Source organism: Psychrobacter sp. AntiMn-1 (assembly GCF_001854065.1).
GTDB classification, from domain to species: Bacteria; Pseudomonadota; Gammaproteobacteria; order Pseudomonadales; family Moraxellaceae; genus Psychrobacter; species Psychrobacter pacificensis.
In genome coordinates this window covers 1,038,086-1,095,756 of sequence record NZ_CP012969.1, presented here as the reverse complement: position 1 = coordinate 1,095,756, position 57,671 = coordinate 1,038,086, and the positions used below count along the sequence as shown (strand labels likewise).

The window sequence follows — 57,671 nt, the reverse complement described above, 5'->3', positions numbered from 1 at the left end:
ATTACATGCTGAGAGACGCTCATGACGAGCTGTACTTTTGAGTTGAGACTACCAAATACTTGCTTGTCCATTACCTCAAAATCATTGGCTACAATACTTTGAATATCTGCATAGCTAGGCGTCGATTGAAAGGCAGGCACGGTATTATTTAAAGAGGTACTAGTCATAATAAATAGTCATATTAATAAGAATAAAGAGAGTTGGTATAACCTTGACTTTATCTATCTATAGGTAAGGTATGGTTTCGCTTATCATAACATAGCTGCCTTTGAAAATTGTTGGTTAAAGTACACCATAAGGGTAGCTCAGAGGTCGCTTGTGCGCCTATTATCATGCATAGAAGGCAGGGCAAACTGATGAAAGCGTTCAATAATTTGATGGTAAGAATGTTAACTTATCACGAGGTTTTGTCGTCACATAAATGATAGATAAAAGGCTGTAAGTAACTGATTGTATAAGTTATAATAGCCCCCGTTAGGCTCAAACCATCATTTATAACCATTGTTATGCTGCTTTTATCAGTATTGTCGTCTACGACGGTCTAATAATCTGTAGCGTATATAACAATGCAGATGATGGTGATTTCGTGTAACCACCTTGCAAAAACAAGACGCGCGGCTTGCTTTTATAAGCAAAAAGCCGTAAAATCTTGCCTTTAATTTTTCCCTGTCGTGTTCGTTATTGAAGCGTAGGTATAATATCTACCACGGCACACGGGTTAAACGGAGTCATACAATGTACGCAGTAATTAAAACTGGTGGTAAGCAGCACCGTGTAGTCGTCGATGAATTGCTTAAAGTTGAATTGCTAAAAGCAGAAAAAGGCGAAACAATCAAATTTGAAGACGTGTTGATGGTTGTTGACGGCGATGACGTCAAAATCGGTCAGCCTGTTGTTGAAGGCGCTAGCGTAGAAGTTGAAGTGGTTGAGCATGGTCGCGGCGAAAAAATCCGTATCATCAAGCACAACCGTCGTAAGCACTATCACAAAGAGCAAGGTCACCGCCAATGGTACACCTTGTTAAAAATCAAAGCCATTAATGCCTAATTACCCGTTTAGCAATGTTTGCTAAATAGCGCACTAAATGCTTAAGAGTTGTCGCATAAGCGATAAGTCACATTAACAAGGAGATTTTCTCATGGCACATAAAAAAGCTGCCGGTTCAAGCCGTAACGGTCGTGATTCAAACCCAAAAATGCTAGGCGTAAAAATCTTTGGTGGCCAAGCTATCACAGCTGGTAACATCATCGTTCGTCAACGTGGTACAGAATTCCACGCAGGCGAAGGCGTTGGCATGGGTCGTGACCATACTTTATTTGCATTAAATGATGGTGTGGTAAAGTTTGAGACTAAAGGTAAATTTAACCGTCGTTATGTAACGGTTGAAAACGCATAATTATCTATTTAGGTCATTTTATTCTTTGAATAAAACGATTGGATAATTAAAAAAGCCCTTACTGCCTTATGGTAGTAGGGGCTTTTTACGTTTATAAGACCTCATCAATTAATATTGGCTTTTGTTAGAGATTGGTTTTTGTTAGCAGTTTGGTCAGCAATTTTATATAGCATAAATACTCGTCACACTTAGCTCACTGGCTCTTTATGAGCACAGTGTTAATAATTTATCATGATAAATGCAAACTTTTACCGTGTAACTGCATTGGTTACAAGCGTGTATGGCAGCCGTAGTAAAGATTGCAAATCATGACTAGGCGCGTAATAAAAAAACTGGCACACTGTTGCCATTGCTGATCGATACCTGTTTTGCAGTGTTGAGATTGGTATCAACAGAAAAAATTTTAATAAGCTATTCTATTTTTAAGCGACTATTTTTAAAGCGATTGTGCTTTTTTAGAGAGGATTTATGATGAACTTATCTACGAAAAAATCAACCAAACAGAAGATGATGAGTGGTGCTTTAGCAGGTGTATTAATGACATCGTTAGGTATCGCAGCGCCAATGATGGCATTGACTCAAACAGCCACAGCAGCTCCTGCTGATAACCTAACAGCTGCTAAACGTTTGAACAAATTGCTGACCAATACCAAGAGTATGACGGCTAATTTTAGCCAGACAACCAAAGGCGCGAGCAGTGGTACGTTTAAAGGCTCTATGAGTGTCCAACGTCCCAATAACTTCCGCTGGGAAACCAAATCGCCCTCAGAGCAATTGATCGTTGCCAATGGCAACTCTATGTGGATCTATGACAAAGATCTAGAGCAAGCGACTAAACAAAATGTGGATAGCCAAGTAGGCAATACGCCAGCACTGTTATTGTCAGGTGATCCAAGCAAGATTGATCAAAACTTTAAAATCACTCAGCCGTATAGCAATAAGAACTACTATGTGTTGTACCCAAAATCTGATAATGCCAGCTTTAAGAGCCTATCCATGAGCTTTAGTGGCGGCAAACCTGTGATGATGGTACTAAACGATACGCTAGGTCAAACGACCTCTATTAAGTTTAGTAGTATCAAAATGAATCCAAGCATCGGCAGCAGTCAGTTTAAGTTCACTCCACCAAAAGGTGTTGATGTTATCAATCAATAAGGACGAGCTAATTGATGAAGCAGATTATGATGCTTTGCTATTTATCTAAGGTTGAAAGCCTCTAAGAGTGACAACCCCTAAGAGTAATAGCCAAATAAAAAGGACAGATCCTATATGATCTGTCCTTTTTTATGAGCGTAATGATAGTTTGGTCAGCAGAAAAATTAAGACATAGCTCGTATGGAGTCCATATCTGGCATTGGTGGTAGCTCGTCTAAATGACTCAGCCCAAATGCATCCAAAAATTGTGCGGTGGTGTGAAGGAGCGCTGGGCGGCCTAAGGTCTCCTTAAAGCCTTTTTCAATGATCCACCCCTTATCAAATAGCTGGCGTAGTATATTGCTTGATAACGTCACACCGCGCACTTGCTCGATGTCACTCCGTGTCACAGGTTGCTTATACGCAATAACGCTTAACGTCTCAAGTAACGCTTGGCTCAAACGCTCTTGACGCTGCGGGAAAGTCTGCTGAATCAAGCCGCTATAGGCATCGGAAATTTGCAATCGATAGCCGCTAGCTGTCTCATGTAGGTTCAGCACACCGGTCTCTAACCGTCGCTCTAGCACCTCTAAGGCTTGCTTTAATTCCTTAGTAGATAATGATAAATGTTTTCTTAACGCGTGAGCTGTCAGCGGCGCCTCTGATGCATGCAGCAGCACCTCGATGTGCTTGCTCACATCTTCAAGAGACGCCTGATTTGCCCCAATAGAGGAAGCTGTAGCGGTGCCTGTAGTTTCGGCTTTACTAGGCTGCTTTGAGTCGTCAATATCTACCATCTAAAATGTGCTCTTGTTTTAATATCATGGGATCAATAGCAGGTTTGGCGGCTAACCTGATGCTGGTTAGGCCAACCACTGTAGTGTTAGTTCTTGGGATTGATTGTCTATATCGGATGGATCGGTATCATATTTCATTAACGTGCTTGCATCATTATTGGGTTCTGTATAGACCACACCAACTAATTGCCGCTTAATCAGTTCAAGTACGGCGACAAAGCTCACGACCACGCCTATCTTACCCTGTGCTTTGTCTAGTAGCTCATAAAAGGAGCGGGCACCATCAGTACTCAGTTGCCGACTAATGCTAGCGATACGATCAGAAAGCGGCACGATATCAGTTTTGATGGTATGCATTTGATAGTCTGGCTGTAGCTGCATTTTAAACAAGCTATCGATCAGCAGAGTAGGCGAGTAGCTAGGCAGCTCAGCATTCATAACGTCTTGACTGGGCATACTTACCATCGCTAAAAAAACATCACGCTCTAAACGTATCAGATTGTCTAAGCGCTGACTGGCGGCTTTGATTTGCGCGTACTCTTCTAGGCGCTCAATCAGCTCTGCTTTTGGATCGCGCTCATCGGTAGGCGTGTCAGGGGTAGGCAATAGTAATTCGGTTTTAATAGCAATCAGCGTCGACGCCATCAGCAGATAATCACCTGCCAATTCAAAATGCTCAGTATCCAATTCGCTAATATAAGCCAGATACTGCTCAGTGATGGGTAAGATAGGCATTTGGGTCAAATCAACATTGTTCTTTTTGACCAAATATAATAAAAAATCTAGTGGACCTGCAAACTGCTCTAGCCAAATCGCAAACGCTTGTGGCGGAACATAAAGATCGTCTGGTAGATGCTGTACTGGCGTCTGATAGATGCGTAGAGCAGTCGTGTTGGATGTATCCATAAGTCTTAATGTTCCTGGCGCACTGCCATAAATAGTCCAGCACCAACATCTAACGTATGACAAATATAACGAGAATCATTGGTGAATTCTGCCAAGAACTCGCTCACCTCATTACGATGAGAGATGACATTATCGACAATAAGTACACTACCGACGTCCAATGCGTTATGCAGACCTCGGATATAATCGATATAGAATTGCCGCTCTGCATCCAAAAATACCAAGTCAAAGACATCTTCATTGCTATTTAAAAAAATCAAGGCATCTTGCACGATGAGTCGAACAGAGTCAGACAGTCCCGTATTTTGCAGATGCTGGCGAGCAGCTTCACTGCGGTTTTTGTCGATGTCTAGCGATATAAAGTCACATTCAGCCTGATGCCGCAAACCATACGCCAGCCACAATGTCGAAAAGCCCGTCGAGGTACCAATCTCTAATACCTTTTTGGGCTGTCTGATCGTGGCAATATTGGCCAAAAACTGCACCGCATCTGGTTCGACATGGCGATGACGAGCCAGCCGATTGGATTGTTCAGAGTCATACGTACTGTCAGCCTCGTATAAAGACTGACAGTAAGATAAAAAATGGCTTGGATTAAATGTCGGCATTATAAACGATCAGAAGTCATTTATTTAAGCTTCGCTAGTGGGCGAATACCAATGGCACGGCGGGCTTTATCCAGCTGCTTACGGCTATGACGACGGGCTTTATCTGCGCCCATTTGCAAGATTTCTTCCAGCTCTTTTGGATTTGCCATCAATTCTTGATAGCGCGCGCGGAAAGGGGCGATCTCGTTATTGATTTGTTGGAACAACTGCTCTTTGGCGTCTCCCCAGCCAATACCTGATTCATACTGCGCACGCAAATTAGCAATTTCTTCAGGCGTAGCAAACGCTTTATAAATCTCAAAAATTGCTGACGCGTCAGGATCTTTTGGCTCTTCTGGCAATTGTGAGTTGGTCACAATACGCATGATGGCCTTACGCATCATTTTTTCAGGATCGGCTTGGCTATTAAACTCGCCAAACAACGGAATCACGTTGTTATAGCTTTTGCTCATTTTGCGACCATCGAGACCTGTAAGTAGCGGTGTGTTGTCGTCGACCAGGGCCCTAGGCTCAGTGAACAATGGCTTGTAACGATGATTAAATGTACCTGCTATATCACGCGCCATTTCAATGTGCTGAATTTGGTCACGGCCAACAGGTACATGCGTGGCATTAAACATCAAAATATCAGCAGCCATCAACACAGGGTAGCCAAACAACCCCATGTTAATCCCTTGGTCAGGATCAACGTCTTCTTTTTCCATATTGGCATCGACCGCTGCTTTGTAGGCATGAGCGCGGTTCATGAGGCCTTTGGCACACGAGGAGCTCAAAATCCATGACAACTCCAAAATCTCAGGCACATCTGACTGACGATAAAAAGTCACGCGCTCAGGATCAAGACCACAGGCGAGCCATGTCGCGGCAATGGCTTTGGTTGACTCGTGAATGATCGCAGGATCATGGCAACCAATAATGCTGTGATAATCCGCTAAGAAGAAAAAAGCGTCGCTATCGCTGTTTTGAATAGACTGGATGGCCGGACGAATCGCGCCAACATAGTTACCAAGATGCGGAATGCCCGTCGGTTTGATTCCTGTCAAAATGCGTTTATGTGGGGCTGCTTGTCCAGAACTGTGATTGTCGCTCATGAAAAATCCGTTGTTTTGTTTGTCAAATTATTATAATGCGTGATTAAAAGTGCAAAATAGCAGTCACAAAGTATAGCAAATTTTATCAGCCCTTTTGAAAATAAAGGCCTACTTATAGATATCCGTACGACCATTTGGCCCATGTTTAAAGCGCCGATGAAACCACATCCACTGAGTCGGATCAATACGTATGAGTCCCTCTAAAACTTCATTAACCCGAGTAGCATCCGCAACCTCATCTTGACTTGGGTAGTTCTCAAGCTCTGGGGTGATGGTCAAGTGATAATGAGGTCGCTTACCACGTGGTAGATTATCTGGTGTCTGCCGATAGGTGTGTAGCGCCATCACGGCGGGTGGATGCGTTTTGCTGCCTAATTTTGCCATACGGCGTGACGCGGTGATGGTCGCTGCTGGCACGCCAAAGAATGGCGCCATAACCCCTTGTTTTAGACCATAGTCCTGATCGGGGGAATACCAAATCACATGACCTGCTTTGATAGAGGTGACTAGGCTTCGCATGTCACGGCTGGAGATTTGCTTACCGAATATATTGGTACGACCATTATAGATAAACCAGTCCAGTAAAGGGTTGTTTTGCGTACGGTACATACAATCGACAGGGAAGAATTGAGAACACAGTAAGCCGCCCAAATCCAGCATCGTATAATGCGCACCCAATAGAATAACCGGACGCTGCTCGTTTTGCGCATTAACAAGATGCTGTAATCCCGAAATAGATACCGTTCTAGTAAATATATTTGGACGGAACCAAGCACATAGGGTTTCAAACACCCCAATACCTTGATTGACAAAAACTTGCTTGGCCATCAATTCACGCTCAGCTTCTGGCTTTTCTGGAAACGCCAGCTTTAGATTAATCAGAGTGTCACGCCTACGTGAGCCTGCAGCTTTATAAATCAATATGCCGAGCTTACGACCTAGCCAAAACTGCCAACGCAGTGGCAAATATATCATGGGTAACATCACCAAAAACAACAACCAGATACCCCAATACTTTGGCAATAAAAACTGCCATTGAAAGGGCTTGTTTTCTGCTTGCGCGGTACGCTTTTGATTTTGCGTAATCGTTGGGGTGCCAGCAGGTATAGCAGGCGACTTATTGGATTGCTGCCTACTGGATGATGGTATGCCGTTAGTGTTGGAGGGTTTGCTAGGATCGTATTGTTCTGGCGCTTTCATAATATCCTTCTGCCGCACCGTGTATCACATTGCAGCTAATGATGAAAAGTTATTGATATGATGGGGTAGGCTCAAATGCTTTGCAAGTGAGAATGTTTATAAGGTTCTTAATTTGCAGTGCTAATATAAAGTACGTATATCGATAGCTATTGCAATGAGAGATATAGTGAAACCATTATAAAAATGGTATAGCAAGATTAAACGCTATTTTTCGCAGCCTCTGGAGACGCAGTCACAGCAAGCAAGAAAAGTAGCGTTCGAGCGCGTTTCCTATGCTGTATCAATTTTATTGAGGTTCTACTATAGCCACACTACCTATAGGCCAATCAGCAGGCATAAAAAAACCTTATAAGCTGTGACCAGCTTATAAGGTTTTGCAAAACGCTTCTCTTATTTGAGTTTGCTACCATCGCTCCGAGAAAAAGACAACAGCAGCAAAAAGATAAGAAAGTGCTTTGATTAACGTTTTGAGAACTGTGGACGTTTACGTGCTTTACGTAGACCCAGTTTCTTACGTTCAACTTGACGTGAATCACGAGTAACAAAACCAGCTGCTTTTAGGGCAGGCTTCAAAGTTTCGTCAGCTTCGATCAATGCACGTGTGATGCCGTGGCGGATTGCGCCAGCTTGGCCACTGATACCACCGCCTGCAACAGTGACATATAAGTCATACTGGTTAGCAGAGTCTAGTAGTTCTAATGGCTGACGAACAACCATGCGTGAAGTTTCACGGCTGAAGTATTCGTCTAGTGGCTTACCGTTAACAACAATACTACCAGTACCTTTTGATAAAAAGACACGAGCAGTAGACGTCTTGCGGCGACCAGTTCCGTAATTGCGTTCCATAAGTATATCCTTAGATGTCTAGTTCTTTAGGTTGCTGTGCAGTATGTGGATGTTCAGTACCCGCATATAGTTTCAGCTTCTTGATCATCGCATAGCCAAGAGGGCCCTTTGGAAGCATACCCTTAACTGCTTTGTATAGAACATCTTCGGGCTTATGTGCAATCAGCTTTGTGAAGTTGGTTTCTTTAATACCACCTGGGTAGCCACTGTGACGATAGTACTTTTTGTCTTGCGCTTTCTTACCCGTTACTGCGATTTTTTCTGCGTTGATGACAACAATGAAGTCACCAGTATCTACGTGCGGAGTATAAGAAGGCTTGTGCTTGCCACGTAAGCGAGTTGCGATTTGAGTGGCTAAGCGACCAAGGGTTTTGCCGTCAGCATCTACGACATACCAGTCATGGGTCACTTCAGCTGGTTTTGCACTAAGTGTTTTCATGATAAAACCTTAAAATTAGAATTCGTTGAGAGTTTAGCTGGGAACGGGGCTCTCAAAAAACAGACTGCACATTATAAGCAGTAGCGCCTACGCTTGCAAGCTGCATTGGGGTTTATTTTCGCCTTTATACATTAAACTGCAGCGTTTGGCCAGTTTTTAAGCGGTTTTAAACATTTTTACAGGTATTGAAGGGTTTACTAAATATTGCTTAACAAATAACTGCTAATGATGCGCTTAGCAATTAGGGTGTAATTATGACGGTGACAGCCGATAAAGTCCAGCGACAACTTGTCCAACTTTGGTTTGCTTTACGCATTCAAAGCATATCATTTGCTGAGTTGTCTCTAGTTGGGCGTCGCGATTTTCATTAAGCTGCTCTTCTAGCTGCTCAAGCTGAGGTGTTAAATCTTTATCCGCTTCTAAATAAATTAGCGTTGATTGGTCAATCAATGCATTGGTAATCAGCGTACTCAAAATAGGCTGCCATAGATCCTGAGCATAAGGGGGATCGATGAAGACGATGTCAAACGGGTGCTCAATCGGCTGGTGTTGACTCAGTACTTCCTCAGCCGTGCCAGTGATAACCGTGTAAGCTGCGGTATCAAGGCGTAATTGCTCAGCACTTTGACGTAGCATGTTGCTTTGTGCCGTATTAACTTCAATAAAAGTGGTGTGAGCTGCGCCGCGGGACAACGCCTCAAACCCTAATACGCCACTGCCTGCACAGCTATCGAGTACGCGTGCACCGTGAATATCGGCCAATAACCAGTTAAATAATGTCTCTCGCAGGCGGTCGGGTGTTGGGCGCAGGCCATCTGCCTCGATGAAGCTGACAATACGGCGCTTGAACTGCCCACCGATGATACGAACATCACCGGCTGCGGCACTTTTTGCTTTAGGGTTCTTTTTCGCTGTGCGTCCGCGTGAGGGTTTTTTCATGCTCGTGTCTCTTTTATTATCTTTTTTTTGAGGCATCTCTACTTATTAGACATGACGGGTAATGGTTAGAGATGTCTATCAAAATGTCGCTATTCAGAGGTGGCTGCTGCTGCTTGTGCCTCTGCCGCTTCTTGTTCTGCTAACGCTTTTGCTTCTTTTTCACGCAAGGCATCCTTCAAGGCTTTCTCAAAGGCCTTTTGGCGCTTGATGACTTTGAGCTCATCAGCGGACGGCGGCAGTACCGGATCAGTTTTGCGTTGTAGCATCCAGTAGTCAAATAGGGCACGGCCGATAGGCGCGGCAGTCGTACTACCACCGCCACCGTTTTCGACCAAGACCGCCAGCGCGATTTGAGGGTCTTCGACAGGGGCAAAACCATTGAACCACGCATGATCCCAGTGACGTTTGTCAATCGCTGATTTATCATAGCGTTTGCCTTGAGCGATAGACTTTACCTGTGCTGTTCCTGTCTTGCCAGCGATACGATAGCGCGGGGTATAGATACCGCGTCCAGTACCGTTTTCTACCACGCTTTCCATTGCATCATGCATACGTAACCAGTCAGAAGGCTGACCGTTATAGTCGATTTTACCATCAGGTTTGTCGATGATTTTGACTTCTGCTGCACCGTCACTGCTCTTGAGCAAATGCGGGGTAATATGTTTACCTTTACTGGCGGTCATGGCAGTGGCATTAGCAATCTGTAGTGGCGTGGCTAAGAAATAGCCTTGTCCAATACTGACAGAGATGGTTTCACCCGGTAGCCAGTCTTTATCATACGTGTCTTTTTTCCATTTCGGTGATGGCATGATGCCTGATTTTTCGTTAGGAAGATCAATACCAGTCTTGTCCCCAAAACCAAAGCGCACCATCCAGTCGTGTAGACGCTGAATACCCATCTCATAGGCCAGTTTATAATAGTAAGTATCAACCGACATTTGGATAGATTTCTTTAAATCAACCGTACCATGACCCCCGCGCTTCCAGTCACGGAAACGATGGCTGTCTCCTGGTAAACTAAAATAGCCAGGATCATAAATAGTGCTGTTCCAATCTCGTAAGCCATAGTGAATGCCACCTAGACCCTCAAATGGTTTGATGGTCGAGCCAGGTGGGTATGTCCCTTGGAGCGCACGATTGTACAAGGGCTGATCGAGATCTTCTCGCAGGGCATCATAGTCTTTGAACGAAATCCCTGAGATAAAAGGATTGGGATCATAGCTTGGGTTACTGACAAAGGCCAGCACATCGCCATTTTTGGGATCTATCGCTACGATGGCACCGCGGCGGCCATCTAGTTGTTGTTGGGCGACCTTTTGCAGCCCATAATCTAAGCTCAACGTAATATCGTTGCCTGAGGTAGGCGGTTTGGTATCCAATTGACGTAGGATATTGCCGTGAGCGTCTGTTTCTACCGACTGATAACCAGGTTGCCCAAGCAAAATATCTTCGTAATAGTCTTCGATACCAATCTTACCGATCAGATCAGTACCTGCATAGCGGTCCTTATCAATACGCTTAGACTCTTTATCGTTAATACGACCAACGTAACCGATCACATGAGCAAATAGCTCATCATAAGGATAATCACGCGTCAGCTTACTTTGGATAGAAACACCGCGAAAGAATGGCTTACGCTCACTGAACTGAGCCAGCTGTGCCTCTGTTAAGTCGATTTTGATGGTCACAGGGTCGTTTTTGTTTTTGTTCAAGCGCGCCAAAATATCTGTGATGTCTTCTGCTGTCAAATCAAAAATAGGCGCCAGCAAGCTGAGCGTGCGCTCAGGGTTGTCAACCTCATCAGGGCTTAGCATGGCGGTAAAAACTGGCTGGTTATCCGCCAAAATTATCCCGTTACGATCATAAATATAACCGCGGCTAGGCGGTGCAGATATCAGTTTAATGCGGTTATTGTCTGACTGGGTGGTGTACTTATCATGGGCATAGACTTGCAAATAACCATAACGCGTTATCAGGCCGCCCAAACCCAGCAATATTAAAATTCCAAAGATAATAATACGGTTGGTAAAGGTACTGTTGACCTGTTCGGTATTGGGAGTTAGTGGTTTATTCATAGAAAATCAGAGCCCAATCGGTCAGTGAGTCAATAATAAAGAGGTAAAAGGGCAGGTTGGTTAACCAAAACGCGGTGAGTCTAAAGGATAATACAAAGGATTTCAATCACATAGCGCTATATGATCTAAAATCAACGCGCATTGATTTGTACGTAGATGGTGTCTATCGTTTGACTACAAATTATAACAGAACAAATGAGTAGGCGCAGTACTCAGATGCTTATTTTGTTGTGGTCATATATTGCATAAGCGATGCGCTATCTCAGTATATTTATGGCTCAATATAGGATTTAAAAGATGTTATCTTTAGTCACAACTTGCCAAGGGTGTCCATGTGCTAAAAAATGGCAAGTATGCTAAAATCAGGCGATTTATTTTATAGTAGTGGTTAGAGACAGAGCGTCTTTTTGAGACGTTTCAATTTTGCTAGCGGCTTGTTATCAGTCGCGACCATATTAGCAACGACAATCAACCTGTCAGGAACTAGAAAAGTCATGGACATAAATTCATTGTGGCAGACGATCGCTGAGCACCCAGAGTTTTTTGCCATGCTAACTATTCCACCAGTGACGGCATTTGTTACGTGGGTGCATGTATGGATGGCGCTCAAGATGCTGTTTTATCCCATTAAGTTTTGGGGTATTCGTATTCCAAATTTTCCATTTTTTGGGTTACCAGGTATCGGCTGGCAAGGTATCGTCCCACGCAAGGCAGGCAAAATATCAGGGGTTATCGTTGATCAGACATTGTCAAAGCTCGGTTCATTAGATGAATTTTTTCAAGCGATGGAACCTGAGCAAATGGCGCTATTTGTCACTGATACGGTGGACAAAAACCTTGAGCCATTGATTGATGAGATTATGCTGGATCATTCGCCCGCACTGTGGGGCAACTTGCCTTATGCGGTAAAACGCCGCGTCTATGCTCAAGCCCACAAAGAACTGCCTAGTATCATGCAGTCGCTGGTGACAGATTTGACGTATCATGTCGAAGATCTGGTCGATATGCGCAAGATGATCGTCAATACGATGGAGAACGATCGTCGTCTGATGGTCAATATGTTCTTGAAGGTTGGGCAAAAAGAGATCAATTTTATCTGGCACATCAGTGCTTTGATTGGCTTGGTGTTTGGTATTATCCAAATGTTTATATTTTTAGTGGTGCCGCAGCATTGGACGGTGCCATTTTTTGCTGCGATTTGGGGATTTTTGACCAATTGGATTGCGATTTGGATGGTATTTAATCCAATAGAGCCGCATTTTATCCCGTATTTAAAGCTTTTTTCGGTGCAGAGCCGCTTCCCCTTTATCAAGCCAGTCATGCCTCATATCGCAAGGTATCGTCTGCAGGGCGGCTTTATGAAGCGCCAAGAGGAAGTGTCTGAAGTATTTGCTGAGATTGTGGTAAAAGATTTGGTTACCCTTGAGAACATCATGAACGAGATGATGTATGGTGATCGCTCAGCGCAAACTCGTGAGCTGATGAAGTCGCATCTATATACGGTGCTTGAGTCACCAGTTATTAGTACGACATTACGTGTGGGATTGGGCCGCCGTGATTATGGACAGCTCAAAAACACTATTATTGATAAGTCGATTGTGGCGACTATGGTGCCACTGCGAGATCCTGAGCTCAATGAAAGTCGCGCCAGTAAGATTTTTGGTCTGTTTCGCGATAGAATAAGGGCGCTGACGCCCAGCGAGTTTCAGAATTTGCTGCGTCCTGCTTTTCGTGAGGATGAGATGACGCTGATTATCTTGGGTGGTCTGACTGGGTTTTTGGCAGGGTGGTTACATCTGGTATTGGTATTTTTCCCCTCGATGCCATAAGCAATAACACGATAAACAGTATTTTCAAATAGTCAAAAACAGCAATATCTCATACAGTTTGAGTCAATAAAACAATGCAAGGCCAATGATAGGTCAGCATTTTGTATCAATCATTCAGATTGATACGTCACAATGATAGTAGCGGGTTTTAGGTGCTTCTACAGCTATCGAAACCTCAGTTTTTAACCGTAAACTATGACCGCATAAAGGGACTATTTAGCGTTTGCCAGTGGCTAGCGATGCCATCGGTGAACCCTTAATGGTATCCAAGGTAAACAAGGTTAGACCGTATGTTAATCACAGAATTGGGTTATTTTGCCTTGCTGGCCGCTTTTATACTGGCGATTTTGCAGGTGGTACTACCAACCATTGGTGTCATGCGCGACCACGTCGCTTGGCAGCGTCTAGCACCAAGTCTTGCATGGGCGCAATTTGCGGCCATGGTCACATCATTTGCTGCGCTGATGGCAGGCTTTTATTATAATGACTTTAGCCTCGTCTATGTCACTCAGCACTCCAATACGTTACTGCCTTGGTATTATAAGCTATCTGCAACGTGGGGCGGTCATGAAGGGTCATTGCTGCTTTGGATGACCATTATGGCCACTTGGTGTGCGCTGGTGTCTTATTTTAGCCGTGGATTACCGCTGTCCATGCGTGCGCGTGTTCTTGTGATATTGGCAGGCGTGCAGATGATGATGCTAGCGATGTTGATCTTTACCTCATCGCCATTTGATCGTACCTTGCCCAATTTGCCAGTTGATGGCGCGGATCTAAACCCTGTCTTGCAAGATTTTGGTTTGATTATTCATCCGCCGATGCTCTACATGGGCTACGTAGGCATGGTCGTGCCATTTGCTTTTTGCATGGCAGCGTTGTGGGAAGGGCGCTTGGATGCGGTGTGGACACGCTGGTCGCGTCCGTGGGCGCTAGCTGCTTGGGGTTTCTTGACGGTTGGTATCGCACTTGGCTCATGGTGGGCATATTATGAGCTTGGCTGGGGCGGCTGGTGGTTTTGGGATCCAGTAGAGAACGCCTCACTGATGCCATGGCTGGCAGGTACGGCATTGCTACACTCACTTGCGGTCACTGAAAAGCGCGGTGTGTTCAAAGCGTGGACCATCATGCTGGCAATCTTTGCCTTTGCACTTAGTTTGCTAGGCACATTCCTTGTACGTTCAGGGGTGATCACTTCCGTCCATTCATTTGCTGCTGACCCGACGCGTGGTCTAGTAATTCTAGCCATTCTAGGCGTCATTATCGGCGGTGGTCTGCTGATGTTTGCGGTACGTGGTTGGCGCTTGACGGTTGAGAGTCAATATCGACTGATCTCACGCGAGTCATTCTTGGTGATTAATAACGTTATTATTTTGATTTCGACTTTGGTGGTGTTGCTTGGCACGCTATATCCTATTATTGCCGATTCTTTCAATTTAGGTCAGGTATCAGTTGGCCCTCCCTATTTCAACGCGCTATTTGTACCCTTAACGTGGCTTTTGCTCGTGGCAATGGGTATGGGCTCTAATATTCGCTGGAAACAAGACAGCCGCCCATTATTAGGTGCTGGCATGGTTATCGCTGTGAGCAGTCTGGTGTTGGCGGCGATTATTGCCTATTTTACGAGTCCATCAGAGATGCTAAATATTGGCGTCACGTTGGCAGTGAGTTTCTGGGTGCTATTATGGATGGTGATCGATTTTAAAGATAAAACCAAAAATGCACCGAGTCGATTAAACGGATTACGTCAGCTGCGTTTGAGCTATTGGGGTCAACAAATCGCCCATATTGGGGTCATCGTTGCAGTTATTGGGGTGGCATTTACCAGTACGCTCAGTATTGAGCGTGATGTGGCGCTGGGACCAAATGATAGTGTCAATGTCCAAGGGTATGACTTTACCGTAAAAGGTTTCAGTGAAGTAAAAGGCAGTAACTTTGACGCCACACAAGCTGAGGTTACGGTCAGTAAAGACGGTCAAACGGTGACGACGCTACATCCTGAAAAACGTAACTATATTATCAGTATGATGCCGATGACTGAGGCGGCAATCGATGCCAGTCTTATGCGTGATGTGTATGTCGCTCTTGGTGAGCCGATCGCCGAAAACAGCAACGAATGGGCATTTCGTATCTATGTCAAACCGCTCATTCGCTGGATATGGCTAGGTGCGCTGATTATGGCATTTGGTGCATTGCTCAGTATGCTAGACAATCGTTACCGTATTAAGAAAACCAGAACACCTGCGCAAATCGCTGCCAAAAAATCAGGCTTTGCTACGGTGGCAGATTTGGAATCGCAAGCTATCAAGACAGGGGATCAGTAATATGACGACCTCAAACAATGCACCTGATAAACAGGCTCAGCAAAGCAATAAGAATACCAAACGCAAAAAGTCGCTTAAATTAGGTTTTTTGATTCCGCTGGTGATTTTTATTGGTCTGGTTGCCATGCTGTATATGCGCTTGGGCAAACCGACGGATATCGTGACGAACACAGCACTTGAGCGCCCAGTACCGGCTTTTGAGTTGCCGCTATTGTCAGATACCAGTCGTATCATGACCAATGATAACCTGCCTGATGAGCCGTTCTTGATGAATATCTGGGGATCATGGTGTCCTACTTGCATCATCGAGCATCCTTTCTTAATGAAATTGGAGGAGCGCGGTGTCAATTTGGTCGGTGTCAACTATAAAGATGATATTGGGGATGCCTTAGGATATTTGAATAAAGGCGGCGACCCGTTTTCGATGTCTATTCAGGATCTATCGGGGCAGTTTGCTTTAGATTTGGGACTGACTGGCGCGCCTGAGACTTTTGTCGTCGATGGTGAAGGGATTATTCGTCAGCATATTATCGGTGAGGTCAATGAGAGCAACTGGCAAAGCCGTATTGCGCCTTGCTTGATGGTGCTTAATGATGCCAATAATAATGGCGTCAGTTTAGAGCCAAGTCAGGTTGAGGAGGCGTGTCAATGATAGCATATCAAATAAAATCCGTTACGATAAAGTTAGCAAGCTTGCTTATCGCTTGTCTATTCAGTATGGCCAGTTTTGCTGCTATTGATGTCTATGATTTTGACTCTGTACAGCAAGAGGCACAGTATCGTGGTCTTATCGAAGAGCTGCGCTGTCCAAAATGCCAGAACCAAAACCTAGCAGGCTCTGATGCCCCAATTGCCCAAGACTTAAAGCAAAAAACCTACGATTTGGTCAAAGATGGTCGTAGCGATGGTGAGATTCGTGCCTATATGCAGGAACGTTATGGCGACTTTATCAGCTATAAGCCACCAGTGCGTCCTTCAACATGGATCTTATGGTTTTTCCCACCATTATTGCTCATCATCTTGTTAGTAGGTTGGTTTTGGCAAAGTAAACGACGTCAGCTTGTTGCCAGTGGTGCAAGCGGCATGACAGCAGATAATACCGCTGAGGCGCTATCTGTTGCCGAAAAAGCGGAGCTTGAGCGCTTATTGTCACGTGCTGATAATAAAGACGTTCACGATATTACAAGCCTTGGGGGCAAAAAATGACCATATTTTCTACGGTTGGCTTATTTATTGCGCTGAGCTTACTGACCGCCTTATTGCTTGCTGTTATAGCTATCAAACCATGGTTGAGAGCACCGCGTACGCATAGTAAGCCTTTGGACAATCAGCTATTAGGTATCAACGTTGCTGTATTTCGTGAGCGCTTAGCAGAGCTGAAAACAGATAAAGACAGTGGCATCATTGATGAGCATCACTATCAAAACCAAAAACTTGAGCTTGAACGCCAGCTTTTGGATGCTCAGCGTGAAGTCGCACCTATGGTCACGCCTGGTATCAAAAGCCGATTGATCATTGTCTTTTGGGTACCTGTGCTGTCTGCCATGGCGTACTTGATGGTTGGAGATCGCACGCCTGTTTTTGAGCTTTGGGCAAGCGAAGACAAAGTAGGTCAAGTGGCGGATGACTTATTAACTGGCAAGATTGACCAGCCACCTGCTTGGGCGATTGAAGATGGCAATCAGCTGATTAGTGCCATGCAGACCAACGTCTATCGCCATGCGTACGATTACAATCGTTGGATGCGCCTATCAGAGTTGTTCTTATCATTAGAGGCGACCGATTCAGCACTAGAGGCCTTATCACGTGCTTATCGTTTGTCACCTGATAATGAAGAGATTGCGATTACTTACGCGCAGATTAATTTCTTTGCTAATAAGGGTCAGCTAGACGAAAATAGTCGCCGAGTGCTAGAAACTGTATTGGCCAAAAACCCACAGCATGAAGGCGCGCAAATGCTCATGGCCATGGGTGAGGCGCGAGCAAATAACTTTGATCAAGCACAAGGTTGGATCAAACGCTTGCGTGACAGTATCTCAGCTAAACCAGGCGACCATACGCAGGCGCTATCCAGTCTAGATGAGCTCAGTGCCAATGTGACCATGCAGCAGCAACAAGCGTCTGAGGGCATTGAGGTGACCGTCAAGATTAATTCAAGCCTACTGCCATTGATCAAAGCCGATGACGTGCTGTTTGTGGCGATTCGTGATGTGAATGGTGGCCCGCCATTTGCTGCCAAGCGTTTGCCAATTAGTGCGATTAAGCAGGGCGAGGCTACTATTAGCCTAAGCGATATTGATGCGATGATGCCAGAGCGTACCCTAAGATCAGCCCGTTCTGATAAGGTTGAGTTGGCTGTTATTGCGCGTATTAGTCACAGCGGCACAGCTATCGCAGAGTCAGGAGACTTATCAGGTAATCCTGTTGTGATTCGTGCCGACCAAAATCAGGCCAATGTAGAAATCAATCAACAAATCCCCTAGTATTATGGCTGGTTATTGTAAGTATTTTTCATATAAATGCTGTTGACTACAAAAGGCTTAACAGTGTTATATGGAAAGATAAGTCATGGCAACTTATGACCCTAATTAGAAAAAAACTTGAGGTTTGTCAGGTCACAAGGTAAGGTGTCTTGGCAATCAGTTAATCCCTAAGTTGTAGTAATCCCAAAATCACATTGAATTCAGGAGAGTCGTGTAATGATGCGTATTATTTTGCTAGGTCCACCAGGCGCCGGTAAAGGTACTCAAGCCCAGTTTATTTCTCAGGAATATGATATTCCGCAGATATCGACGGGTGACATGCTACGTGCTGCTATCAAAGAAGGCAGCGAGCTTGGCAAAAAAGCCAAAGATATCATGAATGCTGGTGGTCTGGTTTCTGATGACCTCATTATCAATCTCGTAAAAGAGCGTATTGCAAAGCCTGATTGTGCCAACGGGTGTATCTTTGATGGTTTTCCACGTACGATTCCTCAAGCGCAAGCCCTTGCCGATGCTGATGTTGCCATCGATCACGTGGTAGAGATTAGTGTGCCCGATGATGAGATCGTTAATCGTCTGTCTGGTCGTCGTCAACATCCAGGTTCAGGCCGTGTATATCATGTGCAGCACAACCCACCAAAGGTTGAGGGCATAGATGACGTAACGGGCGAAGCACTTATCCAGCGTGAAGACGATCAAGAAGCGACCATTCGCGACCGTCTGTCGACTTACCATGAGCAAACCTCTGCATTGGTTGGTTTTTATCAAGAAAAAGCCGCCGAGGGCGCAGATTCACCAAACTACGATAAGTTTGATGGCACGCAAGATATCGAAGAGGTTAAGCAGCAGATTTTGTCTGCGTTAAAAGGCTAATGTTCGATTTTAGCTAATTAATTTAGCCAGTCGATGTGGTCGTTGAAGACCCTGTTTAATAGCAGGGTTTTTTTATGGCTAATATTTATATATTGGATAATTTTATCTTCTATAAAAAGCATTCAGCATATTGCTGACTCATGATTGAAAATCACCCACAAAAAAACCGCTTACTCATTATAAGTAAACGGTTTTCTCATCAAAATATATGACGCAATAGGCTCATATACCTTCAAGTATCCCTTACGCATTACCTTGGGCATCAACTTGTGCTTGTTGCTGGCTTTGCGCGTACGCTTGATCAAAGTTGACAGGGGCTAGTAGCAATTGCGGGAAGCTACCGCGCGTTACAATGTCGCTGATGACTTCACGGGCATATGGAAACAGCACGTTAGGGCAGTATGCACCCAAGATTTGACCGATTTGATCTTCTGGGATGTCTTTTAACAAGAAGATACCTGCTTGATGTACTTCAGCGATAAATGCCGCTTCTTCAGCATTTTTTGCCGTGACGCTAACGGTTAGGACGATTTGGTAATGATCGTCATCTAATTTTTCAGCATTGCTAGACAAATTGATATCAAGCTCTGGGTTCCACTCTTTGGTGAATACGCTTGCGCCTGGTACTTCAAGTGACATATCTTTTACATAGATACGCTCTAGTGCCAATTGTGGTTGTGCTTGTTCTTCAGCCATGATAAATCCTCTAAAATTAAATCAAATAATGGGTCAAACTACGATTTTAAAAAAGCATTGTAATATAAACCAAGATCAAATCTCGATGTTTTTTATGGTTACGTCTCACTATGGCTTTTGAGTCTGCCACTGTCCATCTTCAAACCAATAAAGACAGACAGTAAAGCAAGGTAGCAGATTAACCCGCTAATAGCTCGTCAAGTTTGCCTTGCTGGTTCATTTGGTTGAGCTCATCAAAGCCACCTACAAAGGTTTCACCAACGAAAATTTGTGGCACAGTGCGATAGTTATTGGTTTTTTTCATCAGCGCTTGACGATCTTCACTACTCATGTCATGCATGCTGATTTCTTCGTAATCAACGCCTTTGGTTTTTAGTAGTTGTTTGGCGTTTGAGCAGTATGGGCAGATAGGGGTCGTATAAACTTTAACAGATACAGTCATGGTAAATCCTTATTTATAAATTTATGAGATAACAAACTTATTATAGATAGCCTGATAAATTATCATAGTCTAAGTATTGATAGAATCTGTTATCAATGAGTAAAGTGCACATGTATTCAACTGTGCTCATTACTACAGTGGGGATGAGCATGACAAATTCAAGCCGTCTTAGTTTAAAACCCTCAGTAGCAGTATAAACAGGATATAAAAAAAGACACCTATTGCTAAGGTGTCTTTTTATTTTGCTATCGTTAATCGGATGCTTTTTTTAGTCAGAAGCTATATTTTAGCCAATCTATTATTTGCTTAAACTAGGCTTGGTCTTAGCTTTGTTTTTTGATTTAGCGTCTTTTACACCAACCAATGGCATACCAGCGCCTTGCCAGCCGCCAATACCGCCCTCTAAGCGATAAACACTGTCTTTACCAATCATCTGAATCGCAGCGCCTGCTTGCACACCCATATCGCAGATAATAATCACTGGCTGCTCAATCGCACGAATCTCTGCTAAGCGCTCTTTGAGATCAGTGAACGGGATGTTGCGGCTGCCTTGAATATAGCCTGATTCAAACTTCTTCTTGGCGCGAATATCGATCAGCTGCGCGTTTTGAGAGTTGACCATCATGCCAAGGGTGTTGGGCGATATTTTTCTACCGCTACGTTTGTTTTCAATGGTAAAAAACAGGATAGCAAGTACGGCTAATATACCAAATAAAAACGGGTGGTTGCCCACAAATTCCAGCGCACGATCCAAACCATACCTCCAAAAAAATAGGTGTTCTATTGAGCTGAGAAAAGCCAGCCCAATGATAGTGAACAAGGCGCTATTATACCGATAAGGTCATCTATAGTAAACGGGCGATGACACGGTCAATAATCAATCTATCATTTTGCCTTTGAAATGACGTTAATTGGGCTTAATAAGGCTTAGTATCAGCTTCCTCTCGTAGCGTCACGAGATTTTCAACGCGGCGCTGTAATACGGTACCGTCAGCCACGGCTTGCCACAGCGCGCAGCCTTTGCTGTTATGGGTGTGACGACAGTCACGGAATTGGCAACTGCCAGCTAGTGGTGCCAGCTCAATAAAGCCTGAGATGATATCGTCAGGTGTGAGGTGCCAAATGCCATACTCGCGAATACCTGGTGTATCGACGATACCACCTTGCGTCAAATCCTCGGGGTTAAATGGTAACAATCGGCTTGTCGTTGTCGTATGCTGACCAAGCTTAGAGTTTTGTGAGATGATATTGACGCTTTGACCAGACTCGGGAAGTAGGGCGTTAATAAGGCTGCTTTTGCCAACACCAGACTGCCCTGCAAAGATGACCAGCTTTTTATCTATGTAGCGTTTTAGCTCATCGAGGCCTTCTTGCTCGTCACTTTCGGCGATATTTTCAGGGCAATCGACCGACGTCAGGACGCTCTCATAACCGAGCGCAGCATATTGTGCCAATAATTCACTCGTATCGACGCCGTTTTCTTGTGCCAACAGATCGGCTTTGTTGAGGACGAGCAGTGGTTTGACGCCCGCGTGATGGCAGACGACCAGATAGCGATCGATCAAAGTAGGAGCGGCGGCAGGCAATGGCGCAAAGACGATGGCCAGAATATCAACATTGGCGGCAACAGGTTTGAGCTTATGATAACGGTCAGGGCGAGAGACCAATGACGTACGCGGTTTGACGGCTTCGATACGGCCAAAGCCTGTGTTGGAGTCGGCACTCCAACGCACTTGGTCACCAGCGGCTAGCATCGGCAAGTTAGTGCGTACATGGCAGCGCCAAATATCGCCGAGCTCAAGCGCTTGCCAAAATGGCTCTGGATCATCAGGCGCAATCTCTGGCTGCTCAGGTATCACTGCAGGTAGACTTGTTACCTGTACTTCTAGTTGCTTACCGTAATGCGCCATGACCACGCCATCCATCAAGCTGTCATCGATGCTGTCTTGACTTAACAATTGCTGTTTGTCGATGCGACGAATCTGTTGTTTGGTCAGTTTGCGTTGCCGGATTAATGCCATGGGTTTTAACCTATTATAAAAATATTGCTAAGTGTAGCGTGAAAATTTGCTAACATACAGCCTAAAGCGTCCGTGGCAGATAGTGGTTTTGTAATATCAGGGCTGATTTGGCACTGTTAAATCCCATGTCCTCATCTTGTCACCGTAGATAAAACGGCACTTTTTATATAAAAACTTGCTCCAAACATTATTGACCATAGGATATTTTATGACTACCGCCGACCATCCCAATAAAATCAAGATCAAAAATCAAGGCAAAAAAGGGCTGGTGTGGATTGATTTAGAAATGACCGGACTTGATACCTTAAACGATGAGATTATCGAGATTGCCACTGTCGTGACTGACGAAGATTTGAATGTGCTTGCTGAAGGGCCTGTGTTTGCGATCAAGGTATCGGATCAAGTCTTAAATAAGATGGATGACTGGAATACCAAGCAACATGGTCAGTCAGGATTGGTCGACCGTGTGCGTCGTAGCACGGTGACATTGGCGGAAGCGGAAGCTGAAACCATCAAGTTTCTGAGTAAATGGGTCGATAGTGGCAAATCGCCAATGTGTGGCAACTCTATTTGTCAAGATCGCCGCTTTATGGCGCGCCAAATGCCAGAGCTTGAGCGCTTCTTTCATTATCGCAACCTTGATGTATCGTCAATTAAAGAGCTGTGTTTCCGCTGGCGTCCTGATATTCTAAAGAACTTTGAAAAAGGGGGCAGTCATTTGGCCTTAGACGATATTCGCGACTCTATTCGTGAGCTAAAGCATTATCGTCAGCATTTCTTTAAATTGATGGATTTAAATAGCGAGCGATAAGCAGTTCAAGATTGTAGTAAAGGTAAAAAGGGTCTGTTGAACGATCAACAGACCCTTTTTATATCGAAGAAATATTGTTTAGATGCGTTGTCTAAAACGCCATTCAGCGAATAAAAAATTCAAACTCAAATAATCCAAACTCAGCATCATCACTGCTTAAATTATTACTATTCAAACGGTCATCTAAATGCTGGTCATCTGTCACTACCCCAATCACAGCGCTTACTTTCGGCTGGCGAGTGTCTTTATCTAGCAAGCGCCAATCACCAAGCACGTAGCGTTTTTTATCAGCGGTGATGTGATGAATATCTGGACGATGCGTATGTCCGTGCAATAAAGCATCGCTGTCAGTAATGGCTTGACGTACGGCCTCATCATTCACATCCATGATATAAGCCGCTTTAGTAGCATTGTTCTGCTGGCTTTTTTTGCGCATGTTGTCTGCGATGGCTAAGCGTTTCTCTAACGACTTATTAAGCAGATACCACTGAGTTAGGCGGTTGCGCATAATTTTACGAAAGAGTTGATATTTCTTATCATCGGTACAGAGTGCGTCACCGTGCTCTAAACGGTAACTCTGTTGACCAACAGTCAAAGTATACGGCTCGCTTATCAGCTCACCACCGAACAGATTGCAAAACGGCTGTCCTAACAAAAAATCACGGTTGCCGTGCATGACTAATATTTCACAGCCATTGATACGTAGCTGTTTTAGCTTTGCAATCAATGGGGTTAGCCAATGCGCCATTTGCTCGTCTTCTGACCTTTTTTCTTTTAATAGGGATAAATACATATCATCACCCAGCCATACCTCAAACCAGTCGCCCAATATAAAGAGGCGTTTGAGCGCGGGCAGAGCAAGACAGTCATCGAGCAGCGCCAAAAAAGCCTGCACTAAGGCAGGCTCCTGAGGCGATAAATGCAAATCGCTAATCAATACTTGCCGCACTTGATGAGGGCGGGTCGTTATCAGATGATTAAACGTTTGCATTTATCATAATCCTTGTCGTCTATTGTCAGACTATCAGTAACACTTACTTATCACGACCTACTGAGAAACGATGGTCGCAGAGTTGATCACAACTGGCTCTTTTGGCACATCAGCATGCATACCGAAACGACCAGTTGGGACGCCTTTCATTTTTTCGATCACATCCATACCGCTGGTGACTTTACCAAATACAGTGTAACCCCAACCTTGCATGTTTTTGCCAGTGTGGTTTAGGAAATCATTGTCTTTTACGTTGATGAAGAATTGGCTAGTTGCTGAATGTGGATCTTGGGTACGCGCCATGGCGATAGTACCTTTGTCGTTTTTTAAACCATTGTCCGCTTCATTTTCGATAGGCGCGTTGGTTGGTTTTTCGTTCATCTCAGCGTCCATTCCGCCGCCTTGAATCATGAAACCATCAATAATGCGATGGAAAATCGTACCGTCATACTGACCAGATTTTACGTAGTTCAAAAAGTTTTCTACGGTCTTTGGCGCTTTTTCTTCGTTGAGTTCGATAACGATCGCACCCATATTGGTGTCAAGTTCTACTACTGGTGGCATGTCTACCATGGGATATTCCTTTTTGATTGCAGCGCCTTAAATGACGCTGTCAAGTGGTGGTTAAAAGTTGGTTGTTAAAAAGTTACGGGTAGTCTAACGGCTTTTTTATCCCGTGTCATGTATCAGGCTGTTAATGCGTTTGCAAAAGCTGATAGAATAACGCAACTTTAGCCATTTTTGATCAGCTTTGACAAATTGTGATAATGCGGACGCGTTATCTGAGTTTTTATATCCCAATTTATTTTAATAATTTATTTTGAACGTTTTGTGATGCGTGATGGCACGTATCACAAATTGACAATTTGCGTTAGGAGCAATATCCGATGAGTGAGCACTCAAGCAACAATGCACAAAAAGACGAAGTAAAAAACGACTTTATTCGTAATATCATTCGTGACGATGTCAATGCGCAAAGATACCAGCAAATTGTCACACGTTTTCCGCCTGAGCCAAATGGCTACTTGCACTTAGGTCACGTAAAATCTATCTGCCTAAACTTTGGTGTGGCCAAAGAGTTCGGCGGGGTGTGTAACCTGCGTTTTGATGACACCAACCCAACTGCAGAAAAACAAGATTATATTGACAATATCGAAAATGATGTGAAGTGGCTCGGTTTTGAGTGGGCAGGCGAGGCGTATCACGCGTCAAGTTATTTTGATCAGCTACATGCATGGGCAATACAGTTGATTGAGCAAGGCGATGCCTATGTCGATTTGCAAACGCCTGAGCAGATTCGCGACAACCGTGGTTCATTCAATGAAGCGGGAACGCCATCTCCGCAGCGTGATGCTAGTGTCGAGGAAAACCTAGCGCTGTTCAATGATATGAAAGACGGTAAGTACGCTGAAGGTAAGGCGGTATTGCGCGCCAAGATCGATATGGCAAGCCCAAATATGAACCTGCGTGACCCTGTCATTTACCGTGTGATGCACCAATCTCATCATCAGACTGGTGATAAATGGTGCATTTATCCAATGTATGACTTTGCGCATCCACTCTCTGATGCGCTCGAAGGTATTACCCATTCACTATGTACGCTTGAGTTTGAAGACCATCGTCCATTCTATGATTGGGTCATCGCCAAGATCGGCTTTGACGTGCCGCCGCATCAGTACGAGTTTAGCCGCTTAAATGTGGATCATACATTGACCAGTAAGCGTAAGCTTAAGCAGCTCGTTGATGAAGGTATCGTGAGTGGTTGGGACGATCCCCGTATGCCGACTATCGCTGGTATGCGCCGCCGTGGTTATACGCCAGCGGGCTTGCGTGACTTTTGTGAGCGTGTGGGCGTGACCAAAGCCGATAGCGTGGTTGATTTCCGTTTACTAGAGTTTAGCGTTCGTCAATCGTTAGAGACGACTACTGGTCGCGGCATGGCGGTACTAAAGCCATTAAAAGTGACGATTACTAACTTTAGCGAGGCGGTTAGTAGCTGGGAGTCGCAAAAAGCCGATAGTGTTAATGCGCGTTTTGACGATGCCACGCAGACCCTTTGGTTGACGCAGCCGAACCATCCTAACGTCGATATGGGTGAGCGTGAGATTCCGTTTACCGAGACTTTGTATATCGATCAAGGTGATTACGAGATTGAACCGCCAGCAGGCTACAAGCGTCTGTCTCCAGAAAAGCCAGAGATTCGTTTGCGTAACACTTACGTGCTAGCCGTCACTGAGCATATCACTGATGAAAATGGCAATGTTGTTGAGTTAAAAGCGACAATTGATCCCGCAACGCTAGGCAACAATCCTGAAGGCCGTAAGGTGAAAGGGGTGATTCATTGGGTATCAGCCAGTCAAGGTGTACCAGCGACCGTGCGCATGTATGAGCAGCTATTCAGTGCTGAAGACCCAAGTGGCGTCGCTGATGTCCATCAAGCACTAAACCCGGACTCGCTCACTGAGCTGGATGCTGTCGTTGAGCCATCTTTAGCCCATGCTGATGCTGGTACGCGTTTCCAGTTTGAGCGTGAAGGGTACTTTATCACCGATAGTGAAGATCATAGCACGGATAAGCCAGTCTTTAACCAAATCGTTAGCTTGCGCGATAGTTATAAGCCAGCTTAATGCATAGCCTTTGAGCTTGCCCTTAGGGCTTAACGTCAAATTATTATGTCAAATCATTGTTCTTTTATACTCACCCATCTCTAGTGCGCTAGGGGTGGGTTTTTTATGAACTTTGCTTGTGGGATACAGGCATGGTAGTTTAATGCGCTATGCTACCTATATACTGGTTTATTTAGTGATAAATGGAATAAACGCATTACAATCCTTCACAAGACATTCATAACCAGTTTGGTACTATAAAGTGAGTTTTATTGATGCACTAGACGGGATAAGCAAATGATCAAACCGTCTCGCACATTGCAATAATCGGTTTATAATAATAGTGCGCATAAGACAGTAAGCTCAGCGCTCATCATTCATATAAATAAGGAATTTAGTATGGCACATTTACGTTTAGGCGACACCGCACCAAACTTTGATGCAAGCACCACAGAGGGTGATATTAATTTTTATGATTGGGCGGGTGATAGCTGGGTGGTATTGTTTTCGCATCCTGCCGACTATACGCCAGTTTGTACTACTGAGCTTGGCCGCACCGCTGCATTGGGCGGTGAGTTCCAAAAACGCAATGTCAAGCCGATTGCTTTGTCAGTGGACGGCTTAGAAGATCACAAAGGCTGGGTCAGCGACATCGAAGAGACACAAGGCGCTGCGGTGAAATTCCCTATCATTGCAGACTCTGATCGCACGGTTGCGGATTTGTATGATATGATTCACCCAAATGCTGATAACACCGCGACAGTTCGCAGCGTGTTTATCATTGATCCAAATAAAAAGGTGCGTCTAACACTGACGTATCCGGCCAGCTGTGGTCGTAACTTCGATGAAATTATCCGTGTTATTGATGCGCTACAACTATCGGATGAATATAACATCGCGACGCCTGTAGATTGGAAGGACGGTGATGACGTAATCATTCCACCAAGTGTCAAAAACGAAGATATTGCTGCCAAATACCCAAAAGGTCATAAAGAAATCAAGCCGTACCTACGTACGACCCCAGCCCCTAATAAATAACTGGACTGGTTGCATAAATATGATTAAATAAAGCCCCGTGACTTAAAGTTATGGGGCTTTTGCTATTTTTACCTCATGAGTAATAAGCCTTTGCCATGACGGTCAGAGTAGGCTATAACTATGGTATGGAGTATCAATAGATAGGGTGCTCATTAGTGCCACCATCATAATAAGGCGTATCAGCGCTAAATTTCTATTCAATCATTCTTACAAGGAGTTCATCATGAAAAAATTATACGTCACCCGTATAGCACCCAACCCGCGCAAAGCCCTTATTTTATTGGCATCAAAAGGGATTGATGTTGATGATATGGATGACATTGATGTGATTGATATTGATTTTGCCAAAAATGAGCAGATGTCAGACGAATTTACCAAAATAAATCCGATGCAGACAGTGCCTGTCTTAACACTAGACGATGGCACCGTGCTCAATGACTCACAAGCAGTCTGCGAGTATCTGGATCGCGTCTATGGTGAGCGTTCTGTTATGGGCAATGACGTGATACAGCGTGCCCAAGTGTGCTCGATGCGCCGTATTGCTGAGTTTGAGGTGATGTATAATTTAATGCTAGCGTTTCAGCACAGTCATCCGTCTAAAGCCCAGCGTGTTGAACAAGTGCCAGAATTTGTTGCGCCATCAATTGCCCGTGCTGTCAAAGCCATGGAGTATTTTGAGACAATCCTAGAAGGTCGTGAGTATCTGGTGGGTGAGCAGCTAAGCTTTGCAGATATCGTGCTATATTTGGGCTTAGATTTTGGTAAAGTGCTCAAAGTTGATCCGAATGAGCAAGGCAAAAACCTAGCCCGTTTTTATCAAATGATGAACGAGCGCTTTAGTATCAAAAACATGGCTAAAGCTAAGCCTGCGGAAATCAATGATTAGATAAAGAGATACATCGCAAGTTCTATTGTTTTTAGATGCTTGCTCATTAAAGATAATATCGGGGATAGCTAATATGTATTAGCTATCCTTTTTTTGTCCATGAAATTAACGACATTAGATAGCAGAGTAATAAAAGAATTTCAAACATAATAAAAATCAACATTTTATTACATAAGCTAATAATGCTCGGTCTATAGTGGTTAATTTAACGTGATTATAATAACGATATTCCAGAACAGTTAATTAAATGTTTTTTCAAAACATGCAAGACCAGAAAGTATATAGAAATAAGTAATCGAGAAAATTGATATACGCTTACTAAGAGGTTCGTAATATGGTAGGTAGAGCCAAAAAATCAGCACTGACAACGTTTTTATTGCCAAGTATTGTGGCGGTGAGCCTCATACTAGGCGCTTGTCAAAAAGAAAACACGGCTCACGACAATGAAGGATCAGGTATCTCCAATACCGGTGAAAAAATAGACTCACTAGCGATTGAGGATAGGGCCTCGGATACCAACTCAGCAACTACTGAATCTGGCTCGACGACATTTACTCCCGAAGAAAAGCTGATGAATACTTTGTCTCGTCATCGTTGGAGCTTGGTTAGGGCAACGGATGCCAATGAGCAGCCTATAAGTGAGCTTACAGATATCGATGGTCAGGGGACTCTGGTATTTAATCCAGAAACACTTATCTATAGTGTCGGTTGTAATACAATAAGCGCTGCTTATCAGCTGCAAGGACATACATTGAGTATCGAGGAAGGAATGAGCACCAAAATGTCTTGTAGCGATCTTGATATGGCAGAAAATAAATTGTATGCATTGATGCTAGGAAATAGTGAGTTAAAAATAGAGCAAGGTGACAGCCCAGTATTGACTCAGTTTACCAACGATAATGTCACTTTGGTATGGAGTGGCAAACTCACACCTCAAGCGAAATACAATAGTAAGGGCGAGACGGTATTTTGGGCAGTGAATGCCAAAGAAGTCAATTGTGATATGAATGGTGAAAAGCAGTGTCTCCAAGTTAGGCCCGTCACTTACAACGACCAAGGTGTCAAAGTTCGTGAAGGGAAGTGGAGAGTATTTGCGGGAGAAATAGATGGATACCAGCATGACGGTATGCACGAAGAAGTACTAAGATTGCAGCGCTACCGATTAGAGACTAACGAATTAATAGAGTCAGATGAGACAACAGAAAATGATAATGATGATGAAAAGTATGCATATGTACTCGATGCTGTCATTGAAAGTGCAGTTGTAGAGTAGTCCGCTATAATTTCGTCTTGCAAATGATAAAGTGACAGTGCTGGTACTCATAAAAAAACACGCATCGAATAGCGTGTTTTTTTATTGTCTCACTATTTTAATGCCTATTGGTTTTAAAGCTTGTCTGCTTTAACGCCTATCTTTAACGCAAGTTACCCAAATCTTCTTCGGTCAAACGCCAACGACCTTTTTTCTTAGAGCCACCGCGTCCTCGCATAGAGCTATTAAGTAGTATTTTATTCATAGAATGGCTTGAGTGCGCATGACAAATAGCACAGGCAAGACCATCGGCTGCATCCTGCTGTGGTACGACTTCTAACTGTAGTATGCGGCAAACCATCTCCTGCACTTGCTCTTTAGCAGCAGCACCATAGCCGCACACCGCTTGTTTGATCTGCCGAGCAGTATACTCTGACACTTCTAAATCCAAGGCGACCATCGCTGCAATAGCCGCGCCTCGTGCTTGCCCAAGCTTGAGTGCAGAATCAGGGTTTTCTGCCATAAAGACTTGTTCAATCGCCGTATAGATAGGCTCGTCAGCGTATTTTAAATGATGCTGCGTAATGCGGGTCAATCCATTAAAAATACGCTTAAGGCGTTCAGGCATCTCTTTGGTATCTGTGCGAATCGTGCCTGCATCGATATAAGTGAGCTTATCACCCGTCTGCTGGACTATTCCATAACCCGTCATGCGTGACCCTGGGTCGATCCCGATAATAATTGCCATAGTATTCCGTCTTGCTTACATTTTGTTTTATGGCTTAAAAATCAGCCGTAAGTTTGATAGTATAGCAACCAATCCCCATATACATCATATGTTAGCCATTTTAATTTGCATGGCGCTCAATTTATTGGTTTTTATTTTATAGGACGACACTTTATGGGTCAGATAGTTGGTATAGCCATCGTTTGGTTTATTATCGAGATGCTACTGTGGTATTTGCTTGCTCAATTCATGAGCGGCTGGTGGGTATTCATGTGGTTTATTGTCGCAGCAGTGATCGGTATTTCTCTTGTGCGTAAAGGTATGGCTTCTTTGAATCCAATGGCTCAGCAGATGAAAGCAGGTGGTATGATGAATCCTGCAATGCGTCCACCAGAGTCTACCATGATTAAGAGCATAGCCATGGCAGTCGCGGGTATCTTGCTACTTATTCCAGGTGTGTTGAGTGATGTGCTCGCACTACTCGTGATCTTGCCACCAGTACAAAAGAAACTCAAGGACTTTGCCAATAACTATGTCATGAACAATCAGCAAAAAATGATGGAAATGATGGCAAAACAGATGGGTGGTCAAATGGGCGGCCAAAATCCATTTGGTGGAATGGGTGGTCAGAATCCATTCGGTGGCGTAGGCGGTATGAATAACCAAAATCCATTTGGTCAGCAACAGCAAAACCCGTTTGGTGACGTATTTAAACAGCATACGACTGTTGATGGTACGGCCAAAAACATCCCTAAAGATGTGAAAAAAATTACCAAATCTGCTAATGACGAGTAACGATGATTTAGTCATTCATTAGGCATAGAAAAAGCCCCTTTCGCTAATAACGAAAGGGGCTTTTTGGTGGCAGTAAATACATTAATTATAAAGAACATATTTACAAACCGAATAAAACAACCGAAGTGCCGCTGTAAGATGGTGACCCATGAACCGTGAAGTTCAGGGCGGATGCGTCATCCTCTCTGCAGGTTTCCTGATACACCGCAAGCGGTGCAGGCATACACAATGAGACGATAGGTACCACATCCTGGTAAAGCATTATCGGCTCAGGGAATAAACATCTACTAGCCAACACTTCAGAATAGACTCATCTTAACCAATGAGATGAATGATTGCAAGTAGGATTTACAGATTGATACGCAGTATTGTTACCTAGTATCTGTGGTAGGTTTTGAGCTTTTGATAACGATACAAACCCCATCATTTTTTAGTGAAAAATTGTCAGTTTTTCAGCTATTTTAAGATATGTGTTAATATATAGGGCTTTCCATACCCTAACATAGCATTGAAGGCGTTCATTCACTCGAGGAGCGGTAATATATGACCAGTACCCAGCAAGCATCAGAATCTATTGGCGACAATCAGGCGCAGCAGCTCAGCAGTAAGCAAGAAGACGGCGCACAGAATAAAAAAACGCCGCATGTCTTAATGATATTAGACGGCTTTGGTTATCGTGAAGAAGATAAAGATAACGCCATTGCTGCGGCAAATATGCCAAATCTAGATAGGATTTACCAAAAATACCCTCATGGACTGATTTCTGCTTCAGGAGAAGATGTGGGTCTGCCAGATGGTCAGTTTGGTAACTCAGAAGTTGGCCACATGAATTTGGGTGCTGGCCGTGTTCTTTATCAAGACTCGACTCGCATCTCAAATGAGCTTGCCAATCGCGAATTCTACAAAAACGAAGCATTGGTTGACGCAGTAAAAGCGGCCAATGAGCTTGGCGGCAACGTACATATTATGGGTCTGCTCTCTGATGGCGGTGTTCACTCACATCAAGACCATATCGAGGGTATGTGTCATTCAGCATTGGTTCATGGTGCCAAAAACGTCTTTATCCATTGCTTCTTAGACGGCCGTGATACCCCGCCTAAATCTGCAGATAAATACATCAATCGTTTGCGCGATTATATCGATAAATTGAATGCTCATTATGAAGGCGGGCGCGTACAGATTGCCAGCATTATTGGTCGCTACTATGCAATGGATCGCGATAACCGCTGGGATCGCGTACAAAAAGCTTATGAGCTGATCACTGAAGGTAAGGCAGATCGCTTGTCGACACGTGCGGACGGTGCTGTCCAAGCGGCTTATAAGGCACGTGAGACTGACGAATTTATCAGCCCGACGACTGTCATCGGACGTGATGAGGTGCCTTATACCGTCGAAGACAATGATGCGCTGATATTTATGAACTTCCGTGCCGACCGTGCCCGTGAGCTTGCCCAAGCCTTTGTTTTACCTGATCATGAGTTTTCAGGTTTTGCCCGTCAAAAGCAGCCAAAACTTGCCGCCTTTGTGATGTTGACCAAGTATTCTGATGTATTGGCGGATAATCCAAAAACCAGCATCGCTTACTATCCAACGTCTTTGGCCAATACCTTGGGAGAGTATCTGCAGGATCAAGGTAAAACACAGCTACGTATCGCGGAAACTGAGAAGTATGCGCATGTGACGTTTTTCTTCAGTGGTGGCCGTGAAGAAGAGTATGAAGGCGAAACGCGTATCCTAGTACCTTCTCCAGATGTTGCCACTTATGATTTGAAGCCTGAGATGAGCGCGCCTGAAGTGACGGATAAATTAGTAGAAGCGATTGAATCTGGCCAATATGATGTGCTCGTTGTCAATTATGCCAATGGAGATATGGTAGGTCATACAGGGGTTTTCGATGCTGCGGTAAAGGCGGTCGAAGCGTTGGATGTCTGTGTAGGCCGTGTCGAGTCGGCAGTAAAAGCGGCTGGCGGCGATATGCTGATCACAGCTGATCACGGTAACTGTGAGCAAATGCAAGACTACGAAAGTGGTCAAGTACATACTCAGCATACGACAGAGCATGTACCGCTGATTTACGTAGGCACACAAAAACTACAGGTACGTCGTGGCGGTAAGCTCAGTGATGTGGCACCGACTATTTTGGCACTAATGAATGTTGATGCACCCACCGAAATGACTGGTGAGAGTTTATTGGTTTCAGCATCTTAAGCCAGTTGACTCAGATTATCCGTACATCGGATAATCTGTAAAGACATGGCTTGTTAGATGAATGATATAAACTAGAAAAGGGAGGGGTAGCTATTACCTTTCCCTTTTTTTATGATGGATTTTGCTTGATGAGTTGCAAAACTGCCCTAGTTTGAGAGAGGCCTTTGGTGTTAACTTATACGGTAATACATAACAATAACTTTATACATTCTATTATTTAAATGAGTTTTTTATGCATCCTATCTCTTTTGTGTGCGCATCTTTGTCTAAACAATTAGGCCAACGAGTGATGAAGTCGTCGCTAGCGACCATTATGTCCAAACCCGTATACTTCAAGTTTATAGGCTTTAAGCTCAGTCTAGCAATAGGTTTGCTTGGATTGTGTGTTGTCAGTATGGACGCGCAAGCAGCAGTGCCCTCAGTCGATGATGCTAGTCCGACATCAAGCCTACAGCTTATCAGTTTGAATGCCGATGATATAGTGGCTGAAGATGATACTGAGATGCTGAATGCTGCCGACGAATCATATGACTCAATAGACAGTATGCCAGACGAGAGTGCGGTAATGGACGATGATGATAATATCGATACCAGTATTCCATCAGAGGTTGCGCAAGTATCATTGAATGCAATTTCTCCTCAGACATTAAAGACCTTTGTTGCTGTTGTTGATTTAGTGCGCCGTCAGTATGTTGACGCGGTCAATGATGAGGAGTTATTTAATAATGCAATGAGCGGTATGTTAACTAAGCTCGATAGCCATGCTGAGTTTTTGGATGCGGAGGCCTATGAAAACCTACGTGCTTTTACCGAAGGGGACGTAGGTGATATCGGTATCCAAGTTACTTATGAGCCAGAGGTAGGCTATTGGATCATCACAGAAGTTATTGATGATTCGCCTGCAGATAAAAAAGGCATCGCAGTGGGCGATTATTTACACCAAGTTGGTGAATTCAAACTTGACGAAAATCGGCAAAGTAATGACGTTGAGCAGCTATTAACAGGGATTGCTGGTACCCAAGTAGATATCATCACTTCTAAAGCGGGTCGCCGTAAGCATACAACGACATTGCAGCGGAATAACAGTCACCCTCAAATTGTCGAGACAAAACTCGTCGATGGCATTGCGATTGTTAAACTACCTGCATTCCAGAACAATAGCCGTGAAAAGCTGTTGGAAGGTTTGATTAATTTAGATGCACCTATCTCAGGTATTTTACTTGATTTGCGTGACAATCCGGGCGGTGTTCTTACATCGGCGGTGAGCGTTGCCAGTTTATTTATGAATGATACCGATGTGGTACAAGTACAAGCACGTCAAGACGAATCGCGCGTACTAACCACCCAAGGGGATGCGATACTTAAGCCTCTACCTATGGTTGTTCTACAAAATCGCTACTCGGCATCAGCGGCAGAGGTTTTGGCCAGTAGTTTACAGGCACAAAAACGCGCTACTATCATCGGTGAAGTAAGCTATGGTAAAGGCTCAGTACAGTCAGTCATACCACTCAATGACGAGCAAGCAGTCAAGTTGACAGTAGCTAACTATATGACAGCATCAGGCAGGCAGATCGATGTCATCGGCGTTGAGCCTGACATTACTTTGTCAGGAAGTGAGAGCTCATGGGAGCAGCAGGCGCTGGATTTATTAAAACCCCGCGCGCTCGATTCTGGCATCCGCTTCATTCGAAAAACTACTGCAAATTAGTATATTGTTGATAGATTTAACAATATACCGTCAGACAGCCATTGAATCTCTGAAATAAAAATCCAATGGCCCGATAGAAGACTTACTCAGATTGATCTTCTGCAATTTCTAGCTTTTTCATACGATAACGTAATGAGCGAAAAGTCGTCCCAAGTAGTTCTGCTGCTTGGGTTTTGTTCCAGCCAGTTTGTTTGAGGGCTGTGATGATTAATTGCTTTTCTTGTTCCTGTAGATAATGCTCCAACCCTTGGGCTGGCAATTGATCATCAAGCGGTTCTTGCAGGCTTGTAGTCTCATTCTCTTTTGGTTGAATAGGACGATGGAGGGGTACTTTCTCATTCGTATCACTTGAGCTGGTTGATGGTTCTGTATTATTGGGCACTGAGCGCTGTATCATTGAAGGGTAGTGTTGGGTATTAGTACGATAAGGGTGCAAGTTGGTTGTTTCTTGCTTGTGCTTTACAGCCGTTATCTCACTGTCAGATTGAAGAGTCTGTTCACGGTTTTCTATTGCTTTAGACATTGTTTGGGTAGTTGGTTGAGATTGGTTTTGCTCATTTGCGTAATGGTTAGATTGTTGCGCATTGCTGTGAGCTTGCGTATCTTTAAGGTCGTGACTAACATCAGGTAGGCCTAAATGACTGATATCAATGTCCGAAGTTTCCGCCAACGTCACCGCACGCTCAAGTAAATTACGTAGTTCACGAACGTTACCGGCAAAGTCATGACGCTGCAAACGTTCGCTGGCTTCACGCGTGAGAGATGGGGGTATTTCTAGCTGCCACTCAGCAGAAATCATGGCTAAAAAATGCTCTGCTAATACAGGGATGTCATCACGTCGATCATTCAATGTCGGTAGCTTAAGCTCAATCACATTGATACGATAATACAAATCTTGTCGAAATGCGCCATCCTGTACCAAGCGGCTCAAATCTTTATGAGTAGCGGATAAAATGCGGATGTCTACTGGTACTTCTTTGGTGTCACCAATAGCCCTCACGGTCTTTTCTTGAATAGCACGCAACAGCTTCACCTGCATCGCTAATGGTAAGTCTGCCACCTCATCTAAAAATAAAGTACCGCCATTGGCTTGCTGAAACAATCCCTGCTTGTCAGCCACAGCCCCTGTAAAACTGCCTTTTTTATGACCAAAAAACTCTGACTCCATCAGCTCAGAAGGTATTGCACCGCAGTTTACTGGTACAAAGCTGCCATCTCGTCGCGGACTTAAATCATGAATCAGTCTAGCGACGACCTCTTTACCTGTACCAGACGCACCAGATAAAAAAACAGGCGCTTGTGAGCGTGCCAATTTTAATATGGTGTTTTTAAGAGGGTGCATGACCGCAGAATCACCGATTAGCCTAGCGTCCAGCATCTTTTGCTCAGGTGAGGATTCAGGCGTGGCTTGTGCCCCATTATCCTGATGAATAACCTTTAGAGCGTTTTCTACCAATTGACGTAATCTTGGTAGCTCAAGTGGTTTATTGACAAAGTCAAAAGCACCAAGCTTCAGTGCTTCAATGGCCAGATCCATACTTCCATGAGCAGTGATGACGGCTATCGGTGTATTCGAGCTGTTGCTGATTTCTTTGACCAGCTCCAACCCTGAGCCGTCAGGTAGTTTCAAGTCAGTGAGGCAAAAATCATAAGTATTGTCTTGCCAGTATGATCTTGCTTGCGCCAAAGTATAGGCCACATCACTTTTGATGCCCATTTTAGTCAAAGTGATTTGCATCAATCGGCATAGATCCACTTCGTCATCAACGACTAGCGCGCTTGTTGTCATACATTATCTCGTCAAATTCAATGGCTGCAAAGTATTAATAGCTAGGTCTAAATAGGGGTAAACTTCTTTTACAAAAAAAATTGTAAATCAATCATGTACGGTGGCTATTAGCTACCAATAGGTAATGTTCAAACATTTGTGATTAAGTAGTATTTTGATTTATGACTGGGATTAATAAAGATTTTCTTCCACGGCTTGCAAGATATTTTCAGAGTCAATAGCAGGCGAAATAAAACGAAAACACGTTTTTTCATGTTCAGGAATATAGAGCAAACGTGCCTGATTGGCTTCACAAAAGGCTTGCGATAAATATAGTCCCAAGCCCGTGCCAGCTTTGTCTGTTGTAAAAAATGGATTAAACAAATGTTTTAAATCCTCAGTTTTAATACCATCACCATCATCCAATATGTCAATTATAACATCGCTGTCTGCACAGTAAATCTCGATTTCTACGTAAGCGTGAGGATGGCTATAGCTGCTATAACGCAAGCCATTGTTGATCAAATTAATCAAAATTTGTTCTAACTGGTGAGGATCAAATGATATGGTTGGTTGGGTTTTTAGATGCAGAAAAATGTCGTGCCCTTGAAAATAATTATCCAAAAATACTGGCATCCACTCAGCCAAAACAATGGCTTGCTGAGAGGCCGCTTGCTGACGAGACAGTTTTAAAATATCTTCAATAATACGGTTGACGCGTTTGGTTTGTGAAAATATCATTTCATAGAGCTCATGATTGCCCGTCATGTTGACATTTGATGCATTTGCCTCAATTTCGGTCAAGTCTTCCATCAGTAGTTGGCTGGCTTGTGAGATGGCGGCTAGAGGGTTTCTAATTTCATGAGCAATACTGGCAGTGAGTTGTCCTAACGACGCCAGTTTTAATTGTTGGGCGCTGGCCTGCTCACGGCGTAAGTCTTCCAATAGGATTAATTTGCTATCATCTTTTAGCGGGATGATTTGTACGCGTAGCTTACCAAATATCGAAGCGTTTGCCACCTCAGGCACATCGTACGTAAACGTACGCGATTGTCCTGTTGCCACTGACAAGCAAGCTTGGAGTAGCTGAGAATGCTGTTTGCTAAGTTGTTGTTTAAAGTTAGATAGAATGGCATGAGGCGTATCGCCTCTCATTTCTTTTATATTGGTTGAAGTGCTAGATGCAGGCAATGATGAATCTTGTGTGATACTGAGCAGTTGGTGGGCCGCAAGATTTGCAAGGACGATATTCTGTTTATCGATGACAATCACACCATTGACCATTTGTGTAATAACTTCTTGATTGATGACATTGAGTCGTTCAACCTCTTTGGCATGACTTTGTGCAACTTTCTCAAGCTGTACCAAACGTTGTGAGATAGACCAACTCAAACCCCCTACTGCCAAGAAGCTTGCTGACATCAGCAAAGCATCACCCAAATTGGCCAAATTCATACTATTGGCAATGGCATAAAAAAACTGCTGATAGATAACAAAAATAATAGCCAACAAGGTGATAACTAGCGCTTGTGAACCATGCAATAGCATAAAGCTAGCGGCGACAACGACCATATAGAGCATGGTCAGTTGTAAGTCCGGCTCACCTGCTGTATACAGCAATAAGCTTAATATAATAACGTCTAATACGAGCCCAAACGCTAACTGTCGGCGCATCTGCTTTGTGACAACGTAAAACAGCCCGAGCAAAATCAAGCTCAGCATCACATAAAAGCTCAGGGCTGTTTGCTGTAAAAAACTGGGGAGAGAGGCGCTATCACCGGCGCGTGCAGATATATATACCATCAACATAGAAAATATACTGACGACAAAACGATAACTGCTGTAAATAATGCCTAGTCTGCGCAGCTGCGGCAAAGGAAGTGTATCATCGTGGTGTAAATAGCGACTGATGGCAGAAATGATGGTGGTGGCAGCAGGTTTCATAAATTGACCATGATGACAAAGGAGATACTAAGCAACTTATGGTTGAATCAAACCATGGCGAATGGCCAAATGCGTTAATTTTACATCACTATCAACGCCAACTTTTTCATAAATACGATAGCGATACGTATTGATGGTTTTGACGCTGACAAATAATTGGTCAGCAATCTGCTGCGGGCTTTGGCAATTGACCACCATCATAGCCACTTGCTTTTCTCTATCACTTAACAAATCAAAAGGCGAGCTGGCATTATCAGACAATAAGACGTCCGCCAATTGCTCAGCAACGTCTTGGCTAAAATAGCGACCACCTTGATAGATTTTTTTGACCGCGCGTATCATCTCATCAAGCGGCGTACCTTTTGTGATATAACCATTGACACCAGCTTTGATGAGCATTGAGGGGTAGGGCTGTGCAGACATACTACTAACAGCTAAAATCTTGATACCCATATCGAGCTGAATCAAGCGTTTGGTCGCTTCAAGACCACCAATATTGGGCATGTTGACATCTAGCAATACCACGTCAGGACGTAACTGCTTGGCCTGCTTGATTGCCATATCACCGCTATCTGCTTCCCCCACTACTTCGATATCGGGGCTGTCTGACAACATACGGCTAATACCCATCCGTACTAAATCATGATCATCGACCACCAACACTTTAATCATAACCATACTCTTTATCGTTTGTCAGAATGAATGTTTTTACAACGATTAAATAACAGAAAAAACAACGTTAGCATCAGCCGTTTTTTGATTCTAAATACAGTTTTTTATTTTAAATACATAGGATACGGCTAATATGCTGTATCAATATCTTCATTTAATATAATAAAGTACAAAGAATCATAACATTCTAAGTTAAGTTATATTGCTGTATTGTTAATCAGTGTTTCTAAAATATAAATCAGTTGTATCAAAGTTTGAATGAAGCTAAAAAAAATCATTAAATCAGTTTGATAGATTAAACTTAAATGTAAACCATGATACACTAAAAATACAAAAGCTCTATGTGAGTACTTACAAACACATCTATAAACGCTACGTACGTTCTTGGCGTCAGGCAGTATGTAACTGGCGTGATAGCGACAGCAGGAGGCATAATGAAGCAACTACTATTAACCAAACAGCAATTGATCGCTGCTATGATTTCATTGAGTTTGGGCAGTGTTGCACAAGCCGCACTTACAATTAATGGTAGCACTGAGACAGCTTCTAGTGCACGCTTGAGTTGGGGCGGTGCTGATAGCTTGTCTGAAGCGCGTAACATCATGTACAAGTCTAGTGGCTCTGCTATCAAAAAAGTCGACAACGGCTATGGTACGACCAATATTACAAATAGCAGCAGTTTTGCTAGCAGTAACAATACCGCTCGATACAATACGACTTATCGCGGCGCATTTGGTAGCAGTGATATGATCCCAATCAGTACAGACTCGCGCAGTGTCGCGGTGATTGATGCTGAAACGGGCGAATCTATCTACGAAAAAGACGCTGACATCGCGCGTCCTATGGCCAGTATTACTAAAATAATGACAGCCATGGTTGTGCTAGATGCAGGTCTCGATATGCGTGAAGAAATCACGCTTGATCCAGAAGACTTTGTAGGGCCTAAGCGCGCCAGCTCACGCTTAAAGTCAGGCGATCGTTTAAACCGTGCCGAGTTGCTATTGATGGCTTTGATGAAGTCTGAAAACCCAGCCGCAAAGAGCTTGGCACGTAACTATCCAGGCGGCTACAATGCCTTTATCCGTGCGATGAACAGAAAAGCACAAGATCTAGGTATGACTACTGCATTTTTCGGTGATCCAACGGGTCTTGATAAGCGTAACGTTGCTTCATCGAATGATTTGGTAAAAATGGTTCGTGCTGCTGGCAACTACGATGTGATTCGTCGCTTCTCTACCACCAAGAGCTATGACTTCTTTGTTTCAAACTACTCAAGTGGTAATCGCACTTATAAAGCCAACAACACTAGTAGCTTGGTTCGTGCAGGTGATTACCCAATCGGTATCTCAAAAACAGGTTTTATTAACGAAGCTGGGCGCTGTGTTGTGATGGAAACGCGAGTCAATAATCGCCCTGCAATTATCGTCATCCTAGGGGCAAACAGCTCAGCAACACGTTGGGGCGATGCTAAAAACATTCTAAACAGCTTGGCGACACGTCGTACCGTATAGACGCGCTGTTTTAAATATGTAAAAAAGGCTGTTATACCATATAACAGCCTTTTTATTGTGTTGAGTTTAAGATTAAGGATCTGCCTTATGAACCAGTCATCAACCTCATCTGCGATACCCAAGCTATATTTGCTGACCAATGATGATGAATTTGAATTGTTGTATCAAAAGTTAGATGCCGCCTTATCAACAGGGCTAATCGCATTGTTGCAGATTCGGCGCAAGCAAACACTTAGTCTGCCAGATGGTCACATAACGCTTTATGAAGAAGCCAAACAGATTGTTAAGCTGGCCAAAGCACATGACGTTCCAGTCGTTATGAATGATGATATTGCAATAGCAGCCAAGCTTGGTATTGGTGTACACCTTGGGCAAACAGATGGCAAAATTGGTGATGCTTTGCAGTCTCTTGAATCGACTCAAATAATTGGTCGAACTTGCCATGGGAATATTGAATTAGTCAAAGAGGCAAAGGATGATGGCGCAAGCTACGCTGCGATGGGTGCCATATTTAATTCTACCACAAAACCGAATGCTGATATTATCTCGCGTCAGAAGTTGATTGAAGGCTGTCAACAAGACATACCTATATGTGTGATAGGCGGATTAACTGCAGAAAATATTTCAGAGCTGGCAGGCATACCAATTGCGCTTGTGGCGGTAGTAGGCGATATTATGGATTTGCCTGTAGAAAAAATCGCCGAGCGTTGCTATCAATGGCAGCAGGCACTTTCTAAATGGAAAACACCTGCTGTATAAAATGTGTTCTAGATGAAATTTATTAGCTATTCAGCATGTTCCATACACAAAGTAGCGTAGGGCAGCGCTTCTAAACGTTGCTCTTCAATCGGTTCACCGCAAACCTCGCACTCGCCATAAGTACCATTTTCGATACGACTTAAGGCATTTTCGACATAGATGAGGCTCTGACGTGCCTCGCTCATTAAATTTTTGCGCATATCATTTTGACGATAGGATATAGCCTGATCTTCCCAGTGCTCATTGAGATCATCTTGTGGGTTTTGGATATGATCTTCGATTTTGTCAATGCGAGACTCGTACTCATCTTTTAGTTTTAATAGATTTTGCTTTGCAGTGTCTAAGTCGATACTCATTGTGTTCTCCTAAAAAGTTATTGTTATTGTCAACGCTTCTATCATAAAGAGCCTGACTGCTGAGTACCACCACGAAATGTTACTGATTATTGAATGAGTTCAAAGCTAGCAGTTACAACCGTTTCCTATCAATGCTGGAGTAAAATTGCCTACTCAATATTTTCATGTTTTTAAAAATCGTGAAAGTTTGCTTGTGAGCATCTCATAGAAAACTGATAGAATACACCGCCACTGATTTCTACTCACTTATCGGTTCCAGTAACTTGGTGTGATAGTTAGTATAAAGACTCAGTGATGAAGACAGAGAAAGATAGCAAGTGTGCAGTCTAATGAGGCTCATTGTTAGAGCATATATAGTAGATGATAGTTAAAAAATTATCCGTCATATCAATCATGATAGTAATCGTAAATTAATAGATATATTGATGCATAGGAGCAGGTAATGAATTTTTTGCGTATGAGCGAGCTGAACTTAACCGACAAAGTGGTATTGATCCGAGAAGATTTAAATGTCCCTATTAAAGACGGTAAAGTCACCAGTGATGCTCGCTTACAAGCAAGTCTACCTACTATTGAGATGGCGCTAGAGAAGGGTGCTGCTGTTATTGTTTGTTCACATCTGGGACGCCCAACAGAAGGCAATCCTGAGTCTATTTATTCATTGGCACCAGTTGCTGATTATTTGACAGACAAATTGGGCTCGCAATTAGCGTCACCAGTGCGCCTGAATAATGATTACCTGACTCAAGGCGCTGCTGTAAAACCTGGCGAAGTCGTATTACTAGAGAATGTGCGCTTTAACGATGGTGAAAAGAAAAACGATGCGACGTTAGCGAAGAAGTACGCAGATTTATGTGATGTCTTTGTTATGGATGCCTTTGGTACCGCGCACCGTGCGCAAGCATCAACAGAAGGCGTGACGCAAGCGATGCGTCAAGCAGAAAAAACTGTTTGTGCAGGGCCTTTGTTGGCAGCTGAGCTTGATGCCTTGAGCCTGGCGCTTGAAACACCAGCTCTGCCTATGCTTGCCATTGTTGGCGGCTCAAAAGTGTCTACCAAGTTAGAAGTGCTACATAGCTTAGCTGAAGTCTGTACACAAATTATCGTTGGTGGCGGTATTGCCAATACTTTCTTAGCGGCGCAAGGGCATAGTGTGGGCGCGTCGCTATACGAAGCAGATTTGATCGATACTGCGCGCGATATCATGACCAAGACTGAGATACTACTACCTGAGTATGTGGTCGTTGCTGATAAAGACGACATCGATTTTGCTGACTTTACTGGTTCATTGCAAAAGGCAATTGCGACAATCAAGTCTGTTGATGCTATTGGTGATAACGACATGATATTGGATATCGCGCCAGAAAGCGCGAAGGAACTTGCCGATGCTATTATCAATGCAAAAACCATCTTGTGGAATGGTCCAGTCGGTGTTTTTGAAGTTGATGCTTTTGGTCAAGGGACACAAATACTAGCAACAGCTGTAAGAGACAGCGACGGTTTTTCAATTGCGGGTGGTGGTGATACCTTGGCGGCTATTGATAAATATCAAGTCGCTGATGGCGTCAGTTATATGTCAACGGGCGGCGGTGCATTTTTAGAATTTGTAGAAGGTAAAGTGCTTCCAGCAGTTGCTGCGTTGCAAATTAACGCTTAACTAATTAACGTTACTCAGTATTTTCGTAACACTAGACGTACAACTAACGGTAAACATCTAAGGTAGTCTGTGAAAATAATATTTTGACTTTCATTTGGCTTATTTATATCGGTATAGCTAAAATTTATAGTCATCGATTATTAAGCAGTAATTATTTGTTTCTACACTGAAAATTATTATTGCATGTCTCATTCGCACTCTATAAAATAGCGCGACCATGTATCTTGACATGCATTATTTACGAGAGGTTTATTATGTTAAAACGTCATTTGTTACTTGCTAGCATACTTGCTGGTACTTTTGCAGTTACTGCATGTAGCCAACAAACAGAAGAGAACACTGAAGCTGCTGTTGAGTCAGCTGGCGATGATGCTGCTGCAAACGCTGATGCTGCTGCTGCTGAAGTAGACGCTGCTGCTGCCGAAGCTGAAGCTGCTGCACAAGACGCTGGTGCTGAAGTTGCTGAAAGTGCAGACACTGCGGGTGCAGCTGCAACAGAGGCTCTAGAGAACACTGGTGATGCTATCGCTGAAGGTACTAACACAGCAGTTGAAAATACTGCTGAAGCAGTTGCCGATGGTGCCAATGCTGTTGCTGATGGTGCTAACGATGTTGCAGTTGATGCAGAGCAACAGTACTAAGCAATTAAATGACTGACTTTTTGGATACTATTATAAGTCATCCACTATCATAGTCATTGCTCTATAAGCCTCGAAATACTAGAAAAGCCTTGGTGATTGCCAAGGCTTTTTGCGTTCTGTGCTATGAGTATGATAGATAAAATGGTTCAGTTGTCGTAGACACCAATGAGAGAAAGAGACTGATTAGACTGACAAATAGTCAGGCAACTGCTACGAAGACAGCACAATTTTTGCTATAATCACCGCGTGATAATCATATCCCAAATGAGTCAGACTTTGACTGATATATATACAGTCAGTATGGTCGAGCAGATAGCGGAATGATTGTTACAAAGCTGCATTTAAAATACTATTCAAAATCCAATCAGAGAGCGTCTTATGGCCCTAATATCCTTACGTCAACTTCTAGATCATGCCGCTGAACACAACTACGGTGTTCCTGCCTTTAACGTCAATAACTTAGAGCAAATGCGCGCAATCATGATGGCTGCGGATGCTTGTGATTCACCTGTTATTGTTCAAGCCAGTGCGGGCGCACGTAACTATGCAGGGTCGGCATTTTTGCGTCATTTGATTATTGCTGCTATCGAAGAATGGCCACACATTCCAGTGGTGATGCATCAAGATCACGGTATGTCACCAGCTATCTGCCAGCGCTCGATTCAGCTTGGTTTCTCATCAGTTATGATGGACGGCTCACTTGGTGAAGATGGCAAAACGCCAATGGATTATGATTACAATGCCAGCGTCACTCGTGAAGTGGTCAAAATGGCACATGCGTGCGGTGTCTCTGTAGAAGGCGAAATCGGTTGCCTAGGTAGCCTTGAGACCGGTATGGCAGGCGAAGAAGATGGCTCTGGCGCAGAAGGCGTATTAGATCACGAGCAGCTTTTGACCAGTGCTGATGAAGCTGAGCAATTTGTAAAAGACACCAATGTTGACGCGCTAGCGATTGCTATCGGTACGAGTCACGGTGCTTACAAATTCACGCGTCCACCGACAGGCGATATTTTGTCGATTGAGCGTGTAAAAGAGATTCATGCCCGTATCCCTAACACCCATCTTGTCATGCATGGCTCTTCATCAGTGCCGCAAGAATGGCTAAAAGTCATCAATGAAAACGGCGGTGATATTGGCGAAACGTATGGTGTACCGGTTGAGCAGATCGTAGAAGCGATCAAGCATGGTGTGCGTAAAGTAAATATCGATACCGATCTGCGTCTAGCATCAACAGGCGCTATCCGTGAGTTCTTGGCAAATAATCCAAGCGAATTCGATCCACGTAAATACTTCAAAGCCTCTATGGTCGCGATGTCAGACATCTGCACCAATCGTTTTGAAGCGTTTGGTTCCGCTGGTCAAGCGCATAAAATTCGTCCAATTAGCCTCGAAGGCATGGTCGATTTTTACCAATAAGGCTAGGCGTATATAATCAATAGAATATGCTAGTGAAAGGTGGTCTTGCATAATGAATGGCAGCGGACTTAACTTTATAATAACCAACAGAGGTGAGTGATGATTGGATTGATTACCGGACAGGTGCAATACTTAATGGCGCCAACGGCTTGTATCATGACAACCGCTGGTGTGGGTTATGATATCGAGCTGCCATTGCCGTCATTTTGTCAATTGCACCTTAACGAGCAGGCGAGTATTTGGACACATTTTCATGTACGTGAGGATGCGCAACTGCTCTATGGTTTTATTGACCGTAAAGAGCGCGATGTCTTTCGCCAATTGATTAAGATCAATGGCGTTGGGGCAAAAATGGCGCTAGCGATGCTGTCTGCAATGTCAGCGGCTGAGCTAAAAATGCATGTTGAGCAAGAGTCAGAGGCGGCATTGACGCGCATACCGGGTATTGGTAAAAAGACGGCGCAACGTTTACTTATCGAGCTAAAAGATAAGCTAAAGAATATCGAAGTGGACAACGGTTCGTTTGAGCTCATGCCTCAGCAAACCGCTGTTTCTCACGACGGCAGTATCATTGCTGAAGTAGAAGGGGCACTGATTAGCTTGGGCTACAAAGAAAAAGAAGCTCAGCTCGCCATCAAAGCGGCTAAAAGTAAGGGTGACACCTTTGTAGACACTCAGGGGTTGTTAAAAGCCACATTGCAACAGCTATCTGGTTTTTAAGCTCACGTTCCAAAGTTATCTATCGATAATAACAAAATAGTGCATTTAACAGATAAGCGACATTGAGTGTCGCTTATTTTCGTTTTGGCCTCTACTTTATGAGGTTTTGCATGACTTATGCGCAGCGTTTGGTTATGCTATTTATTACCTAATTTTTTAATATAATGATAAATTCTATGATGCAAGATCGCTTAATTAATCCGCTAGAAGGCGCAAATGATGCACCTGATGCCAATATTCGACCAGCATTATTGGCTGAGTATATTGGTCAGCCAGTGGTACGTGAGCAAATGGAGGTGTTCATCGGTGCGGCGAGAGGCCGTGATGAAGCCTTAGATCATACGCTGATATTTGGTCCACCAGGGCTGGGTAAAACGACCCTTGCCAATATCATTGCTCGTGAAATGGGGGGTAATCTGCGCTCTACCTCAGGGCCTGTGCTTGAACGTCCAGGGGATTTGGCTGCTATGCTGACCAATCTGGAAGAGGGTGATGTATTATTTATTGATGAGATCCACCGTTTGAGCTCGGTCATTGAAGAGATACTCTATCCAGCGATGGAAGATTTTCAGCTGGATATTATGATTGGTGAAGGGCCTGCCGCACGTTCTATTAAACTTGACCTGCCACCGTTTACATTGGTGGCAGCAACTACCAGAGCAGGGCTATTGACCTCACCGCTGCGTGATCGTTTTGGTATTGTCCAGCGTTTAGAGTTCTATAATATTGCGGATCTCACAACAATTGTGAGCCGAGCAGCACGTTTGATGCGTGTACCAATGAGTGAGGATGGCGCTATAGAGATTGCCCGCCGTGCACGCGGTACACCAAGGATTGCTAACCGCCTGTTACGCCGTGTGCGTGATTATGCTGAGGTAAAAGGCGATGGTAGTATCAATGGTGCGATTGCAGGTAGTGCGCTAGATATGTTGGCAGTGGACAGACGAGGACTCGATCATCTAGACAGACGCTATATAGAGATATTACACGAGCGCTTTGATGGTGGTCCTGCTGGGGTCGAAGCCGTGGCAGCGGCAATGGCTGAGGATAGAGGTACGCTTGAGGACGTGATTGAGCCTTACCTTATTCAACAAGGGTATGTATTGCGTACTGCTCGTGGACGGGTGCTAACACAGATGGCAATTGATCAAATGTTATGACAATGAGCATTAAAAATGCGCCTGCTTCTAATTAAAAGCAGGCGCATTTTTTTTGATTATTGCTTTGACTCTATGTATGTTTTGATTTCAGCCGTGTTAAATCATAGCCTGCGGCAGATTTTTTGGCTCGTGTGCCTGTTCTTACGATATCGCCACTTGCGGTCACGACTTCTAGTGCGAGTACCACATCTTTCATGGTACCGTAGCGTACCGCATTGGTGCCCGACGCACGAGTGGCGACCATACCAACGATACTGGCATTGGCGCCGGGATCTATCGGAAAAAACAGCCCTGCATCGCGCAGATAATGGTTCAGTTGCTCACGCGTCACGCCAGGCTGAACGGTAACGGTCAAATCTTCATTATGAACCTGCAAAATGGCATTCATTGCGTGCATGTCGATGCATAACTCACCATAAGGTGCATTGAGCTGGCCTTCCAAAGATGAACCGATACCAAAAGCAATCACTGGCATCTCATACTGATTACAAATCTCGACCGCCGCTGCTACTTCCTGTTTGTCCTGTACCGTTAATACTGCATCTGGTGGCTGATTGGTGAGCCACGTCATTGTATGGCCATGCTGCTCACGCACTGTCGAATTCACACTCAGTTGTTTGCCAAAACGTTCCTGTAAGGCTGTAATAGCCAAGCTATGATCTGGCTTGATAGTATTATGAGTCTGTGACAATGGTAGTGATGACATGATGAATCCTATAGATAATGCGACTATTTAGCATTAAAGCATATTCAATATCTATTTAATATGTGTCATTGACAGGAATTTGTCCTATGGTAATTAAGCTAGGATACGCCAAATGACCACCACAATAGCTAACAAATAAAAGAAAGGTGCAAACCAGCCTACTTGAGTCGCAATGCCAATATTGATTCCGAATCCTGCCAATGCCAACCAGTCGCGGCGACGGTCGTTGAGCATATCGGCGCGTATTTGTTGTATTTCACGCAGTTGGCTGTCTTGCCGTGAGCCTTGTGAGGCAAGGCTTTGTAGCCCTTGATCCAGTAGCTTTGGAATGTCGGTAGTAGACAAGAGTAGCTCAGGTAACTGTTGGCGCAACTGTTGTAAGTTACGCATCGGGTCTAACTGCTCTTTAATCCAGCTACTCAAGATTGGTTTGGCAAGTGACCAGATATCAAGATCAGGATAGAGGTCACGACCGAGCCCTTCTACATGTACCAAGGTTTTGAGTAATAGCATCAGCTGCGGCGGGATACTCATATGATGGCGACGAGCAATGTCTAAAATCTGCATCAGCACACCAGCAAAATCGATATCGTTGATTGATTTTTGTAGCATGGGGCCTACGGTACGCTTCATATCACGCATCAGCGCATGTTTATCAGCATTTGGTGGTATCCAACCTGCACGGCTAACGATGTCGACGACCGCGGTAAAGTTGTTATTCATGACTGCAAGTAACATACGTGCCACGATAAGCTGATCATCTTTTGACAGGGTACCCATGATGGCACAATCAAGCCCGATATAGCGTGGCTGATGACCCAAATCAACCGCTGCCATATCTGCATGTAATGTTTTGACAGGTGGCGTCTCAACAAACACATTGCCCGGATGCATATCAGCATGAAAAAAGTTATCCCGAAAGACTTGGGTGAAAAATATCGTCAAGCCTTTCTCTGCAAGCGCGGCACGGTCATAACCCAACTGATCAAACACCTCAACTTGTGAGATGGGAACGCCTTGGATACGCTCCATGACCATCACGTTTTTGGCAGCATCATATACTTCAGGCACATACATCAATGCTGAACCCAAGAAGTTATTGCGCATCTGGGTAGTGTTGTCCGCCTCAAGGGTCAAATCCAGCTCATTGAGCATTACTTGTCGATAGTCTTCAACAATATCGATGATATGAACAGCACGCGCCGCTTCGATACGCGCCGATGCCCAACTTGCCAGTTCTCGCAATAATTCAAAATCAGAGACAATCACCGTGCGAATATCAGGACGCACGACTTTAACCACCACTTCACGCCCATCATGCAGAGCTGCAGTATGGACTTGGGCGATAGAGGCTGCCGCTAGTGGTTTAATATCAAATCGTGCAAACAATGTATCGATGGACTGACCGAGGCCATGTTTTGGATGCTCAATTTGAGCGACAGCAATATCAGCGTCGAAAGGTTTAACTTTATCCTGTAGCTGTACTAACTGAGCGATAATCTCAGGCGGTACCAAGTCGCGACGCGTTGAGAGTAATTGACCCAATTTGAGAAACAGTGTACCCATCTCTTCAAGCGCGTACTTGATTCCATTTGGCTGATGCTTTTTACCCCATGCTGCTGGATGCGTACGAATTAAGCGTGCTAAAGGTTGCAGTTGCGGCGCTTCTTCGACAGATAAATGGGTATCAAGGCGATAAGTTGCGGCGATACGCCAAAGCTCTAGTAGACGGGCGCGGTGAGATAATAGCATGGGATTGGGTACTCTGGACAAAAACGAAAATAGGGTAGGCGCTATGCGTCATTATAGACAATGCTATCAGTAATAGCGTGTGCTCATCATTGATAAGACAAGCTACTAATAAAACAAACTACTGGTGAAACGAGTTATTGTGGGAAAGTGCTTGCTCTGCTTTGATAGCCGCAAGTTTGGCCTCTTCACGTTCGACATCAGCACGCAACTTTAGAATCTGCTGTTTGAGATCGTTGACTTCAGCGACCTCAATAGGGTCAGGCGCGCTATTGCCTGCCACATCATTAGCCCAATCGCTGACATCATCAAATGCACGTTTGGCACTATGACGCCAGCTACCTTTAAGCTGAGAGATAAGAAGATGTAATTGACTGGCCATTGGTTTGCCGATTAATGGCTCAAGCTGCCCAGCCAAATCAGGATCGAAGCCAGCCACCAGCTGTTTGAGCTGCATCAGTATTTTGTAATCGCCCGCGATTGGTAAGTTACCCTCCGCGCCGCGCATCAGATTGAGTAGCTGCGCTGGATTATCGACTGTAATGGTACAGTCCGGACGGCTATGACCAAAACGGGCGCGCTCCATACTGGCTTTTTGGCGCTCATTCATCTGACCACTTGGCTCAAAGACACTGTCTGTCGTGACTGGCTCAAAACGCAACCGTTCATGAGTGAACAACACGTCCAAATGAATGTCAGGCATACCCATGTTGAGACGCAGTACTTTACCAGCAAGCGGCGCTAACCCTGCCTTGGTAATCTCGTCACTCGCAATAGCAATGTTAATCAGCTTTTCGGCACCAGCCAATAGTAAGACAGTCAGCATAAGGCTCTCGCATCATTAAGTGAGCGCCTTTGAGTCAGCGCGTAGTATGTTTGGTTTAATATAGTATTGCTAATCGTACTTTACGCTTTAAAGCCACGATGTACAGCGACAATGCCAGCAGTCAAGTTATGATAATCACAGTTCTCAAATCCTGCTTGTTGCATCATCTGTTTGAGCGTCTGCTGATCAGGATGCATGCGAATCGACTCTGCCAAGTATTGATAGCTTTCAGAATCATTAGCAATCAGCTTGCCCATCATTGGCAGCGCTGTGAATGAATACAAGTCATATGCTTTAGATAATGGCTCAAACACGGGCTTTGAGAATTCTAAAATCAATAAGCGACCACCCGGCTTTAGGACACGGTACATCGCACGCAGCGCTGCATCTTTGTCGGTGACATTACGTAAACCAAAGCTGATGGTGACCAAATCAAAGCTGTTGTCATCAAATGGTGCCAACGTCTCAGCGTTCGCCAATATAAAATCAACGTTATTGCAGCCAGCATTGATTAAGCGCTCGCGGCCCACTTCTAGCATGGCAGCATTGATATCAGATAATACAACATGGCCATTTCTACCGACTTCACGGCTGAATACTTTGGCTAAGTCGCCTGTACCGCCCGCGATATCGAGTACATGCTGACCGGCACGAACCCCTGATAGGCTAATGGCGTAGCGCTTCCATAGACGATGAATACCAAATGACATGAAATCATTCATGATGTCGTATTTTTTGGCGACAGAGGTGAATACATCAGCCACACGTGCTTGTTTTTCGGCTTTGTTGACCGTCTTATAGCCAAAGTGAGTTTGCTCATTGCCATCAGTTTCAGGCGTATGTGGGTTATTGATATCATCACGCTGATTGAAAAGCGCTTGCCTTTCTGTGCGTACTGAAGTATCCGTGCTGGTTGGTTTTTCGGTATTTGGCATAGTCGTTTGTTGGCCTTGTGGCGTTCCAGTTGGTAGGTCTTGGACTTTAGTAAAGTCATTATTGCTGTTATCTTTATTAGATGCAGCTGTCTGCGCGCGTAATATTTGCGCGCTGATATCTTGGTTGTGATCGATACTGTCTTTTACCAATTTGTTCTGCAAATGAGCGTTGTTATTACTTGATGTGTCGGTCATCACATTATCCTAAGATTTGTTTTTATTAGGCTATGTACAGCCTGAGATATGCCAAGAATTAATTGGCTATTTAGCGTATTGATTCTATGATACACCAAACCCTACTGGCTTACCGCCATTATGTACTTCATCAACAATTAGCAGTTCACGTTCACAAAACGGTTCAATAAAACTGCTTACACTACTTAAAGGTTTCATAGCTTTGAAGCCTGCGTCGATGAAATCATAAAGTGGCTGGTAATTGCTGCGATAAGCAGCACTTTTTGCCAATGCAAAGGCCTTTTTGAGCATAAAGGTATTTAAGTGTTTGTCAGTGCGGTAACAAACGTCTTTTAGGTTGGCAATCTGTACTCGGCGTTCAGCTTCCTCATCAACCGCACGGTAGGCAGCTAGCATATTGTCTGCGTTCACTGGTAAGTTTTGATCGAGTAGCCACTCAGCCAAATGTAGATCCAGCTCAATGGCCAAAATTGCTGCTTGAATACCCATGCTGCCAGCCTCTAATGCAGACTCTTTGGCAAGACGTTCTAGTTTTTTGGCTTTTGGCAGGATACGGGCCAGTTGTTTTGCTAGTATCTCGAACTCATCACCACCATATAGCTTCGTTAAAAAATAATCTGCCATTAGCTGGTTTTTGGGTTGTTCAAACAGAGCACGATGGGTGTGACGGATACGTACTTGTTGCCATGTTTGTACTTCGTTGAGCTTGGCTCTCAATACGTCATTTTCATGGTGAGGCAGAGCCCAAAAACGTGTCAAATGCTGTTGCAAGTCGGCTAGAGCGGTCATGGCAGTAAATCCTATAATAAAAATAGATAATATTGAAAATTTGAGGCAGCGTTATTGTGGTTGTTTAACCGCATAGGCTTTTGAATAGCTATTTTAGCAAGTATTAAAAATTGTGTTCACCATAAAAGAAAATAAATGAGAATACAAATGCCAAACTGTTACATAGCAATATTATTTACTCGATTGGCGCAATGCTATGATGAAATAGCTTTATGAAATTACTCTAGCATAAAACGCAGTGTCAAAAAGAGTCTGCCGAGCGAGAGTATCTAATATTGTTCAATGGCAAAGCAGTGTAATAACAATATCATTCAATAACAATAACAGTGAGTCCAATCATGTCCCAAAAAAATGATACTACTGAACCAGAGGCACCACAAGCGGTCAGTTCGCAGTTTAGTGAGCAAGTCGTCGAGGAGCGCCTAACGCCCAATCCTTTGAGTCAGTTTTCTATGGACAAGGATGCCCTTAGGCTCGCCTTGGTTACGGCGCAGTATGCGCTAAGAGCCACCCGGCAACAGACACCGCCAACGCTCAATAAACCAACGGGGCTGCTGGTACTCGTTAATGGGATGGAGCAGGCAGGCAAGGGTACCGCTGTTAAGCAATTGAGGCAATGGGTCGATCCAAGATTGCTTAAAGTTGAGGCAACCGTCGGCCATGCGCCGCTAAGCTATCAGCCTATTTGGCAAGTTCATACCGGCGCGATGCCGCGCCATGGCGATGTGATGGTTTATTTTGGTAATTGGTATGCTGACTTGTTATACAACGTCATGCGCATAGCAACATCAAATAATGAAGATAAAGAAGATAAAAAGAAGCAGTCAAAAAATCAAAAACATATCGATAAAAATGCGCTTCCTATTGCGAAATGGCAAGCCTATTTACAGCAGCAGTTAGCTGAGCTCAAAGCATTTGAGCAGGATCTTATAGCCAATCACACTCGGCTACTGAAATGCTGGTTCCATGTGGATATGGAAACACTGCATAGCCGTCTACAAGATAGTAAGGCTGATCCGCAGTTTTTGTATCAAATTGACTGGAACAGCAAAACAGTGATCGAAAAATTTAATGAGGTTGCAGCCACTCTCTTACGGCAACAAGATGACTGGATCATCATTGATGGTGATGATAAATCGGCAGCGGCTGATGATTTTTGTCATGAAGTCTTACATGCGATGCAAATGGCGCTCGTTAGTAGTCGTACCAGTACAACTGAATCTGCAGAAAAAAAACCACCGTCCAAGACAAAAAAATCCAAACCAAAAGTTGAACAGGCGCCGTTTGAACCGGTAAAGATACCGAAAAGCTTGACCAATATTGATGATTCAAAGATCAGTAAGTCTGAATATAATGATGCTTTGGCAAAGAAGCAAACACGTCTCGCTGAATTACTACGGGCGCGTCAAGGTCGTCATGTTGTCTTTGCCTTTGAGGGCATGGATGCGGCTGGGAAAGGAGGCGCAATCAAAAGGCTAGTTGCCGCACTCGATCCACGTGAATATCAAATTTACAATATTGGCGCACCAATGTTATACGAGACTCAGCACCCTTATTTATGGCGCTTTTGGACCAAACTGCCCAATGAACAAACCAACCGTGTTAGCCGTATCGCTATCTTCGATCGCACTTGGTATGGCAGAGTATTGGTTGAGCGTGTTGAGGGGTTTGCCACCGATGAGGAGTGGCAACGCGCGTATGATGAAATCAACCGTTTTGAATCCGACTTAACAACAGCTGGAACGTTGGTCATTAAATACTGGTTGGCGATTGATAAAAAAGAGCAACTCAAGCGTTTTGAAGCTCGTAAAGACACACCGCACAAGCAATTCAAACTCACTGATGATGATTGGCGCAATCGTGATAAATGGTCAGATTACGTGCAATCTGCAGCAGATATGCTGGCACGCACCGATACAAAAACAGCGCCATGGTGTATTATCGCGACCAATGAAAAGCGACAAGCGCGTTTAGACGTCTTAGATCATGCGATACAGCAGTTATCGGAAGCATCTGATGGCAAATAGCTATCACAAAATAACTAAGATTTACAGGTTATTTATACTTTTAAAAAACCATTTTTTCCCAATTTTGCTTAGGGAAACATACGAAATTTAATCTGTCATTGATAAAGGATGAGTTCTGTGGACACGCTCACAGTTACAAATCTTGCAATATCATTATGCATTATGTGATTATATTTAATATAATAGGGCCGCAATTGTCTTTACCCTGTCATAAAATGTGCTGACAGATGCATATTTTATGATGGGTACAGATATTTAAAAGACATTATCGCCGTATCTAAGTATTGATAAACACTTTATTGATAAAAAATGTACTGATAAAGACCGTAACATCACCAGAAAGATAAGCCGCAAGATGCTGTAATCAAATGATTGGGCAATATACTTTGCGGCTTTTTGATATGTGATGTGTTTTTACAGAGAAGCCTATCAACGCCCTGAATCAAGCATAGATGAATGATTCTAAGGTACGGCAGCAAAATCCGCTAAACATTATCGTTTAGCATTCATTGTTTAAAAAGCACGTTGCGCATTTATCATCATGCTACTTTAGTGTGTGGTTTTAAAACTCACATGTATGGCTGCGCAATGTTACTAATCGCATATAATTTCAATCAGCTTACGCAGGACGTATTAACGTATGGGTATTAGCAACAGTTCTACAGGGCCAACCCAATCAGTCGGCTCTACGAAAGTAAATCTATTTTTTGCCATTTTATTGATTGCGATGACCATCTACTTTTTGTGGTGGGGTTTAGATTACACCATGCGTCAGCAAACGACGCTGTTTATTATAGCGACCGCGTTTGGTGTCTTTATGGCATTCAATATCGGTGGTAACGATGTCGCCAACTCCTTTGGTACTTCAGTGGGTGCAGGAACGCTGACTATCCCGCAAGCATTGGGTATCGCAGCGATATTTGAGGTGTCGGGCGCCGTACTGGCAGGTGGTGAAGTAACCGATACCATCCGAAGCGGTATTGTCGATTTAGACGGCCTCTCAGTCGAGCCCAACCAGTTTATTTATGTCATGCTCTCAGCGTTGTTTGCTGCTGCGTTTTGGTTGTTATTTGCTACCAAAAAAGGTCTGCCAGTGTCGACCACCCATGCGATTATTGGCGGCGTGGTGGGTAGCTCCATCGTGTTGGGTATCACGTTAGGTGGTACTGAAATGGCGTTATCAACGGTAAGTTGGAGCAAGATTGGCACTATCGCTATCTCTTGGGTTCTATCACCGTTACTAGGCGGCGTTTTGTCTTATCTACTATATGGCCAAATCAATAAAAATATCATTGAATATAATGATAGAACAGAAGCGCATATTGCTGAGCTAAAAGCCAATAAAAAAGTATTAAAGCAAAACCATAAAGAGTTTTTGGATGGTCTAACCGAGTCAGAGCAGTTGGCTTATACGTCAGCGATGCTACGAGATCAAGAAATCTATAAAGATGATGATTGCTTGGTTGAAGATTTAGAGACGGATTATTACAAAGAACTTTATAAGCTTGAAAACGAGCGCAGCAACCTCGATACCTTAAAAGCATTGAAGCAATGGGTGCCTATTATTGCGGCTGCGGGCGGTGCAGTGATGGCCTCCTTGGTTATCTTTAAAGGTTTGAAAAACGTCAATAACGGTATGACGACGCTGCAAGGCTTTTTAATCATGGGGATGATAGCAGCGTTAGTATGGCTTGCGACTTATATTTATACTAAGAGTATCCGCGGCAAGCACAAAGAGGATCTGACCAAAGCCACCTTTATTATGTTTAGCTGGATGCAGGTCTTTACCGCGTCAGCATTTGCTTTTAGTCACGGCTCAAACGATATTGCCAACGCGGTTGGTCCTTTTGCTGCGATTATGGATGTCATTCGTACCAATAGCATCTCGACCGAAGCGGCTGTACCACCTGCTGTTATGCTGACTTTTGGTGTGGCACTGATTGTTGGTCTTTGGTTTATCGGTAAAGAAGTCATTCAAACTGTCGGTACCAATCTAGCGAAGATGCATCCAGCTTCTGGATTCTCAGCTGAGCTGGCCGCTGCTGCTGTCGTTATGGGCGCATCAACGATGGGTCTTCCTGTATCAAGCACGCATACCTTGGTTGGGGCTGTATTGGGTATTGGTATGGTCAATAAAGATACCAATTGGGCGCTCATGAAACCAATCGGTTTGGCATGGGTCATCACCTTGCCAGTTGCTGCTGGTCTATCAGCAATCAGCTATATTGTATTGAGCAATATTTTTTAATCTTAAGGCGCTAGAGCTCTGCACTAAAGCTTATTCTAGAGCCATAAAAAACGCTTATCAGCATGATGCCGATAAGCGTTTTTTAATGTCATATGAATATTTACTCAGTGCCAAACTGCTGGCGTTTTTTTGCAAAAAATCGGTCCAATCTATCCATCGCATTTTCTAAATCAAGCAAGTTAGGCAAAAAGACCAAACGAAAATGATCGGGTTTGTCCCAGTTGAAGCCTGTGCCTTGCACCATCAACACGTTTTCTTCGACGAGTAAGTCCATCATAAAGTCCATATCATCCGTGATAGGGTAAACCTCTGGATCCATTTTTGGAAAACAGTAAAACGCACCTTGCGGCATGGTACAAGAAATGCCTTTAATCGCATTGAGACGTGAAACCGCCATTTCGCGCTGTTTATATAGGCGACCTGTTTCGGAGGTCAAGTCTTGCATACTCTGATGACCGCCCATCGCTGTTTGGA

General features: G+C 44.0%; 52 protein-coding genes, 1 other RNA gene and 1 pseudogene (2 of these 54 running past the window's edge). 26 read left to right on the top strand and 28 right to left on the bottom strand.

All coding sequences use genetic code 11. From position 1 onward, the window contains the following. Window positions 1-167, bottom strand: partial view of a polyprenyl synthetase family protein gene (locus AOT82_RS04520; protein ID WP_071001991.1) — the beginning only. 859 nt of this gene lie to the left of the window's left edge; the window shows 167 of its 1,026 coding nt (coding positions 1-167); the start codon lies at window positions 165-167; its stop codon lies beyond the left edge, outside the window. A gap of 568 nt (window positions 168-735) precedes the next feature. Between AOT82_RS04520 and rplU the strand changes: the two genes are divergently transcribed. From rplU to lolA, 3 genes are all read left to right on the top strand, one after another. After that, the gene (gene rplU / locus AOT82_RS04515; RefSeq protein ID WP_071001990.1) at window positions 736-1,047 is read left to right on the top strand and encodes a 50S ribosomal protein L21; all 312 of its coding nucleotides are present in this window, start codon (window positions 736-738) and stop codon (window positions 1,045-1,047) included. A gap of 91 nt (window positions 1,048-1,138) precedes the next feature. Continuing rightward, window positions 1,139-1,396, top strand: a complete 258-nt coding sequence (rpmA, locus tag AOT82_RS04510) for a 50S ribosomal protein L27 (RefSeq protein ID WP_058025936.1) — start codon at window positions 1,139-1,141, stop codon at window positions 1,394-1,396. A gap of 468 nt (window positions 1,397-1,864) precedes the next feature. Next, complete coding sequence (gene lolA, locus AOT82_RS04505) at window positions 1,865-2,551, top strand: outer membrane lipoprotein chaperone LolA (protein ID WP_071001989.1); 687 nt, start codon at window positions 1,865-1,867, stop codon at window positions 2,549-2,551. A gap of 164 nt (window positions 2,552-2,715) precedes the next feature. Here lolA and scpB read toward each other — a convergent pair whose 3' ends face one another. The 9 genes from scpB to mrdA all read right to left on the bottom strand — a co-directional run bounded on the left by scpB (window position 2,716) and on the right by mrdA (window position 11,431). Then, window positions 2,716-3,327: an SMC-Scp complex subunit ScpB gene (gene scpB, locus AOT82_RS04500; protein WP_071001988.1), complete on the bottom strand. Its 612-nt coding sequence runs from the start codon at window positions 3,325-3,327 to the stop codon at window positions 2,716-2,718. A gap of 66 nt (window positions 3,328-3,393) precedes the next feature. After that, a complete protein-coding gene (locus AOT82_RS04495) occupies window positions 3,394-4,233 on the bottom strand; it encodes a segregation and condensation protein A (protein ID WP_071001987.1) in 840 nt (279 codons plus the stop codon). A gap of 5 nt (window positions 4,234-4,238) precedes the next feature. Then, window positions 4,239-4,841: an O-methyltransferase gene (locus AOT82_RS04490; RefSeq protein WP_071001986.1), complete on the bottom strand. Its 603-nt coding sequence runs from the start codon at window positions 4,839-4,841 to the stop codon at window positions 4,239-4,241. Between the two features lie 20 nt (window positions 4,842-4,861). Then, window positions 4,862-5,932: a tryptophan--tRNA ligase gene (locus AOT82_RS04485; RefSeq protein WP_071001985.1), complete on the bottom strand. Its 1,071-nt coding sequence runs from the start codon at window positions 5,930-5,932 to the stop codon at window positions 4,862-4,864. A 108-nt stretch (window positions 5,933-6,040) separates the two neighbouring features. After that, on the bottom strand, window positions 6,041-7,132 hold the full coding sequence (locus tag AOT82_RS04480; protein ID WP_071001984.1) for an LpxL/LpxP family acyltransferase: 1,092 nt from the start codon (window positions 7,130-7,132) through the stop codon (window positions 6,041-6,043). Window positions 7,133-7,591: 459 nt separating this feature from the next. Next, window positions 7,592-7,978 (bottom strand): 30S ribosomal protein S9, encoded by a 387-nt coding sequence (gene rpsI / locus AOT82_RS04475; RefSeq protein ID WP_058025929.1) that lies wholly within the window; start codon window positions 7,976-7,978, stop codon window positions 7,592-7,594. 10 nt (window positions 7,979-7,988) lie between these two features. Beyond that, window positions 7,989-8,417: a 50S ribosomal protein L13 gene (gene rplM, locus AOT82_RS04470; RefSeq protein WP_071001983.1), complete on the bottom strand. Its 429-nt coding sequence runs from the start codon at window positions 8,415-8,417 to the stop codon at window positions 7,989-7,991. 252 nt (window positions 8,418-8,669) lie between these two features. Next, on the bottom strand, window positions 8,670-9,356 hold the full coding sequence (gene rsmD / locus AOT82_RS04465; RefSeq protein WP_071001982.1) for a 16S rRNA (guanine(966)-N(2))-methyltransferase RsmD: 687 nt from the start codon (window positions 9,354-9,356) through the stop codon (window positions 8,670-8,672). Window positions 9,357-9,445: 89 nt separating this feature from the next. Continuing rightward, entirely contained in the window at window positions 9,446-11,431 is a 1,986-nt protein-coding gene (gene mrdA / locus AOT82_RS04460) for a penicillin-binding protein 2 (protein ID WP_071001981.1), read from the bottom strand. 494 nt (window positions 11,432-11,925) lie between these two features. On the opposite strand from mrdA, the gene AOT82_RS04455 reads away from it, so the two are divergent. The 6 genes from AOT82_RS04455 to adk all read left to right on the top strand — a co-directional run bounded on the left by AOT82_RS04455 (window position 11,926) and on the right by adk (window position 18,937). Next, a complete protein-coding gene (locus AOT82_RS04455) occupies window positions 11,926-13,260 on the top strand; it encodes a hypothetical protein (RefSeq protein WP_071001980.1) in 1,335 nt (444 codons plus the stop codon). 290 nt (window positions 13,261-13,550) lie between these two features. Next, complete coding sequence (locus AOT82_RS04450; RefSeq protein ID WP_071001979.1) at window positions 13,551-15,581, top strand: heme lyase CcmF/NrfE family subunit; 2,031 nt, start codon at window positions 13,551-13,553, stop codon at window positions 15,579-15,581. 1 nt (window position 15,582) lies between these two features. Further along, window positions 15,583-16,233, top strand: a complete 651-nt coding sequence (locus AOT82_RS04445) for a DsbE family thiol:disulfide interchange protein (RefSeq protein WP_083328848.1) — start codon at window positions 15,583-15,585, stop codon at window positions 16,231-16,233. 65 nt (window positions 16,234-16,298) lie between these two features. Continuing rightward, window positions 16,299-16,787, top strand: coding sequence for a cytochrome c-type biogenesis protein (locus AOT82_RS04440; RefSeq protein ID WP_379542903.1), 489 nt, complete (start codon window positions 16,299-16,301; stop codon window positions 16,785-16,787). Next, window positions 16,784-18,064: a c-type cytochrome biogenesis protein CcmI gene (gene ccmI / locus AOT82_RS04435; protein WP_071001978.1), complete on the top strand. Its 1,281-nt coding sequence runs from the start codon at window positions 16,784-16,786 to the stop codon at window positions 18,062-18,064. Before AOT82_RS04440 ends, ccmI begins: the two co-directional genes overlap by 4 nt. Window positions 18,065-18,280: 216 nt before the next feature. Continuing rightward, the gene (adk, locus tag AOT82_RS04430) at window positions 18,281-18,937 is read left to right on the top strand and encodes an adenylate kinase (protein ID WP_071001977.1); all 657 of its coding nucleotides are present in this window, start codon (window positions 18,281-18,283) and stop codon (window positions 18,935-18,937) included. Between the two features lie 243 nt (window positions 18,938-19,180). Here the strand turns inward: adk and secB are convergent, their stop codons facing one another. The 4 genes from secB to rsgA form a co-directional block, all read right to left on the bottom strand. After that, window positions 19,181-19,633 (bottom strand): protein-export chaperone SecB, encoded by a 453-nt coding sequence (gene secB, locus AOT82_RS04425; protein ID WP_058025921.1) that lies wholly within the window; start codon window positions 19,631-19,633, stop codon window positions 19,181-19,183. 178 nt (window positions 19,634-19,811) lie between these two features. Next, window positions 19,812-20,075 (bottom strand): glutaredoxin 3, encoded by a 264-nt coding sequence (gene grxC, locus AOT82_RS04420; protein ID WP_058025920.1) that lies wholly within the window; start codon window positions 20,073-20,075, stop codon window positions 19,812-19,814. 298 nt (window positions 20,076-20,373) lie between these two features. Then, window positions 20,374-20,829, bottom strand: a complete 456-nt coding sequence (locus AOT82_RS04415) for a rhodanese-like domain-containing protein (protein WP_058025919.1) — start codon at window positions 20,827-20,829, stop codon at window positions 20,374-20,376. A 163-nt stretch (window positions 20,830-20,992) separates the two neighbouring features. Then, the gene (gene rsgA, locus AOT82_RS04410; RefSeq protein WP_071001976.1) at window positions 20,993-22,096 is read right to left on the bottom strand and encodes a ribosome small subunit-dependent GTPase A; all 1,104 of its coding nucleotides are present in this window, start codon (window positions 22,094-22,096) and stop codon (window positions 20,993-20,995) included. Between the two features lie 208 nt (window positions 22,097-22,304). Here rsgA and orn point away from each other — a divergent pair, with 208 nt between their 5' ends. Beyond that, entirely contained in the window at window positions 22,305-22,907 is a 603-nt protein-coding gene (orn, locus tag AOT82_RS04405; protein ID WP_071001975.1) for an oligoribonuclease, read from the top strand. A 103-nt stretch (window positions 22,908-23,010) separates the two neighbouring features. Here orn and AOT82_RS04400 read toward each other — a convergent pair whose 3' ends face one another. Beyond that, entirely contained in the window at window positions 23,011-23,898 is an 888-nt protein-coding gene (locus AOT82_RS04400; protein ID WP_071001974.1) for a UDP-2,3-diacylglucosamine diphosphatase, read from the bottom strand. Window positions 23,899-23,955: 57 nt separating this feature from the next. Next, window positions 23,956-24,471: a peptidylprolyl isomerase gene (locus AOT82_RS04395; protein WP_071001973.1), complete on the bottom strand. Its 516-nt coding sequence runs from the start codon at window positions 24,469-24,471 to the stop codon at window positions 23,956-23,958. A gap of 314 nt (window positions 24,472-24,785) precedes the next feature. Between AOT82_RS04395 and AOT82_RS04390 the strand changes: the two genes are divergently transcribed. The 4 genes from AOT82_RS04390 (at window position 24,786) to AOT82_RS04375 (ending at window position 29,701) form a co-directional block, all read left to right on the top strand. Then, window positions 24,786-26,525 (top strand): glutamine--tRNA ligase/YqeY domain fusion protein, encoded by a 1,740-nt coding sequence (locus tag AOT82_RS04390; RefSeq protein WP_071001972.1) that lies wholly within the window; start codon window positions 24,786-24,788, stop codon window positions 26,523-26,525. Window positions 26,526-26,903: 378 nt separating this feature from the next. After that, window positions 26,904-27,542, top strand: coding sequence for a peroxiredoxin (locus AOT82_RS04385; protein WP_071001971.1), 639 nt, complete (start codon window positions 26,904-26,906; stop codon window positions 27,540-27,542). A 223-nt stretch (window positions 27,543-27,765) separates the two neighbouring features. After that, window positions 27,766-28,428, top strand: coding sequence for a glutathione S-transferase family protein (locus AOT82_RS04380; RefSeq protein ID WP_071001970.1), 663 nt, complete (start codon window positions 27,766-27,768; stop codon window positions 28,426-28,428). Between the two features lie 334 nt (window positions 28,429-28,762). Then, the gene (locus AOT82_RS04375) at window positions 28,763-29,701 is read left to right on the top strand and encodes an META domain-containing protein (protein WP_071001969.1); all 939 of its coding nucleotides are present in this window, start codon (window positions 28,763-28,765) and stop codon (window positions 29,699-29,701) included. Between the two features lie 142 nt (window positions 29,702-29,843). On the opposite strand, the gene ruvC is transcribed toward AOT82_RS04375, so the two are convergent. Next, complete coding sequence (gene ruvC, locus AOT82_RS04370) at window positions 29,844-30,428, bottom strand: crossover junction endodeoxyribonuclease RuvC (protein WP_071001968.1); 585 nt, start codon at window positions 30,426-30,428, stop codon at window positions 29,844-29,846. A 153-nt stretch (window positions 30,429-30,581) separates the two neighbouring features. Between ruvC and AOT82_RS04365 the strand changes: the two genes are divergently transcribed. Continuing rightward, window positions 30,582-31,202 carry an FxsA family protein gene (locus AOT82_RS04365; protein ID WP_071001967.1) on the top strand — a complete coding sequence of 207 codons (621 nt, stop codon included), beginning with the start codon at window positions 30,582-30,584 and terminating at the stop codon, window positions 31,200-31,202. Between the two features lie 113 nt (window positions 31,203-31,315). On the opposite strand, the gene ssrS is transcribed toward AOT82_RS04365, so the two are convergent. After that, window positions 31,316-31,511: non-coding RNA, 6S RNA (ssrS, locus tag AOT82_RS04360), on the bottom strand. 234 nt (window positions 31,512-31,745) lie between these two features. On the opposite strand from ssrS, the gene gpmI reads away from it, so the two are divergent. After that, on the top strand, window positions 31,746-33,410 hold the full coding sequence (gene gpmI, locus AOT82_RS04355) for a 2,3-bisphosphoglycerate-independent phosphoglycerate mutase (RefSeq protein WP_083328846.1): 1,665 nt from the start codon (window positions 31,746-31,748) through the stop codon (window positions 33,408-33,410). Window positions 33,411-33,723: 313 nt separating this feature from the next. Continuing rightward, window positions 33,724-35,118 (top strand): S41 family peptidase, encoded by a 1,395-nt coding sequence (locus tag AOT82_RS04350; protein ID WP_071003653.1) that lies wholly within the window; start codon window positions 33,724-33,726, stop codon window positions 35,116-35,118. 82 nt (window positions 35,119-35,200) lie between these two features. Here the strand turns inward: AOT82_RS04350 and AOT82_RS04345 are convergent, their stop codons facing one another. The 3 genes from AOT82_RS04345 to AOT82_RS04335 all read right to left on the bottom strand — a co-directional run bounded on the left by AOT82_RS04345 (window position 35,201) and on the right by AOT82_RS04335 (window position 39,502). Beyond that, window positions 35,201-36,907, bottom strand: a complete 1,707-nt coding sequence (locus AOT82_RS04345; RefSeq protein WP_071001966.1) for a sigma-54-dependent transcriptional regulator — start codon at window positions 36,905-36,907, stop codon at window positions 35,201-35,203. A 171-nt stretch (window positions 36,908-37,078) separates the two neighbouring features. Then, on the bottom strand, window positions 37,079-38,830 hold the full coding sequence (locus tag AOT82_RS04340; RefSeq protein WP_071001965.1) for a sensor histidine kinase: 1,752 nt from the start codon (window positions 38,828-38,830) through the stop codon (window positions 37,079-37,081). A gap of 36 nt (window positions 38,831-38,866) precedes the next feature. Next, window positions 38,867-39,502, bottom strand: a complete 636-nt coding sequence (locus AOT82_RS04335) for a response regulator (protein WP_058025905.1) — start codon at window positions 39,500-39,502, stop codon at window positions 38,867-38,869. 434 nt (window positions 39,503-39,936) lie between these two features. On the opposite strand from AOT82_RS04335, the gene AOT82_RS04330 reads away from it, so the two are divergent. Together AOT82_RS04330 and AOT82_RS04325 are read left to right on the top strand one after the other, a co-directional pair. After that, window positions 39,937-41,013: a serine hydrolase gene (locus tag AOT82_RS04330; protein ID WP_071001964.1), complete on the top strand. Its 1,077-nt coding sequence runs from the start codon at window positions 39,937-39,939 to the stop codon at window positions 41,011-41,013. 87 nt (window positions 41,014-41,100) lie between these two features. Continuing rightward, window positions 41,101-41,772 (top strand): thiamine phosphate synthase, encoded by a 672-nt coding sequence (locus AOT82_RS04325; protein ID WP_071001963.1) that lies wholly within the window; start codon window positions 41,101-41,103, stop codon window positions 41,770-41,772. 26 nt (window positions 41,773-41,798) lie between these two features. Here the strand turns inward: AOT82_RS04325 and AOT82_RS04320 are convergent, their stop codons facing one another. After that, window positions 41,799-42,128, bottom strand: coding sequence for a TraR/DksA family transcriptional regulator (locus AOT82_RS04320; protein WP_058025902.1), 330 nt, complete (start codon window positions 42,126-42,128; stop codon window positions 41,799-41,801). Window positions 42,129-42,570: 442 nt separating this feature from the next. Between AOT82_RS04320 and AOT82_RS04315 the strand changes: the two genes are divergently transcribed. The 5 genes from AOT82_RS04315 to ruvB all read left to right on the top strand — a co-directional run bounded on the left by AOT82_RS04315 (window position 42,571) and on the right by ruvB (window position 47,722). Then, window positions 42,571-43,785, top strand: coding sequence for a phosphoglycerate kinase (locus AOT82_RS04315; RefSeq protein WP_071001962.1), 1,215 nt, complete (start codon window positions 42,571-42,573; stop codon window positions 43,783-43,785). Window positions 43,786-44,039: 254 nt separating this feature from the next. Next, window positions 44,040-44,426, top strand: coding sequence for a hypothetical protein (locus AOT82_RS04310; RefSeq protein ID WP_071001961.1), 387 nt, complete (start codon window positions 44,040-44,042; stop codon window positions 44,424-44,426). A gap of 378 nt (window positions 44,427-44,804) precedes the next feature. After that, complete coding sequence (fba, locus tag AOT82_RS04305) at window positions 44,805-45,842, top strand: class II fructose-bisphosphate aldolase (protein ID WP_071001960.1); 1,038 nt, start codon at window positions 44,805-44,807, stop codon at window positions 45,840-45,842. Window positions 45,843-45,941: 99 nt separating this feature from the next. Beyond that, a complete protein-coding gene (ruvA, locus tag AOT82_RS04300) occupies window positions 45,942-46,562 on the top strand; it encodes a Holliday junction branch migration protein RuvA (RefSeq protein WP_071001959.1) in 621 nt (206 codons plus the stop codon). Window positions 46,563-46,741: 179 nt separating this feature from the next. After that, window positions 46,742-47,722 (top strand): Holliday junction branch migration DNA helicase RuvB, encoded by a 981-nt coding sequence (ruvB, locus tag AOT82_RS04295; RefSeq protein ID WP_071003652.1) that lies wholly within the window; start codon window positions 46,742-46,744, stop codon window positions 47,720-47,722. An 88-nt stretch (window positions 47,723-47,810) separates the two neighbouring features. Here ruvB and AOT82_RS04290 read toward each other — a convergent pair. The 5 genes and pseudogenes from AOT82_RS04290 to AOT82_RS04270 all read right to left on the bottom strand — a co-directional run. Continuing rightward, a pseudogene (locus AOT82_RS04290) lies at window positions 47,811-48,428 on the bottom strand (FAD-binding oxidoreductase); the annotation flags it as partial. Window positions 48,429-48,521: 93 nt separating this feature from the next. Continuing rightward, complete coding sequence (locus AOT82_RS04285; RefSeq protein ID WP_071001958.1) at window positions 48,522-50,180, bottom strand: ABC1 kinase family protein; 1,659 nt, start codon at window positions 50,178-50,180, stop codon at window positions 48,522-48,524. A gap of 118 nt (window positions 50,181-50,298) precedes the next feature. After that, window positions 50,299-51,003, bottom strand: a complete 705-nt coding sequence (locus AOT82_RS04280) for a ubiquinone biosynthesis accessory factor UbiJ (RefSeq protein ID WP_071001957.1) — start codon at window positions 51,001-51,003, stop codon at window positions 50,299-50,301. Window positions 51,004-51,083: 80 nt separating this feature from the next. After that, the gene (gene ubiE, locus AOT82_RS04275; RefSeq protein WP_071001956.1) at window positions 51,084-52,133 is read right to left on the bottom strand and encodes a bifunctional demethylmenaquinone methyltransferase/2-methoxy-6-polyprenyl-1,4-benzoquinol methylase UbiE; all 1,050 of its coding nucleotides are present in this window, start codon (window positions 52,131-52,133) and stop codon (window positions 51,084-51,086) included. An 84-nt stretch (window positions 52,134-52,217) separates the two neighbouring features. Then, entirely contained in the window at window positions 52,218-52,922 is a 705-nt protein-coding gene (locus tag AOT82_RS04270; RefSeq protein WP_071001955.1) for an FFLEELY motif protein, read from the bottom strand. A 338-nt stretch (window positions 52,923-53,260) separates the two neighbouring features. Between AOT82_RS04270 and AOT82_RS04265 the strand changes: the two genes are divergently transcribed. Further along, entirely contained in the window at window positions 53,261-54,949 is a 1,689-nt protein-coding gene (locus tag AOT82_RS04265; protein ID WP_071001954.1) for an ATPase, read from the top strand. A gap of 640 nt (window positions 54,950-55,589) precedes the next feature. Then, the gene (locus tag AOT82_RS04260; RefSeq protein WP_071001953.1) at window positions 55,590-57,197 is read left to right on the top strand and encodes an inorganic phosphate transporter; all 1,608 of its coding nucleotides are present in this window, start codon (window positions 55,590-55,592) and stop codon (window positions 57,195-57,197) included. 100 nt (window positions 57,198-57,297) lie between these two features. On the opposite strand, the gene AOT82_RS04255 is transcribed toward AOT82_RS04260, so the two are convergent. Continuing rightward, on the bottom strand, window positions 57,298-57,671 hold the final stretch of the coding sequence (locus tag AOT82_RS04255; RefSeq protein WP_071001952.1) for an aminotransferase class I/II-fold pyridoxal phosphate-dependent enzyme. It continues 1,270 nt past the right edge of the window; 374 of the gene's 1,644 nt are visible here — the last part of the coding sequence; its start codon lies beyond the right edge, outside the window; it ends in the stop codon at window positions 57,298-57,300.

Bases quoted from the DNA above. Each gene is read 5' to 3' on its own strand.
- ruvC (WP_071001968.1), bottom strand. From the start codon at position 30,428: ATGGCAATTATTATCGGGATCGACCCAGGGTCACGCATGACGGGTTAT.
- gpmI (WP_083328846.1), top strand. From the start codon at position 31,746: ATGACCAGTACCCAGCAAGCATCAGAATCTATTGGCGACAATCAGGCG.
- mrdA (WP_071001981.1), bottom strand. From the start codon at position 11,431: ATGAATAAACCACTAACTCCCAATACCGAACAGGTCAACAGTACCTTT.
- ruvB (WP_071003652.1), top strand. From the start codon at position 46,742: ATGCAAGATCGCTTAATTAATCCGCTAGAAGGCGCAAATGATGCACCT.
- ubiE (WP_071001956.1), bottom strand. From the start codon at position 52,133: ATGACCGACACATCAAGTAATAACAACGCTCATTTGCAGAACAAATTG.
- AOT82_RS04385 (WP_071001971.1), top strand. From the start codon at position 26,904: ATGGCACATTTACGTTTAGGCGACACCGCACCAAACTTTGATGCAAGC.
- AOT82_RS04365 (WP_071001967.1), top strand. From the start codon at position 30,582: ATGGGTCAGATAGTTGGTATAGCCATCGTTTGGTTTATTATCGAGATG.
- scpB (WP_071001988.1), bottom strand. From the start codon at position 3,327: ATGGTAGATATTGACGACTCAAAGCAGCCTAGTAAAGCCGAAACTACA.
- AOT82_RS04455 (WP_071001980.1), top strand. From the start codon at position 11,926: ATGGACATAAATTCATTGTGGCAGACGATCGCTGAGCACCCAGAGTTT.
- AOT82_RS04315 (WP_071001962.1), top strand. From the start codon at position 42,571: ATGAATTTTTTGCGTATGAGCGAGCTGAACTTAACCGACAAAGTGGTA.
- AOT82_RS04320 (WP_058025902.1), bottom strand. From the start codon at position 42,128: ATGAGTATCGACTTAGACACTGCAAAGCAAAATCTATTAAAACTAAAA.
- AOT82_RS04450 (WP_071001979.1), top strand. From the start codon at position 13,551: ATGTTAATCACAGAATTGGGTTATTTTGCCTTGCTGGCCGCTTTTATA.
- AOT82_RS04270 (WP_071001955.1), bottom strand. From the start codon at position 52,922: ATGACCGCTCTAGCCGACTTGCAACAGCATTTGACACGTTTTTGGGCT.
- AOT82_RS04485 (WP_071001985.1), bottom strand. From the start codon at position 5,932: ATGAGCGACAATCACAGTTCTGGACAAGCAGCCCCACATAAACGCATT.
- AOT82_RS04345 (WP_071001966.1), bottom strand. From the start codon at position 36,907: ATGACAACAAGCGCGCTAGTCGTTGATGACGAAGTGGATCTATGCCGA.
- AOT82_RS04490 (WP_071001986.1), bottom strand. From the start codon at position 4,841: ATGCCGACATTTAATCCAAGCCATTTTTTATCTTACTGTCAGTCTTTA.
- rpmA (WP_058025936.1), top strand. From the start codon at position 1,139: ATGGCACATAAAAAAGCTGCCGGTTCAAGCCGTAACGGTCGTGATTCA.
- rsmD (WP_071001982.1), bottom strand. From the start codon at position 9,356: ATGAAAAAACCCTCACGCGGACGCACAGCGAAAAAGAACCCTAAAGCA.
- AOT82_RS04335 (WP_058025905.1), bottom strand. From the start codon at position 39,502: ATGATTAAAGTGTTGGTGGTCGATGATCATGATTTAGTACGGATGGGT.
- rplM (WP_071001983.1), bottom strand. From the start codon at position 8,417: ATGAAAACACTTAGTGCAAAACCAGCTGAAGTGACCCATGACTGGTAT.
- AOT82_RS04330 (WP_071001964.1), top strand. From the start codon at position 39,937: ATGAAGCAACTACTATTAACCAAACAGCAATTGATCGCTGCTATGATT.
- grxC (WP_058025920.1), bottom strand. From the start codon at position 20,075: ATGACTGTATCTGTTAAAGTTTATACGACCCCTATCTGCCCATACTGC.
- ruvA (WP_071001959.1), top strand. From the start codon at position 45,942: ATGATTGGATTGATTACCGGACAGGTGCAATACTTAATGGCGCCAACG.
- secB (WP_058025921.1), bottom strand. From the start codon at position 19,633: ATGGCTGAAGAACAAGCACAACCACAATTGGCACTAGAGCGTATCTAT.
- ccmI (WP_071001978.1), top strand. From the start codon at position 16,784: ATGACCATATTTTCTACGGTTGGCTTATTTATTGCGCTGAGCTTACTG.
- lolA (WP_071001989.1), top strand. From the start codon at position 1,865: ATGATGAACTTATCTACGAAAAAATCAACCAAACAGAAGATGATGAGT.
- AOT82_RS04350 (WP_071003653.1), top strand. From the start codon at position 33,724: ATGTCCAAACCCGTATACTTCAAGTTTATAGGCTTTAAGCTCAGTCTA.
- adk (WP_071001977.1), top strand. From the start codon at position 18,281: ATGATGCGTATTATTTTGCTAGGTCCACCAGGCGCCGGTAAAGGTACT.
- AOT82_RS04280 (WP_071001957.1), bottom strand. From the start codon at position 51,003: ATGCTGACTGTCTTACTATTGGCTGGTGCCGAAAAGCTGATTAACATT.
- AOT82_RS04440 (WP_379542903.1), top strand. From the start codon at position 16,299: ATGGCCAGTTTTGCTGCTATTGATGTCTATGATTTTGACTCTGTACAG.
- rsgA (WP_071001976.1), bottom strand. From the start codon at position 22,096: ATGGCATTAATCCGGCAACGCAAACTGACCAAACAACAGATTCGTCGC.
- rpsI (WP_058025929.1), bottom strand. From the start codon at position 7,978: ATGGAACGCAATTACGGAACTGGTCGCCGCAAGACGTCTACTGCTCGT.
- AOT82_RS04285 (WP_071001958.1), bottom strand. From the start codon at position 50,180: ATGCTATTATCTCACCGCGCCCGTCTACTAGAGCTTTGGCGTATCGCC.
- AOT82_RS04325 (WP_071001963.1), top strand. From the start codon at position 41,101: ATGAACCAGTCATCAACCTCATCTGCGATACCCAAGCTATATTTGCTG.
- AOT82_RS04375 (WP_071001969.1), top strand. From the start codon at position 28,763: ATGGTAGGTAGAGCCAAAAAATCAGCACTGACAACGTTTTTATTGCCA.
- orn (WP_071001975.1), top strand. From the start codon at position 22,305: ATGACTACCGCCGACCATCCCAATAAAATCAAGATCAAAAATCAAGGC.
- AOT82_RS04480 (WP_071001984.1), bottom strand. From the start codon at position 7,132: ATGAAAGCGCCAGAACAATACGATCCTAGCAAACCCTCCAACACTAAC.
- rplU (WP_071001990.1), top strand. From the start codon at position 736: ATGTACGCAGTAATTAAAACTGGTGGTAAGCAGCACCGTGTAGTCGTC.
- AOT82_RS04390 (WP_071001972.1), top strand. From the start codon at position 24,786: ATGAGTGAGCACTCAAGCAACAATGCACAAAAAGACGAAGTAAAAAAC.
- AOT82_RS04400 (WP_071001974.1), bottom strand. From the start codon at position 23,898: ATGCAAACGTTTAATCATCTGATAACGACCCGCCCTCATCAAGTGCGG.
- AOT82_RS04260 (WP_071001953.1), top strand. From the start codon at position 55,590: ATGGGTATTAGCAACAGTTCTACAGGGCCAACCCAATCAGTCGGCTCT.
- AOT82_RS04340 (WP_071001965.1), bottom strand. From the start codon at position 38,830: ATGAAACCTGCTGCCACCACCATCATTTCTGCCATCAGTCGCTATTTA.
- AOT82_RS04265 (WP_071001954.1), top strand. From the start codon at position 53,261: ATGTCCCAAAAAAATGATACTACTGAACCAGAGGCACCACAAGCGGTC.
- AOT82_RS04445 (WP_083328848.1), top strand. From the start codon at position 15,583: ATGACGACCTCAAACAATGCACCTGATAAACAGGCTCAGCAAAGCAAT.
- fba (WP_071001960.1), top strand. From the start codon at position 44,805: ATGGCCCTAATATCCTTACGTCAACTTCTAGATCATGCCGCTGAACAC.
- AOT82_RS04495 (WP_071001987.1), bottom strand. From the start codon at position 4,233: ATGGATACATCCAACACGACTGCTCTACGCATCTATCAGACGCCAGTA.
- AOT82_RS04310 (WP_071001961.1), top strand. From the start codon at position 44,040: ATGTTAAAACGTCATTTGTTACTTGCTAGCATACTTGCTGGTACTTTT.
- AOT82_RS04380 (WP_071001970.1), top strand. From the start codon at position 27,766: ATGAAAAAATTATACGTCACCCGTATAGCACCCAACCCGCGCAAAGCC.
- AOT82_RS04395 (WP_071001973.1), bottom strand. From the start codon at position 24,471: ATGGTAGACATGCCACCAGTAGTAGAACTTGACACCAATATGGGTGCG.